This is a genomic window from Streptomyces sp. NPDC101194 (assembly GCF_044767885.1).
GTDB lineage: Bacteria > Actinomycetota > Actinomycetes > Streptomycetales > Streptomycetaceae > Streptomyces.
In genome coordinates this window covers 111,609-167,204 of record NZ_JBIWOS010000002.1, presented here as the reverse complement: position 1 = coordinate 167,204, position 55,596 = coordinate 111,609, and the positions used below count along the sequence as shown (strand labels likewise).

Annotated in this window: 53 protein-coding genes, 1 tRNA gene and 1 pseudogene (1 of these 55 cut by a window edge); 29 read left to right on the top strand and 26 right to left on the bottom strand. The window is 70.6% G+C overall.

The annotated features are described in order from the left end of the window. On the top strand, nucleotides 1-951 hold the 3' portion of the coding sequence (locus tag ACIRP2_RS07390; protein ID WP_404247495.1) for an ArsR family transcriptional regulator. It extends 81 nt beyond the left edge of the window; only the last 951 of its 1,032 coding nucleotides appear in the window; its start codon lies beyond the left edge, outside the window; the stop codon is at nucleotides 949-951. A 15-nt stretch (nucleotides 952-966) separates the two neighbouring features. Here the strand turns inward: ACIRP2_RS07390 and otsB are convergent, their stop codons facing one another. The 3 genes from otsB to ACIRP2_RS07375 all read right to left on the bottom strand — a co-directional run bounded on the left by otsB (nucleotide 967) and on the right by ACIRP2_RS07375 (nucleotide 3,626). Beyond that, nucleotides 967-1,845 (bottom strand): trehalose-phosphatase, encoded by an 879-nt coding sequence (gene otsB, locus ACIRP2_RS07385; RefSeq protein ID WP_404247493.1) that lies wholly within the window; start codon nucleotides 1,843-1,845, stop codon nucleotides 967-969. Nucleotides 1,846-2,020: 175 nt separating this feature from the next. Then, nucleotides 2,021-2,287 (bottom strand): DUF3263 domain-containing protein, encoded by a 267-nt coding sequence (locus tag ACIRP2_RS07380; RefSeq protein WP_404247491.1) that lies wholly within the window; start codon nucleotides 2,285-2,287, stop codon nucleotides 2,021-2,023. A gap of 43 nt (nucleotides 2,288-2,330) precedes the next feature. Then, nucleotides 2,331-3,626, bottom strand: a complete 1,296-nt coding sequence (locus ACIRP2_RS07375) for an extracellular solute-binding protein (protein WP_404247489.1) — start codon at nucleotides 3,624-3,626, stop codon at nucleotides 2,331-2,333. A gap of 264 nt (nucleotides 3,627-3,890) precedes the next feature. Between ACIRP2_RS07375 and ACIRP2_RS07370 the strand changes: the two genes are divergently transcribed. The 5 genes from ACIRP2_RS07370 (at nucleotide 3,891) to ACIRP2_RS07350 (ending at nucleotide 9,050) form a co-directional block, all read left to right on the top strand. Next, the gene (locus ACIRP2_RS07370; RefSeq protein WP_404247487.1) at nucleotides 3,891-4,799 is read left to right on the top strand and encodes an SIS domain-containing protein; all 909 of its coding nucleotides are present in this window, start codon (nucleotides 3,891-3,893) and stop codon (nucleotides 4,797-4,799) included. 102 nt (nucleotides 4,800-4,901) lie between these two features. Further along, entirely contained in the window at nucleotides 4,902-5,834 is a 933-nt protein-coding gene (locus ACIRP2_RS07365; RefSeq protein ID WP_404247485.1) for an ROK family protein, read from the top strand. After that, nucleotides 5,834-6,988, top strand: a complete 1,155-nt coding sequence (gene nagA / locus ACIRP2_RS07360; protein WP_404247483.1) for an N-acetylglucosamine-6-phosphate deacetylase — start codon at nucleotides 5,834-5,836, stop codon at nucleotides 6,986-6,988. Before ACIRP2_RS07365 ends, nagA begins: the two co-directional genes overlap by 1 nt. A 170-nt stretch (nucleotides 6,989-7,158) precedes the next feature. Then, a complete protein-coding gene (locus ACIRP2_RS07355; RefSeq protein WP_404247481.1) occupies nucleotides 7,159-8,139 on the top strand; it encodes a 1-phosphofructokinase family hexose kinase in 981 nt (326 codons plus the stop codon). Nucleotides 8,140-8,198: 59 nt separating this feature from the next. After that, entirely contained in the window at nucleotides 8,199-9,050 is an 852-nt protein-coding gene (locus ACIRP2_RS07350) for a ketose-bisphosphate aldolase (RefSeq protein ID WP_404247479.1), read from the top strand. Between the two features lie 70 nt (nucleotides 9,051-9,120). On the opposite strand, the gene ACIRP2_RS07345 is transcribed toward ACIRP2_RS07350, so the two are convergent. Together ACIRP2_RS07345 and cdgB are read right to left on the bottom strand one after the other, a co-directional pair. Continuing rightward, entirely contained in the window at nucleotides 9,121-10,068 is a 948-nt protein-coding gene (locus ACIRP2_RS07345; RefSeq protein ID WP_404247477.1) for a carbohydrate-binding protein, read from the bottom strand. 152 nt (nucleotides 10,069-10,220) lie between these two features. Beyond that, nucleotides 10,221-11,864, bottom strand: coding sequence for a diguanylate cyclase CdgB (gene cdgB / locus ACIRP2_RS07340; RefSeq protein WP_404247475.1), 1,644 nt, complete (start codon nucleotides 11,862-11,864; stop codon nucleotides 10,221-10,223). 367 nt (nucleotides 11,865-12,231) lie between these two features. On the opposite strand from cdgB, the gene ACIRP2_RS07335 reads away from it, so the two are divergent. Further along, entirely contained in the window at nucleotides 12,232-12,738 is a 507-nt protein-coding gene (locus tag ACIRP2_RS07335) for a flavin reductase family protein (protein WP_404247473.1), read from the top strand. 68 nt (nucleotides 12,739-12,806) lie between these two features. Here the strand turns inward: ACIRP2_RS07335 and arfB are convergent, their stop codons facing one another. After that, the gene (gene arfB / locus ACIRP2_RS07330) at nucleotides 12,807-13,241 is read right to left on the bottom strand and encodes an alternative ribosome rescue aminoacyl-tRNA hydrolase ArfB (protein WP_351075259.1); all 435 of its coding nucleotides are present in this window, start codon (nucleotides 13,239-13,241) and stop codon (nucleotides 12,807-12,809) included. A gap of 228 nt (nucleotides 13,242-13,469) precedes the next feature. On the opposite strand from arfB, the gene ACIRP2_RS07325 reads away from it, so the two are divergent. Together ACIRP2_RS07325 and ACIRP2_RS07320 are read left to right on the top strand one after the other, a co-directional pair. After that, a complete protein-coding gene (locus ACIRP2_RS07325) occupies nucleotides 13,470-14,045 on the top strand; it encodes a TerD family protein (RefSeq protein WP_376219050.1) in 576 nt (191 codons plus the stop codon). Between the two features lie 252 nt (nucleotides 14,046-14,297). Then, a complete protein-coding gene (locus ACIRP2_RS07320; protein WP_404247470.1) occupies nucleotides 14,298-15,878 on the top strand; it encodes a M4 family metallopeptidase in 1,581 nt (526 codons plus the stop codon). A 26-nt stretch (nucleotides 15,879-15,904) separates the two neighbouring features. Here ACIRP2_RS07320 and ACIRP2_RS07315 read toward each other — a convergent pair whose 3' ends face one another. Continuing rightward, nucleotides 15,905-17,314: a M1 family metallopeptidase gene (locus tag ACIRP2_RS07315; RefSeq protein ID WP_404247468.1), complete on the bottom strand. Its 1,410-nt coding sequence runs from the start codon at nucleotides 17,312-17,314 to the stop codon at nucleotides 15,905-15,907. Nucleotides 17,315-17,690: 376 nt separating this feature from the next. After that, a complete protein-coding gene (locus ACIRP2_RS07310) occupies nucleotides 17,691-18,248 on the bottom strand; it encodes a heme-binding protein (protein ID WP_404247466.1) in 558 nt (185 codons plus the stop codon). Nucleotides 18,249-18,419: 171 nt separating this feature from the next. Here ACIRP2_RS07310 and ACIRP2_RS07305 point away from each other — a divergent pair, with 171 nt between their 5' ends. From ACIRP2_RS07305 to ACIRP2_RS07295, 3 genes are all read left to right on the top strand, one after another. Beyond that, nucleotides 18,420-19,799 (top strand): sensor histidine kinase, encoded by a 1,380-nt coding sequence (locus tag ACIRP2_RS07305; protein ID WP_404247464.1) that lies wholly within the window; start codon nucleotides 18,420-18,422, stop codon nucleotides 19,797-19,799. Then, nucleotides 19,796-20,425 (top strand): response regulator, encoded by a 630-nt coding sequence (locus ACIRP2_RS07300; protein ID WP_404247462.1) that lies wholly within the window; start codon nucleotides 19,796-19,798, stop codon nucleotides 20,423-20,425. The genes ACIRP2_RS07305 and ACIRP2_RS07300 overlap by 4 nt, the downstream gene beginning before the upstream one ends. A 208-nt stretch (nucleotides 20,426-20,633) precedes the next feature. Then, a complete protein-coding gene (locus tag ACIRP2_RS07295) occupies nucleotides 20,634-21,131 on the top strand; it encodes a hypothetical protein (protein ID WP_404247460.1) in 498 nt (165 codons plus the stop codon). A gap of 73 nt (nucleotides 21,132-21,204) precedes the next feature. On the opposite strand, the gene ACIRP2_RS07290 is transcribed toward ACIRP2_RS07295, so the two are convergent. Then, nucleotides 21,205-21,882: a pentapeptide repeat-containing protein gene (locus tag ACIRP2_RS07290; RefSeq protein ID WP_404247458.1), complete on the bottom strand. Its 678-nt coding sequence runs from the start codon at nucleotides 21,880-21,882 to the stop codon at nucleotides 21,205-21,207. A gap of 172 nt (nucleotides 21,883-22,054) precedes the next feature. On the opposite strand from ACIRP2_RS07290, the gene ACIRP2_RS07285 reads away from it, so the two are divergent. Further along, nucleotides 22,055-23,056: a zinc-binding dehydrogenase gene (locus tag ACIRP2_RS07285; RefSeq protein WP_404247456.1), complete on the top strand. Its 1,002-nt coding sequence runs from the start codon at nucleotides 22,055-22,057 to the stop codon at nucleotides 23,054-23,056. 142 nt (nucleotides 23,057-23,198) lie between these two features. Here ACIRP2_RS07285 and ACIRP2_RS07280 read toward each other — a convergent pair whose 3' ends face one another. Then, on the bottom strand, nucleotides 23,199-23,675 hold the full coding sequence (locus tag ACIRP2_RS07280) for a GNAT family N-acetyltransferase (RefSeq protein ID WP_404247454.1): 477 nt from the start codon (nucleotides 23,673-23,675) through the stop codon (nucleotides 23,199-23,201). Next, nucleotides 23,672-24,676 (bottom strand): aminoglycoside phosphotransferase family protein, encoded by a 1,005-nt coding sequence (locus ACIRP2_RS07275; protein ID WP_404249369.1) that lies wholly within the window; start codon nucleotides 24,674-24,676, stop codon nucleotides 23,672-23,674. The genes ACIRP2_RS07280 and ACIRP2_RS07275 overlap by 4 nt, the downstream gene beginning before the upstream one ends. 24 nt (nucleotides 24,677-24,700) lie before the next feature. Here ACIRP2_RS07275 and ACIRP2_RS07270 point away from each other — a divergent pair, with 24 nt between their 5' ends. Then, entirely contained in the window at nucleotides 24,701-25,375 is a 675-nt protein-coding gene (locus ACIRP2_RS07270; protein ID WP_404249367.1) for a rhomboid-like protein, read from the top strand. 132 nt (nucleotides 25,376-25,507) lie between these two features. Further along, on the top strand, nucleotides 25,508-26,908 hold the full coding sequence (locus ACIRP2_RS07265; RefSeq protein ID WP_404247452.1) for an NAD(P)/FAD-dependent oxidoreductase: 1,401 nt from the start codon (nucleotides 25,508-25,510) through the stop codon (nucleotides 26,906-26,908). 82 nt (nucleotides 26,909-26,990) lie between these two features. Here ACIRP2_RS07265 and ACIRP2_RS07260 read toward each other — a convergent pair whose 3' ends face one another. The 3 genes from ACIRP2_RS07260 to ACIRP2_RS07250 are packed head-to-tail and all read right to left on the bottom strand — an operon-like array spanning nucleotide 26,991 to nucleotide 29,014. Then, nucleotides 26,991-28,058 (bottom strand): aminoglycoside phosphotransferase family protein, encoded by a 1,068-nt coding sequence (locus ACIRP2_RS07260; RefSeq protein WP_404247450.1) that lies wholly within the window; start codon nucleotides 28,056-28,058, stop codon nucleotides 26,991-26,993. A gap of 30 nt (nucleotides 28,059-28,088) precedes the next feature. After that, a complete protein-coding gene (locus ACIRP2_RS07255; protein ID WP_404247448.1) occupies nucleotides 28,089-28,541 on the bottom strand; it encodes an NUDIX hydrolase in 453 nt (150 codons plus the stop codon). Then, nucleotides 28,538-29,014, bottom strand: coding sequence for a winged helix-turn-helix transcriptional regulator (locus tag ACIRP2_RS07250; RefSeq protein WP_404247446.1), 477 nt, complete (start codon nucleotides 29,012-29,014; stop codon nucleotides 28,538-28,540). Before ACIRP2_RS07250 ends, ACIRP2_RS07255 begins: the two co-directional genes overlap by 4 nt. Nucleotides 29,015-29,515: 501 nt before the next feature. On the opposite strand from ACIRP2_RS07250, the gene ACIRP2_RS07245 reads away from it, so the two are divergent. Genes ACIRP2_RS07245 through ACIRP2_RS07235 form a run of 3 tightly spaced genes read left to right on the top strand, consistent with a single transcriptional unit; the run spans nucleotide 29,516 to nucleotide 32,476 of the window. Continuing rightward, on the top strand, nucleotides 29,516-30,352 hold the full coding sequence (locus ACIRP2_RS07245) for an acyl-CoA thioesterase (protein WP_404247444.1): 837 nt from the start codon (nucleotides 29,516-29,518) through the stop codon (nucleotides 30,350-30,352). Next, complete coding sequence (locus tag ACIRP2_RS07240; RefSeq protein WP_404247442.1) at nucleotides 30,349-31,041, top strand: SDR family oxidoreductase; 693 nt, start codon at nucleotides 30,349-30,351, stop codon at nucleotides 31,039-31,041. The genes ACIRP2_RS07245 and ACIRP2_RS07240 overlap by 4 nt, the downstream gene beginning before the upstream one ends. Next, nucleotides 31,031-32,476 carry an MFS transporter gene (locus ACIRP2_RS07235; RefSeq protein WP_404247440.1) on the top strand — a complete coding sequence of 482 codons (1,446 nt, stop codon included), beginning with the start codon at nucleotides 31,031-31,033 and terminating at the stop codon, nucleotides 32,474-32,476. The genes ACIRP2_RS07240 and ACIRP2_RS07235 overlap by 11 nt, the downstream gene beginning before the upstream one ends. Before the next feature lie 126 nt (nucleotides 32,477-32,602). Here ACIRP2_RS07235 and ACIRP2_RS07230 read toward each other — a convergent pair whose 3' ends face one another. Beyond that, on the bottom strand, nucleotides 32,603-34,054 hold the full coding sequence (locus tag ACIRP2_RS07230) for a hypothetical protein (protein WP_404247438.1): 1,452 nt from the start codon (nucleotides 34,052-34,054) through the stop codon (nucleotides 32,603-32,605). Nucleotides 34,055-34,552: 498 nt separating this feature from the next. Here ACIRP2_RS07230 and ACIRP2_RS07225 point away from each other — a divergent pair, with 498 nt between their 5' ends. The 5 genes and pseudogenes from ACIRP2_RS07225 to ACIRP2_RS07205 form a co-directional block, all read left to right on the top strand. Further along, nucleotides 34,553-34,846 (top strand): lactococcin 972 family bacteriocin, encoded by a 294-nt coding sequence (locus ACIRP2_RS07225; RefSeq protein ID WP_404247436.1) that lies wholly within the window; start codon nucleotides 34,553-34,555, stop codon nucleotides 34,844-34,846. 367 nt (nucleotides 34,847-35,213) lie between these two features. Beyond that, the gene (locus ACIRP2_RS07220; protein WP_404247434.1) at nucleotides 35,214-37,277 is read left to right on the top strand and encodes a hypothetical protein; all 2,064 of its coding nucleotides are present in this window, start codon (nucleotides 35,214-35,216) and stop codon (nucleotides 37,275-37,277) included. Between the two features lie 42 nt (nucleotides 37,278-37,319). After that, on the top strand, nucleotides 37,320-37,997 hold the full coding sequence (locus ACIRP2_RS07215; RefSeq protein WP_404247432.1) for an ABC transporter ATP-binding protein: 678 nt from the start codon (nucleotides 37,320-37,322) through the stop codon (nucleotides 37,995-37,997). Between the two features lie 713 nt (nucleotides 37,998-38,710). After that, nucleotides 38,711-39,502: a hypothetical protein gene (locus ACIRP2_RS07210; protein WP_404247430.1), complete on the top strand. Its 792-nt coding sequence runs from the start codon at nucleotides 38,711-38,713 to the stop codon at nucleotides 39,500-39,502. A 20-nt stretch (nucleotides 39,503-39,522) separates the two neighbouring features. Next, a pseudogene (locus tag ACIRP2_RS07205) lies at nucleotides 39,523-40,164 on the top strand (DUF6228 family protein); the annotation flags it as partial. 239 nt (nucleotides 40,165-40,403) lie between these two features. On the opposite strand, the gene ACIRP2_RS07200 reads toward ACIRP2_RS07205, so the two are convergent. The 3 genes from ACIRP2_RS07200 to ACIRP2_RS07190 all read right to left on the bottom strand — a co-directional run bounded on the left by ACIRP2_RS07200 (nucleotide 40,404) and on the right by ACIRP2_RS07190 (nucleotide 41,386). Then, entirely contained in the window at nucleotides 40,404-40,886 is a 483-nt protein-coding gene (locus ACIRP2_RS07200; protein WP_404247428.1) for a hypothetical protein, read from the bottom strand. Between the two features lie 117 nt (nucleotides 40,887-41,003). Beyond that, complete coding sequence (locus ACIRP2_RS07195; RefSeq protein WP_404249512.1) at nucleotides 41,004-41,153, bottom strand: hypothetical protein; 150 nt, start codon at nucleotides 41,151-41,153, stop codon at nucleotides 41,004-41,006. 159 nt (nucleotides 41,154-41,312) lie between these two features. Beyond that, a tRNA-Thr gene (locus ACIRP2_RS07190) sits at nucleotides 41,313-41,386 on the bottom strand. A gap of 179 nt (nucleotides 41,387-41,565) precedes the next feature. On the opposite strand from ACIRP2_RS07190, the gene ACIRP2_RS07185 reads away from it, so the two are divergent. The 3 genes from ACIRP2_RS07185 to ACIRP2_RS07175 all read left to right on the top strand — a co-directional run bounded on the left by ACIRP2_RS07185 (nucleotide 41,566) and on the right by ACIRP2_RS07175 (nucleotide 44,095). Next, nucleotides 41,566-42,702, top strand: a complete 1,137-nt coding sequence (locus tag ACIRP2_RS07185) for an ABC transporter ATP-binding protein (RefSeq protein ID WP_376219090.1) — start codon at nucleotides 41,566-41,568, stop codon at nucleotides 42,700-42,702. A 234-nt stretch (nucleotides 42,703-42,936) separates the two neighbouring features. After that, a complete protein-coding gene (locus ACIRP2_RS07180; RefSeq protein WP_404247426.1) occupies nucleotides 42,937-43,350 on the top strand; it encodes a hypothetical protein in 414 nt (137 codons plus the stop codon). A 34-nt stretch (nucleotides 43,351-43,384) separates the two neighbouring features. Beyond that, nucleotides 43,385-44,095 carry an NDP-sugar synthase gene (locus tag ACIRP2_RS07175; protein ID WP_404247424.1) on the top strand — a complete coding sequence of 237 codons (711 nt, stop codon included), beginning with the start codon at nucleotides 43,385-43,387 and terminating at the stop codon, nucleotides 44,093-44,095. A gap of 81 nt (nucleotides 44,096-44,176) precedes the next feature. On the opposite strand, the gene ACIRP2_RS07170 is transcribed toward ACIRP2_RS07175, so the two are convergent. The 6 genes from ACIRP2_RS07170 to ACIRP2_RS07145 form a co-directional block, all read right to left on the bottom strand. Beyond that, on the bottom strand, nucleotides 44,177-45,811 hold the full coding sequence (locus ACIRP2_RS07170) for a DoxX family membrane protein (protein ID WP_404247422.1): 1,635 nt from the start codon (nucleotides 45,809-45,811) through the stop codon (nucleotides 44,177-44,179). Between the two features lie 105 nt (nucleotides 45,812-45,916). Continuing rightward, entirely contained in the window at nucleotides 45,917-46,873 is a 957-nt protein-coding gene (gene rlmB / locus ACIRP2_RS07165) for a 23S rRNA (guanosine(2251)-2'-O)-methyltransferase RlmB (RefSeq protein WP_404247420.1), read from the bottom strand. Nucleotides 46,874-46,956: 83 nt separating this feature from the next. Continuing rightward, nucleotides 46,957-48,360, bottom strand: a complete 1,404-nt coding sequence (gene cysS, locus ACIRP2_RS07160; RefSeq protein ID WP_404247418.1) for a cysteine--tRNA ligase — start codon at nucleotides 48,358-48,360, stop codon at nucleotides 46,957-46,959. A 427-nt stretch (nucleotides 48,361-48,787) separates the two neighbouring features. After that, nucleotides 48,788-49,309: a 2-C-methyl-D-erythritol 2,4-cyclodiphosphate synthase gene (gene ispF, locus ACIRP2_RS07155; RefSeq protein WP_404247416.1), complete on the bottom strand. Its 522-nt coding sequence runs from the start codon at nucleotides 49,307-49,309 to the stop codon at nucleotides 48,788-48,790. Continuing rightward, on the bottom strand, nucleotides 49,299-50,045 hold the full coding sequence (ispD, locus tag ACIRP2_RS07150) for a 2-C-methyl-D-erythritol 4-phosphate cytidylyltransferase (RefSeq protein WP_404247414.1): 747 nt from the start codon (nucleotides 50,043-50,045) through the stop codon (nucleotides 49,299-49,301). The genes ispF and ispD overlap by 11 nt, the downstream gene beginning before the upstream one ends. 334 nt (nucleotides 50,046-50,379) lie before the next feature. Continuing rightward, nucleotides 50,380-50,862: a CarD family transcriptional regulator gene (locus tag ACIRP2_RS07145; RefSeq protein WP_006380568.1), complete on the bottom strand. Its 483-nt coding sequence runs from the start codon at nucleotides 50,860-50,862 to the stop codon at nucleotides 50,380-50,382. Nucleotides 50,863-51,482: 620 nt separating this feature from the next. Between ACIRP2_RS07145 and ACIRP2_RS07140 the strand changes: the two genes are divergently transcribed. Beyond that, on the top strand, nucleotides 51,483-52,136 hold the full coding sequence (locus ACIRP2_RS07140; protein ID WP_404247412.1) for a DUF461 domain-containing protein: 654 nt from the start codon (nucleotides 51,483-51,485) through the stop codon (nucleotides 52,134-52,136). An 85-nt stretch (nucleotides 52,137-52,221) separates the two neighbouring features. Here ACIRP2_RS07140 and ACIRP2_RS07135 read toward each other — a convergent pair whose 3' ends face one another. Together ACIRP2_RS07135 and ACIRP2_RS07130 are read right to left on the bottom strand one after the other, a co-directional pair. Then, a complete protein-coding gene (locus tag ACIRP2_RS07135) occupies nucleotides 52,222-52,902 on the bottom strand; it encodes a response regulator transcription factor (RefSeq protein ID WP_072487966.1) in 681 nt (226 codons plus the stop codon). Then, entirely contained in the window at nucleotides 52,899-54,173 is a 1,275-nt protein-coding gene (locus ACIRP2_RS07130; RefSeq protein ID WP_404247410.1) for a sensor histidine kinase, read from the bottom strand. Before ACIRP2_RS07130 ends, ACIRP2_RS07135 begins: the two co-directional genes overlap by 4 nt. Before the next feature lie 199 nt (nucleotides 54,174-54,372). Between ACIRP2_RS07130 and phoU the strand changes: the two genes are divergently transcribed. After that, nucleotides 54,373-55,050 (top strand): phosphate signaling complex protein PhoU, encoded by a 678-nt coding sequence (gene phoU / locus ACIRP2_RS07125; protein WP_361446439.1) that lies wholly within the window; start codon nucleotides 54,373-54,375, stop codon nucleotides 55,048-55,050. Between the two features lie 216 nt (nucleotides 55,051-55,266). Next, the gene (locus ACIRP2_RS07120; RefSeq protein ID WP_351075307.1) at nucleotides 55,267-55,416 is read left to right on the top strand and encodes a hypothetical protein; all 150 of its coding nucleotides are present in this window, start codon (nucleotides 55,267-55,269) and stop codon (nucleotides 55,414-55,416) included. The last annotated feature ends 180 nt before the right edge of the window (nucleotides 55,417-55,596 follow it).

Below are 55,596 nucleotides of genomic sequence, written 5' to 3'. Positions count from 1 at the left end.
CTGAGCCTGACCACCCTGCGGCAGAGCAACACCGAGGCGCTGTTCGGGGGATGGCGCCGGCGTGTGTCCCGCGTATCGGAAGCGTCCGCTCACCCTGCCTCGACACTCTTCTGCGGCGGGGCCCTGGACCTGTTCACCCTCACCGGGCCCGCCCCCTCGCTGGAGGAAGGCCTGGAAGCCCTCAGGGCCGCCCGCCCGGACCATGTGCGGGACGAACTCGCGGGGGCTTTCGCCGCCTTCTCCCGCTACGCCGGGCGCACCACGCCTTGGGCCGGAACGCCGTGGGCGGACCTCCCCCACGACCGTGCCGTCCGTCAGGAACTGGTGCGTTTTCTCCACGACTACCACCGCGTCGCCGTGGCCCCCCACTGGTCACGCATACAGTCACGGCTTCAGTCGGAACAGACGGCCCACGCCCGCATCCTCGCGAGTTCCGGTGTCGAGGCGATGCTCGCGGGACTGCCGCCGGGCTTCCGCTGGCGCTCCCCGGTACTGGAGATCGGACGCGGCGCGCTGACCGGGGAGGTCACCCTGGGCGGCCGGGGCCTCGCGCTGGTGCCTTCCGCCTTCTCCCGCACCCGGCCCATCACTTACAGCAGCGTGATGGACGACCAGGCCCCGCTCGTGCTGTTCGTCCCCGTCATCCGTAGCGTTTCCGACTCCGCCGACATGCTCACCGGGCCCGGGAACGGAACCCACCGCGCCTTGGCCGCTCTCCTCGGACGGACCCGCGCCCAAGCGCTCGACGCCATCAGCCACGCCCCCTGTACCACCGGGCAACTCGCCGAACTCCTGTCGGTCTCCCCGGCCACCTCCAGCGAGCACGCCACCGTGTTACGACAGTCCGGACTCATCTCCACCACCCGCCACGGCAGCACCGTCGTGCACGCGGTGACCCCCCTCGGTTCCGCCATGCTGAACGGCCGTCCGAACCCGACGGTTCCGGCCTGACCCGAACGGAAGGCCCTAGAGGTGCTGCGCCAGGGCCGAGAGGAAGCCCACCACGGCCCCCGGGCCGTCCAGCAGCAGGTCCGCGCGCTCGGCCAGATCGGGGACCTCCGCACTGCCGCTGCAGACCAGCAGGCCCGGGATGCCGTCGGGGCCCTCGGTGCGGAGCTTCTCCACGGCCGCGTACGCGGCGAGGTCCCCCAGGTCGTCGCCCGCGTACAGGACGGACTCGGCGTCCATCTCCCGTACGTACTGGGTGAGTGCCACGCCCTTGTCCATGCCCGGCGGGCGCAGCTCCAGGACCAGGCGTCCCGGTTCGACGATCAGCCCGTGCCGCGCGGCGAGCTCGCCGAGGGGTTCGCGCAGGGCCTCGAACGCGGCCGACGGGTCGGCGGCGCGGCGGGTGTGGACGGCGAGCGCCTGGCCCTTCTCCTCGATCCAGGTGCCGCGCCAGGAGCCGAACCGGTCGAGCACGCCGGGGAGTTCGGCGCGGACCGCGGCCACACCGGGGTGCGGGGCGGGGGCGTGGACGGTGCCGGAGACGGCGTCCCAGCGTTCGGCGCCGTAGTGGCCGAGGACGACGAGGTGGTCCAGTCCTCGCACTCCGGCGAAGCCGCCGTGCCGGACCGCGACGCCGGCCGGGCGGCCGGTGATCACGGCGATGGAGGCCACTTTCGGGGCGAGCGCGACGAGCGCGTCGACGGCGCCGGGGTGGGCGCGGGCCTGTTCCGGGTCGGGGACGATGTCGGCGAGGGTCCCGTCGAAATCGAGCGCGACGACGGCACGGTCCGGACGCGCGAGGATCGCGGCCAGGGCTTCTCGGCCGGGTGGGGTGGTGGGGGCGGGGAGCTCGGACGGGATTTCGCTCGGCGCGGGTGCGTGCGGGTTGCTGCCCATGGGGCCGAGCCTATAGGCGTACCACCGGGCACAGCCATGGGCGACGTGGCACACGGACGCCGTCCCGCGGCGTGACGGACCGCGCAGCGACCGGCCGCCGCGGTCGCGTGCGACATCGAGAAACCGTCCCGGACCGCCGCGGGGCACCCGTGGCCGGCCGGGAGGGGCGCCGGCTTCAGCGGCGCTCTCGCCGTGCCTGCCGGACCCGGCGCAGGCGGTTCACCGTCACCGGGTCCTCCTCCAGCGCGCGGCGGTCGTCGAGCAGGGCGTTCAGCAACTGGTAGTAGCGCGTGGGCGAGATGCCGAGCCGCTCGCGGATGGCGCGGTCCTTCGCCCCGGGTCCGGCCCACGACTGCCGCTCGACGGCGAGCACGGCACGGTCCCGGTCGGAGAGTCCGGAGGGGCCGTTCGTGTCGTCGGGGCCGTTCGTGGGGGCGGTCATATCAGCCAACCTATCGCCCGGCCGGAGGGCCGCCACCCGGTCGTCACCCCGCGTGCTCCGCCGCCGCCGACTCCCGGGCGATCCGCCCCAGCACGCTCTCGGGGCTCCCGTTCGGCTCGACCGCCCTGCCGGCGTTCTCCTTGATCGACTCCCTGGCCCGGGCCCAGGACGTCTTGCCGAACGGGTAGAACTCCGCGTTCGGCAGCGCGACCAGGAACTTCCGCAGCGGCTTGTACCGGGGATCGGACTCCATCGCCGCGGAGGCGCTGTCGGTGACCGGCAGCAGGTCGTACTCGTCGGCGAATTCGATGACGTTCTTGTCGGTGAACAGATAGTCGAAGAACTTGCCCAGCTGCACCCGGTGGCCACGCTGCCTGAAGCCCATGATCCAGTCGGCGACGCCCATCGAGCCCTTGGTGGGGCCGCCGACACCGGGCAGCGGCACCATGCCGACGGAGACGCCCTTCTTCTCGGCCTCCTGCATCAGGGTCGGATGACCGTTCAGCATGCCGACCTCGCCGCGCGTGAACGCGGCGAACGCCTTGGCCCGGTCGAGCTTGCCGGGGGCCACGGGGCCGACGAGGCCCTTGTCGACCAGGTTCGTCTTCAGCCAGTCGAAGGTCCTGACGTTCTCGGCCGAGTCGATCTCGTACGAGCCCGCGTCGTCGATGTAGCCGCCGCCCCCGCTCAGCAGCCACATCATGGTCTCGGCCTGGGCCTCCTCCGGACCGAGCGGCAGCGCGAACGGGTACTTCACGCCGCGCTGCTCGAGCACCGTCGCGTCGTCGCGTATGTCGTTCCACGTCCGCGGGGCGGCCAGGCCCGCCTGGGCGAAGAACTTCTTGTTGTAGAAGAGCAGCCGGGTGCTGGCGACGAACGGCAGGCCGTACTGGGTGCGGTTCACGCTGCCCGCGTCGGCCAGGCGCGGCAGGAAGTTGGCCTGGGCGGTGATGTTCAGCATCTCGTCGGCCCGGTAGAGCTTGCCCGCCTCGGCGTAGTCGGCGTACGAGCCGATCTGGGCGATGTCGGGGGCCTCCCCCCGCTTCACCATCTCGGCGACCTCGCGGTCGACGTCCTTCCACGAACGAACGCTGACCTCGACCTTGATGCCGGGGTGGGACGACTCGAAACCCTTCACGAGCGCGGCCCAGTACTTCTTGGAACTGTTGGCCGCGCTGTTGCCGTAGTCGGCCGCGACGAGCCTGAGGGTGACGTCCCCCGAGTCGCCGTTGCCGCCGCATCCCGTCAGCGTCGCCGTCAATGCCAGCGCGGCCCCAGCCGCGGTCAGTCCCAAGTAGCGCCGCTGCACAGCCCAGTCCGTCCTCGTCCTCGGTGTCATCCGCGCCGGCCACGTCCTCGTGGGGGCCTCCGGATGAGCTGTGATCCTCCCCCGAGCGATCGTCGAAGGTCTACACCAGAGCGGTATCGCTTTCGCAACGCACCTGGATCCGCGCCCTGTTGCCGCGTGCGGGCATTGCCCTTGACCTGCGCCGACTGCTAAGCAGGTTGCGGCGCAAGGCTCTTCGGGGGCCGGTCCTCCGCTCCACCGACGTACCGCAGCGCCCGCACCGTCACCGTCCCACGCCGCAAGGAGCCGTCGAGCATGTCGCGTACCGCATCAGAGATTGCCACCCAGCCCGACTGCTGGCGGCGCGCCGCGGAGGCCGGGGCGGTGTTCGACGGACTGCCGCGCCCGGGCGAGCGGGTCGCCGTCACCGGGTGCGGCACCTCCTGGTTCATGGCCATCGCGTACGCGGCGCTGCGCGAGGCGGCCGGGCAGGGCGAGACGGACGCGTACCCCTCGTCGGAGTTCCCGGCCGGGCGGCCGTACGACCGGGTCGTGGCGATCACCCGCTCCGGCACGACGACCGAGGTGCTGGAACTCCTCGCCGGGCTGCGCGGCAAGGTCACCACCGTCGCGCTGACCGCCGACCCGGGCACACCGGTGATGGACGCCGCCGACACGGTGGCCGTACTGGACTGGGCGGACGAGGAGTCGGTCGTCCAGACCCGGTTCGCCACCACCGCGCTGGCCTTTCTGCGGGCCGGTCTGGAGGCATCGGGTCCGCTTCCGGCCGGGGTGAAGACGGTGGCCGCCGCGGCGGTCGACGCGGAACTCGCGGTGACGGAGCCGCTGGACGAGGCGGTGGTCTCGGCCGAGCAGTGGACGTTCCTGGGGCGCGGCTGGACGTACGGCCTGGCGCAGGAGGCCGGGCTGAAGATGCGCGAGGCGGCGGGCGCCTGGACGGAGTCGTACCCGGCCATGGAGTACCGCCACGGCCCGATCTCGATCACCGGCCCCCACCGGGTGGCGTGGGTGTTCGGTCCGCTGCCGGAGGGGCTCGCCGGCGAGGTGGCACAGGTGGGCGGCACGCTGGTCGCGCACGCCACCGCGGACCCGATGGCCGATCTGATCCGGGCGCAGCGACTGGCGGTGGCGCTCGCGGAGTCGAAGGGATACGACCCGGACCGCCCGCGCAACCTCTCGCGCAGCGTGATCCTTTCGCCCTGAGTCCGCCGCTCGGGCCGCCGCGGCGGTGATTTTGTATGTATGCGCAACAAACCTCACTAGTGGACTAGACCTATCGGGGTTCCTCGGGCGAAACTGTTTCCCGTGAAACACGTCATCGCCCTCGATGTGGGCGGCACCGGAATGAAGGCCGCACTGGTCGGGGCCGACGGCACCCTGCTGTACGAGGCGCGGCGGGCGACCGGCAGAGAGCGCGGCCCCGACGCCGTCGTGGAGTCGATCCTCGCCTTCGCCGCGGACCTGCGGGCGTACGGCGAGGAACACCTCGGCGAGAGCGCCGTCGCGGCCGGTGTCGCCGTGCCCGGCATCGTCGACGCGGAGAACGGGATCGCGGTCTACGCCTCGAACCTGGGCTGGCGCGACGTACCCATGCGGGAACTGCTCGGCCGGCGGCTCGGCGGTGTCCCCGTCGCGCTCGGCCACGATGTGCGCACCGGCGGGCTCGCCGAGGGCCGGATCGGCGCGGGCAAGGGAGCCGACCGCTTCCTCTTCGTCCCGCTGGGCACCGGGATCGCCGGGGCCATCGGCATCGCGGGCACCATCGAGGCCGGCGCGCACGGGTACGCGGGCGAGATCGGCCACATCGTGGTCCGGCCGGACGGCCCGGACTGCGGCTGCGGCCAGCGCGGCTGTCTGGAGACCCTGGCGTCCGCCTCCGCGGTGACCCGCGCCTGGGCCGCCGCGTCCGGGGACCCGGCGGCGGACGCGGCCGACTGCGCGAAGGCCGTCGAATCGGGCGATCCGGCGGCCGTGGAGGTCTGGCGGAACGCGGTGGACGCGCTCGCGGCCGGGCTGGTCACCGCGCTGACGCTGCTCGACCCGCGCGCCCTCATCATCGGTGGCGGGCTCGCCGAGGCCGGGGAAACCTTGTTCACACCACTCCGTGCGGCCGTCGAGGAACGTGTCACGTTCCAGAAGCTGCCCCACATCGTCCCGGCGGCCCTCGGGGACACCGCCGGATGCCTGGGCGCAGGGCTGCTCGCCTGGGATCTTCTCTCCACGGAGGTATCCGCCTGATGGCCGGACGCGCAGACAGCACAGTTCTCGCAGGTGCCCGGGTGGTGCTTCCCACCGGGACCGTCGAGGACGGCCGGGTGATCGTCGAGGGCACCCGGATCGCCGGCTCGGTACCGGAGGGCGCCCCGACCGTCGACCTGAGCGGCCACTGGGTGGTCCCGGGCTTCGTCGACATGCACAACCACGGCGGCGGCGGCGCGTCCTTCACCTCGGGCACCGTGGACGAGGTCCTCACCGGCATCCGCACCCACCGCGAGCACGGCACCACCACCCTGGTCGCCTCCACCGTCACCGGCGAGATGGACTTCCTCGCCCAGCGGGCCGGCGTCCTCTCCGAACTCGTCGAGCAGGGCGACCTGGCCGGTATCCACTTCGAGGGACCGTTCATCTCGCCGTGCCGCAAGGGCGCGCACAGCGAGGATCTGCTGCGCCACCCGGACCCGGCCGAGGTCCGCAAGCTGATGGACGCGGCGCGCGGCACCGCGAAGATGTTCACGCTCGCCACCGAACTGCCCGGCGGCATCGAGTCGGTGCGGCTGCTCGCCGAGCACGGCGTGATCGCCGCGATCGGGCACACCGACGCGACGTACGAGCAGACCGTCGAGGCGATCGACGCGGGCGCCACCGTCGCCACCCACCTGTTCAACGCGATGCCGCCGCTCGCCCACCGCGAGCCCGGTCCGATCGCCGCCCTCCTGGAGGACGAGCGGATCACCGTCGAGCTGATCAACGACGGTACGCATCTGCACCCCGCCGCCCTGGAGCTGGCCTATCACCACGCAGGCGCCCACCGCGTCGCGCTGATCACCGACGCCATGGACGCGGCCGGTTTCGGCGACGGCCGGTACCAGCTCGGCCCGCTCGCGGTCGAGGTCAAGGACGGCGTCGCGCGGCTGGTGGAGGGCAACTCGATCGCGGGCTCCACGCTCACCCTGGACACCGCGTTCCACCGTGCCGTGACCATCGACCGGATCCCGGTCGACGACGTCGTGCAGTCCATCTCCGCCAACCCGGCACGGCTGCTCGGCCTGTACGACCGCGTCGGCTCGCTGGAGCCGGGCAAGGACGCGGACCTGGTGGTCCTGGACGCGGACTTCACGCTCAAGGGCGTCATGCGCAAGGGCGAATGGATCATCGATCCGCAGATCGGCTGATTCGACCCGTTGTTGACGGCGAATCGAATGCGTAACGAAGAGACGGCGGTTGGTCCCGAGGTCTGGGCCGACCGCCACCTCTTTGGCATGATCGCCTGGGAAACAGGCAGAGAAAGCGCATTCCGTCCAAGGATTCGCGCTCCAGAGCAGGGATCGAGGGAGCGGCCGCGGTGATCCTCACGGTCACACTGAATACGGCACTCGACCTGACGTACGGCGTCCCGGAACTCGTCCCGCACGCCAGCCACCGCGTCAGCGACATGTCCGAGCGCCCCGGCGGCAAGGGCCTCAACGTGGCACGGGTGCTCTCCGCCCTCGGCCACGACACGGTGGTCACCGGATTCGCCGGAGGCACCACCGGAGCCGTACTGCGCGAGCTGCTGGCCGCACCGTCGCCACGGGACACGGATCCGACGTCCGCCGACGGCACCGCGCCGGCCGCCGCACCGATCACCGACGCCCTCGTCGCCGTCGCCGGGAACACCCGCCGCACGATCGCCGTCGTCGACCGGGCCACCGGCGACACCACCCAGCTCAACGAACCCGGCCCGCTCGTCAGCGCCGACGAATGGGCCGCACTCCTCGACCGGTACGAGGAGCTCCTCACCGGCGCCGACGCCGTCGCCCTCTGCGGCAGCCTGCCGCCCGGCATACACGTCGGTGCCTACGCCGAACTGGTCCGCCTGGCCCGTGCGGCGAACGTCCCCGTCCTCCTGGACACCAGTGGGGAACCGCTGCGCCGCGGTATCGCCGCCCGCCCCGACCTGATCAAGCCCAACGCCGACGAGCTCGCCCAGCTCACCGGCTCCCGCGAACCGCTGCGCGCCACCCGCGACGCCCGCCGCCGCGGTGCGCACGGCGTCGTCGCGTCCCTGGGCCCGGACGGCATGCTGGCGGTCACCCCCGACGGCGTCTGGCAGGCGTCCCCGCCCGCCAAGGTCCGGGGCAACCCGACCGGTGCGGGCGACTCCGCGGTGGCCGGGCTGCTGTCCGGCCTCGTCGAGGGGCTGAGCTGGCCGGACCGGCTGCGGCGGGCGGTGGCACTGTCGACGGCGACCGTGCTCTCCCCGACGGCCGGGGACTTCGACCGCGCGGCGTACGAGGAGCTGCTGCCGCGCGTCGGCGTCGAGGAACACGCAACGGCGGCCTGAGGCCGCGCCCGTACCGGACCCGCCCGAGCGCGGGTCCGAAGAAGTAGCAAGAGGTCAGCATGCCGCTCGTCAGCACCGGTGAACTCGTCTCCGCCGCACAGGCCGAGGGACGCGGAATCGCCGCCTTCAATGTCATCACGCTGGAGCACGCGGAGGCCATCGCGGCCGGCGCCGAGCGCGCCGGAGCCCCCGCCATCCTGCAGATCTCCGAGAACGCCGTGAAGTTCCACGGCGGCCGGCTCTCCGCCGTCGCCGCCGCGGCCGCCGCCGTCGCCCGCGCCTCCGCCGTCCCCCTCGCGCTCCACCTCGACCACGTCGAGTCCGTGGAGCTGCTGCACCAGGCGCACACCGAGGGGTTCGGCTCGGTCATGTTCGACGCCTCCAAGCTGCCGTACGAGGAGAACGTGCGCGCCACGGCCGAGGCGGTGGCCTGGGGGCACGAGCGCGGCATCTGGATCGAGGCCGAGCTCGGCAAGGTCGGTGGCAAGGAGGGCGAGGCCCCACTCGACGCCCACGCCCCCGGCGTCCGCACCGACCCGGCCGAGGCCGCCGCGTACGTCCGCGACACCGGAGTGGACGCGCTGGCCGTCGCGGTCGGCTCCTCGCACGCCATGACCGAGCGCACCGCCGCCCTGGACCACGCCCTGATCGGCCGGCTCCGCGACGCCGTCCCGGTCCCGCTGGTGCTGCACGGCTCCAGCGGCGTCCCGGACGACGAGATCCGCCAGGCCGTGGCCTCCTCCGGCATGGTCAAGATCAACGTGGGCACGGCACTGAACACGGCGTTCACCGGCGCGGTGCGCGCCTACCTGGCCGAGAACACCACGGGCGTCGACCCGCGCAAGTACATCGCGCCGGGGCGCGAGGCGATGGCCGCGACGGTGGCGGGGTTCCTGGCCCTGATGGGCTGAGCCGGCGCGTCGGGAAACGAACCGGCCCCCTCGCCCGAAGGCGAGGGGGCCGCAGTGCGTCCGGGGACGGTCAGCGCTTCACGTGGCCGGCCTTCAGCGACAGCTGGTCCAGGTTGGCGTCGCACTGGTCACCCTCGTTGCAGGAGATCATGACCGTGTTCGATCCCTTGCTGAGCTGCATCCAGGCGAACGTCGTCGTCCAGCCCTTCGACAGATCGCCCTCCGGCGCCTCCGCGAAGTTGTTCATCCTGATTTCGCGGGGGGCCTCGGAATTGACCGTGAGGGACGTCTTGGCGTCCTTGCCCGGCACGCCGTACGTCACGAACAGCGTGTACGGACCGGCCTCCGGCACCTCGAACGACCAGGTCGCCGACCGGCCGACCTCATTGAGGTTGATGTACTGGCCGTTGGCGCTCTTGGCTCCCGGGGTCGTGTTGTCCAGCTGGGCCGAGCCGCCGAGCTTCAGCGTCGCCGCGTCCTGCTTGGGCAGCTCGGCCGGGGCCTCGGAGCTCGCGGACGTCTGGGGCTTCGGGGACTCCTGCACCTGACTGCCGGGACCTGCGGAGGAGGTGGCCTCCTCCTTCTTCTTGTCCTTGTCGTTGCCCGTGATCAGCGCGGCACCGATACCGATGAGGACGACCAGGACCACCGCGACCGCGCCGATCAGCAGGCCCTTGGTGTTCGGGCCGCCCATGCCGGGGCCGCCGGTGCGGCCGCGGCCGCCCTGCTGCTGGACCTGCGTGGTGGGGGCGCCGGGGTACGTCTCCGGGGCCGCGTACTGCGCGTTCGGCTGGCCGTACGCCTGCTGGTGCGGCACCTGCTGCCCGTACTGGCGCTCGCCGACGGTCCGCACCTGGTTGTACGAGGTCCGGGGCACACCGGGCTGCGGAGCCGCCGGAGGGTAGCCGTAGCCGCCCTGCCTCGGCGGCTGGGCGCCCGCTGCCTGTCCGTCCTCGTACAGGTAGCCGAACGGATCGTCGTCCTCGGGCTTGTTTGCGCCGTTGTTCCCGGCCGTCATCCCTGGGTCACTCCTCACCATGTCGCCAGCCGTCGCCGAAAATTGCCAGCCGTGGCCGACCGGCCGAGCCTACCCCGAACGGCCCGCACCAAGAATTGCCGTCTTGCGCCACGCAATCCCCGCGGTGTGCGGGAAAGGCACGGCCCTGAACATCAGCCGGCCCTGCGGTGAACCTTCGCCCTGGACCGCTTCTCCACGTACATCCGCTGGTCCGCGGAGCGCAGCACCTCTTCGGCCGTCATGCCGCAGGCGGCCCAGCCGATGCCGAAGCTCGCCCCGACGCGCACCGCCCGCCCGTCGACCCGGATGGGCGGAATGATGGCGTTGCGGAGGCGTACGGCCAGGTCCGCGGCGTCCGCGGCGCCGAGCCCGTCGGCGAGCACGACGAATTCGTCACCTCCGAGCCGGGCGACGGTGTCGCCGTCGCGGACACAGGTGGTCAGGCGTCGGGCGACCTCGATCAGCACGGCGTCACCCGTGTGGTGGCCGAAGCGGTCGTTGATCGACTTGAAGCCGTCGAGGTCGCAGAAGAGGACCGCGAGGCCCTTCGCCCCGTCGTCGTTCTCGGTGTCGGGTGCGACGGAATGCACATGGTGGTCGTACGGCCCGCCGGGCGCCGCGTCCACGTCGTAGCCGTGCGTCCGCGCGTCCGGATCGTCGGCGTCGGCATATGCGGCGTCCAGCGCCTCGACCGCGGTGGTGGCCACCGAGTGCGGGCGCTCGCAGAGCCGGGAACCGAGCCGCGAGCGCAGTTCGGCGCTGTTGGGCAGACCGGTGAGCGCGTCGTGCGAGGCACGGTGCGCGAGATGCAGCTCGTGGCGCTTGCGCTCCTCTATGTCCTCGACGTGGGTGAGCAGGAAGCGCGGGCCGTCCGTCGTGTCGGCCACGACCGAGTTGCGCAGCGACACCCAGAGGTAGGTGCCGTCCCGCCGGCCGAGCCGCAGCTCGGCTCGCCCGCCCTCGGCGGAGGTGCGCAGCAGGGTGCCGATGTCCTCGGGGTGGACGAGGTCGGCGAAGGAGTAGCGGCGCAGCACGGACGCCGGGCGGCCGAGCAGCCGGCACAGGGCGTCGTTGGCGCGCAGCAGCCGGCCGTGCTGGTCGCCGCCCATCTCCGCGATGGCCATGCCGCTGGGTGCGTACTCGAAGGCCTGGCGGAAGGACTCCTCGCTGGCGCGCAGGGCCTGCTGCTCCCGCTCCAGACGGACCAGGGCGCGCTGCATGTTTGCTCTCAGCCGGGCGTTGCTGATCGCAATGGCCGCCTGCGACGCGTACATCTGGAGGGCCTCACGGCCCCAGGCTCCGGGGCGGCGGCCGTTGCGGGGGCGGTCGACGGAGATGACACCCAGCAGATCGGCGCCGCCGCCGGACGCGTACATCGGGGCGTAGAGGCGGTCCTGGGGGTGCCACTCGTCCTCGAAACGGGGATCGGGCCCGTCGGTGTGCCACTGCGGTACGTCGTCGTCGAGGAGGACCCAGCCGTCGGTGTGGGGTATGAAGCGGAGCTCGTCCCACTCCTCACCCATCGAAAGCCTGCGCTCCCAGGAGCTGCGCGAGCCGACGCGGCCGGTGATGAGGGCTTCCGCCGCGCTGTTGCCCGCGAAGGCGGCGACGACGAGATCGCCGTCGGCGCGGACCAGGTTCACGCAGGCCAGCTCGTAGCCGAGACCGGCGACGATTCCGTCGGCCACGGTCTGCAGTGTGTCGGCCAGGCTCCGCGCCGTATTGAGATCGGCGACGGCCTGGTGCAGCTGCCGCAGCGTCGCAAGACGGACGTATGGCTCCGACTCGGCCTCCATTGCTCGCACTCCCCGAGACCTCGACAGCACTCCAGGTTTCATATCGACGTACTTACTGCAGTGTCACGGCCACTGAATCACAGTGAGCTGTGCAGCCGGTACACAGGGTCAGCAAATATTGCACTCTGTGACTCAAGTCACAACAGATGGTGAAGGGGCCTGCGTGCCGGGCGACTGCGGTCCGTCCTTTTCTTGAACGCAAATCCGGGCGTTGCAGTACCGGCCGCCGCGGCCGTGACCGGGGTCCTAGGACCGGCCTGGTCCCCTGGTCCGATGCGACGGGACGGCGGGCGCGGCTAGCGTGCCGGGTGTGTTGCAGACGAAATCCCCCGCCCCGCGTTCCGAGCCCATCCCCCATGCTGAGGGGGTGAGCAACGATGAGTTCCGTGGCGCCCTCGCCCGGCTGGCCGCCGGAGTGGTGCTGATCACCGCCGAGGAGCCGCCCCTGGACGAGAACGGACGCGGCGAGGACGTCGGGATGACGGCGACCGCCTTCATGTCGGTGTCGCTGGACCCGCCGCTGGTCATGGTCAGTCTGCGCAACGGCTCACGGATGGACGATCTGCTGGCGGAGCAGCCGCTGTGGGCGGTCTCCGTGCTCGCCGAGAGCCAGCGGCACATCGCCGGACGGTTCGCCATGAAGGGCCGGATCAGTGACCGGCTGCTGTTCGAGGACATCCCCTTCACGAGGGGGGAGGCCTCCCGCGCGCCCCTGGTCGGCGGTGCGCTGGCCACGCTGGAGTGCCGGACCGAGCAACGGGTCCTGGCGGGCGACCACACGCTGGTGATCGGCCGGGTGCTGAGCGCGGACCTGCCCAGCGGCGACGGGGCGCCGTTGACGTACTTCCGGGGGCGGTACCGGCAGTTGGGGTGACGATCCACTTTCTGTGGTGCACCAGGTCGTGAGTCTCCCGCGACCGCCGCGCGGCCGGTCGCGGGGCGTCACCAGTCGCGACCGGAGCGCCCGCGCTTCGTCTCGCCGCGCTGCTTCTTCTCGCGCAGCCGGCGTTCGTTGATACCGCGCGGAATCCTGGTCTTGCGGCGCGGCCTGGGGGGCGGCGCCGTGGCCTCGGCCAGCAGGGAGGCGAGCCGCACGAGCGCCGTCTCGCGGTTGCGCCATTGGGAGCGGTGTTCGGACGCCCGTACCGCGATCACTCCGTCCACCAGCCTGTTCTCCAGACGCTGGAGCGCCCGCTCCTTCCACACCTCGGGAAGCGATTCGGTCGCCGCGAGGTCGAAGCGGAGCTCCACCTGGGAGTCGCTGGTGTTGACGTGCTGCCCGCCGGGCCCGGAGGACCGCGAGAAACGCCACATGAGCTCGGCCTCCGGCAGGGAGACCGAACCGCGGATGACATAGGGCCCGGACATGACACCCATGTTCCCCGGCCCACGGGGCGTTCGTCACCTTCTTTTGCCGTACGGCCCGTACCGCACGGGCAAGGGCGTCGGGCCGTACGGACCGGGCGGGGCGTCGGGCCGACCGGGGGACTTCGGTAAAGAAAGCAAAGAGAGAAGGAACCTCCCGGTCCCTTGTCCGCGTTATGACCTGTGACGGTAGCTTCTCGATGGCATGAAGCCCGCACTCGACGATGAAAGGGACTTCCCATGGCTGTAAGCCTGTCCAAGGGCGGCAACGTCTCGCTCACCAAGGAGGCCCCGGGCCTGACCGCCGTCACGGTCGGCCTCGGCTGGGACGTCCGCACCACCACCGGCACCGACTTCGACCTCGACGCCTCGGCGATCGCCGTGGACGCCGGCGGCAAGGTCGTCTCCGACGGCCACTTCGTCTTCTTCAACAACAAGTCGACGCCGGACCAGACCATCGTCCACACCGGTGACAACGTCACGGGCCAGGGCGAGGGCGACGACGAGCAGATCAACGTCAACCTGGCGGGCCTGCCGGCCGAGGTCGACAAGATCGTCTTCCCGGTCTCGATCTACGACGCCGAGACGCGCAGCCAGAACTTCGGCCAGGTGCGCAACGCCTTCATCCGCATCGTCAACCAGGCCGGCGGCACGGAGATCGCCCGTTACGACCTGAGCGAGGACGCCGCCACCGAGACCGCCATGGTCTTCGGCGAGCTCTACCGCAACGGCGCGGAGTGGAAGTTCCGCGCGGTCGGCCAGGGTTACGCCTCGGGCCTGCGCGGCATCGCCCAGGACTTCGGCGTCAACCTCTGACGTCCCGCAGTCGGTAGATCCGTACACACCGGGGCCCCCGGCCGCGTCCCATGCGGCCGGGGGCTCCCGTGCGTCTGCGCGATGTTGCACAACTACCCCTGGATTCCGCCGAATAGCGAACACAAGCGCACCCCATTCGGACAAGAAGTGGTCAAAAAAATGTGAGGCATTTGTTAGTGCACCGTCAATCCGGGTGATTCGGTGGCACGCTCTCCGCTCGTAACCCCCCACGGAACGAGCAACGGAGAACACATGACCCCCCACATGAACACCCGTCGCGCCGCAGCCCTGGCCGCCGTGGCCGCGATGGTCGTCGTCGGCGTCCAGACCGGATCGGCGAACGCCGCCCCGGACAACGGCACCGACGGTCCCTCCGCCACTCGCAGCGCCGTCCCCTTCGGCGCGAACAGCGCCTCGCAGCGCACCGCCGCCATCAAGTCCGCCCAGACCGACGCCTCTTCGACCGCCGACTCCCTCGGTCTCGGCAGCAAGGAGAAGCTGATCGTCCGTGACGTGATCAAGGACGCCGACGGTACGGTCCACACCCGCTACGAGCGCACCTATGCCGGACTCCCGGTCATCGGCGGCGACCTCGTCACCCACACCGCCCGCGGCGGCAAGCTCAAGGGCGTCACCAAGGCGACCAAGGCCCGGATATCCGTGCCGTCGACGACGGCGAAGATCAAGACCGCGGCCGCCGCCCGCAAGGTGATCTGGGCGGGCGACGGCAAGCCCGTCCTCGCCCTCGAGACGGTGAGGACCGGGGTGCAGAAGGACGGCACGCCCAGCAGGCTGCACACCATCACCGACGCGACCACCGGCAAGAAGCTCCAGAGCTTCGAGGCGATCGAGACCGGCATCGGCAACAGCCAGTACAGCGGCCAGGTCGATCTGACGACCACCAAGACCGGCTCCGGCTTCGAGCTGACCGACAGCGACCGGGGCGGCCACAAGACGTACGACCTCAACCAGGGCGAGAGCGGCACCGGCTCCCTCGTCACGGACGACGACGACACCTGGGGCGACGGCACCGGCAACGACCGCCAGACCGCCGCCGTCGACGCCGCCTACGGCGCGGCGAAGACCTGGGACTTCTACAAGTCGGCGTTCGGCCGCGACGGCATCGCCGGTGACGGCAAGGCCGCGTACTCGCGGGTCCACTACGGCGACGCGTACGTCAACGCCTTCTGGGACGACAGCTGCTTCTGCATGACGTACGGCGACGGCGCCGACAACAAGAGCGCCCTCACCGCTCTCGACGTCGCGGGCCACGAGATGAGCCACGGCCTGACCGCGTCCACCGCCAACCTCGACTACGTCGGCGAGTCCGGCGGACTCAACGAGGCGACCAGCGACATCCTCGGCACCGCGGTGGAGTTCTCCGCCGACAACAGCACGGACGTCGGCGACTACCTCATCGGCGAGAAGATCGACATCAACGGCGACGGCACCCCGCTGCGCTACATGGACAAGCCGAGCAAGGACGGCGGCTCCGCGGACTACTGGGACAGCAGCGTCGGCGACCTCGACGTGCACTACTCCTCCGGCGTCGCCAACCACTTCTTCTACCTGCTGTCCGAGGGCAGCGGCGCGAAGACGATCAACGGCGTCGACTACGACTCCCCGACCGTCGACGGCTCCACGGTCACCGGCATCGGCCGGGACAAGGCCGTCCAGATCTGGTACAAGGCCCTCTCCGAGTACATGACGTCGACCACCGACTACGCGGCCGCCCGCACGGCGACCGAGAAGGCGGCGACCGACCTGTACGGGGCGGGCAGCACCGAACTCGCGGCCGTCGACGCCGCCTGGAGCGGCGTCAACGTGAAGTAGCACCACAGGTCGTGCACGGGAGCCGGTCAGCCCTCCGAGGCGGGCCGGCTCCTGCCGTACAGCCAGGTGTTCCACAGCTTCGTCAGATCCTTGCCGGTCGTCCTCTCCACGTAGGCGGTGAAGTCGGCGGTGGACGCGTTGCCGTGCCGGTGGGCCCTCGTCCAGCCCTTGACGAGCGCGAAGAACCTCTTGTCGTCGTGCACGGCCTGCCGGATCTTGTGGATGACCATCGCCCCGCGCCCGTACACCGGCGCCTGCGAGATGTCCGCGGCCGTCGGCGGATCGGCGGGCGGAAAGGCCCAGTTGTCGTCGTCCTCGAAGGCGGCGTCGAACCGGCCCTGGACCGGGTTGTTCTCCTTGTCGGCCTCCCACATCCACTCCGCGTACGTCGCGAAGCCCTCGTTGAGCCACATGTCCCGCCAGCTCTCGGGCGTGACGGAGTTCCCGAACCACTGGTGGGCCATCTCGTGGACGAGCAGCCCGGTGCCCGGCGGGCCCGGGAAGTACGGCCGGTTCTGGGTCTCCAGCGCGTATCCGGCGTCCCCGGAACGCCCGACGATCGCGCCCGTGGCGGAGAAGGGGTACGGGCCGAAACGTTCCGCCTCCCATTTCACGACCTCGGGCACACGGGCGAGCACCCGCGCGCTGTCCGCCGCCACCTTGGTGTCCGCGGCGGTGAACACCTTGATGCCGTCCGGGGTGGTCGACGACTTCATGTCGAACCGGCCGATGGCGACCGTCGCGAGATAGCTCGCCATCGGTTCGGCGACGTGCCAGTGGTACGTGGTGGTGCCGCCGGAGGTCGCGCGGGACGCCAGCTCGCCGTTGGAGACGGCCGTCAGCCCCTTGGCGACGGTGACGGTGATGTCGTACGACGCCTTGTCGCTCGGGTGGTTGTTGCCGGGGAACCAGGCCATGGACCCGGTCGGTTCACCGAGCGCGACCGCCCCGTCCGCCGTCCTCAGCCACCCCTCCTTCGACTTGTCCGGGTCGGTGATGGTCTGCGGGGTGCCGGAGTAGCGGACGACGGTACGGAACGTCCTGCCCTTGCGGAGGTGGCTCTCGACGTCGGCGTCCGGGCGCAGCGTCAGCTCGTGGCCGGCCCGGTTGACCGCCGCCGGGCGGCCCTCGACGGTCGCGGACTGCACAGTGAGTCCGACGAGGTCCAGGTTGAAGGCGCTGAGGTCCTGGGTGGCGCGCGCGGTGATGGTCGCGGTGCCGCGCAGCCGACGGGCGGGCGCGTCGACGTCGAGGGCGAGGTCGTAGTGCGTGACGTCGTAACCGCCGTTGCCGAGCTTCGGGAAGTACGGGTCGTGCAGACCGGCCGCGCCGGGGGTGCCTTCGACACCTCCGGCGCAACCGGTCGAGGTCGTCAGAACCAGCAAGGCGAGAACGGCGTTGCGTGCCGCACGACGAACCGGTGTTCGGTGATCCACACACGTGATCCTAAGGGCCGTCCCGTCATCCCTGGTGGATCAGCGCGCGGCGTCGGATGCGGTGCATCGCAAGGCGGAGGGGCGTCCGCATACCGGATGTATGCGGACGTTCCGACAACGCGGCGAGGTGCCGTAGCCGACGTCGCGCGCCCGCCGAGGATGACGGGACAGCCCTTGGGCACGGGACGTCCGAACGCGGGGCGCCGACGCGGCGGACCGGCCGGGGGCGGGGCGGGGGTGAGCCGGGTGGGGGAAGCGGTCCGGGCGGGGCGGGGGCCGGAGTGACGCGGGCCGGGCGGGGGCCGCAGGACCCCGTTCGCCCGGCCCGTCCGTCCCACGGGCCTGCCCGGCCCGCTCGCGCGTCGGGCCGCTCGGCCTACTTGGCGAGGGCTGCGACGCCGACCGTCGCGAACTTCTCGTCGAGGTCACCGCTGGGGGCTCCGGCCACGCCGATGGCCGCCACCGGGGCACCCTTGACCTGCACCGGGGCACCGCCCGCGAGGAACAGGGTGCCGGGGATGTCCTTGAGGGTCGGGGCCTGCTGCAGGCGCTTGGCCAGCTCCGAGGTGGGCGCGTTCCAGGAGACGGCGGTGTACGCCTTCTTCACGGCCGACTCGTACGACTGCGGGCCGGCGCCGTCGCCGCGCAGCGTCACGATGGTGTTGCCGTTGCGGTCGACGACGGCGACGGAGACGCGCTGGTTCTCCTTCTGCGCGGCGTCGAGGGTGGCCTGCGCGGCCTTGGTGGCGGCGGCCACGGTCAGGTGGGTGGTCTGCTGGAGGTTACGGTTCGCGGTGTCGGCCTGGACGGCGGCGGCGGGCGCGGCGGCCGGGGTGGAGGCGTTGGCGGACATGGCACCGAAGGTCCCGGCGCCGAGGACGACGGCGGCGACGGCACCGGTCAGGACGCGGGTACGCGGCGACAGCTTCTTCATGGTGGGTTCCTTCGGCAGCAGTTCGGTGGATGAGCTTCTTCCGCTCTGTCATCGATCCTCCGGCCGCACAGGACGCCGTACGGTCGACGAACCGGCTCGATGCCTCGCGCGGGACGGCCGACGGCCCCATCGGCCGATCGGTTGATGCGGGGGTGGCGGTCCGGGGTGACCATGGATGTGTCTGTGCAGGTCAGCAGGGCCGATGACGACGGTGAGGAGCGGGGGCGCAAGGTGAGGCACCGAAACCGATCGTCGCCCGGCTCGGTCACGGGACAGACCGACGGCACCGGCACGGAACGGGCCGACGGCACCGGAACAGGCGGGAGCGGCGACCCCGAAGCACGCCGGCTCGCGCTCCTGATGCACGCCGCGTTCTTCCTGCTGCTCGGCGCCTCGCTCGCCCGCTTCCTGCTGCGGCACCCCGGCGAGGGCCGCACCCCGTGGATCATCACGCTCTGCGTCGCGCTGGCCGTGCTGTACGTGCTCGGACCTGTGCTCGGTTCGCGTCCCACGCCGCGCAGCCTGGTGTGGCTGGGGGTGCTGGTCGCCGTGTGGATGGTGCTGGTCGTCCTCGCGCCGAGCTTCGCGTGGTGCGCGGTCCCGCTGTTCTACACCGGGCTGCGGATCCTTCCGCCGCGCGCCGCACTCGTGCTCGTCGCCCTGCTCACCCTGTTCGTCGTCGCCGCGCAGCTGCGACTGGCCGAGGGTTTCGACCCGAACCTGGTGCTCGCACCGCCCGCGGTGGCGGCCGTCGCCACAGCGGTCTTCGTCCATATGCAGCGTCAGGCCGTGCGGCAGCGCGAACTGATCGACGACCTGCTGCGCACCCGCCGCGAACTGGCCGCCACCGAGCGCCGCGAGGGAACCCTCGCCGAACGCCAGCGGCTCTCGATGGAGATTCACGACACCCTCGCGCAGGGCCTGTCCAGCCAGCAGATGCTGCTCCAGGCCGCCGACCGCACCTGGGAAGCAGATCCGGCGACGGCCCGCCGCCATGTCCGTACGGCTACGGGCATCGCGGAACGCAATCTCGCCGAGGCCCGCCGCTTCGTCCACGACCTGGCCCCGGCCGATCTCGCGGAGGGCGGCGGCCTGGAGGCGGCGTTGCACGCACTGGCCGCGCGCGAGACGGCACAGGCACAGGGGCGGCTCACCGTCCGGTGCCATGTGGAGGGAGAGCAGCACACCGCACCGCCCGACCGGGTGCAGTCCGCTCTGCTGCGCATCGCGCAGGGCGCCCTGGCCAATGTGAAGGAGCACGCGCACGCGACGGAGGCCGCGCTGACGCTGACCCGTCTCGACGACCGGATCGTCCTGGACATCGCCGACAACGGGCAGGGCTTCACACCCGCCGGGCGCTCCGGGCCCGGCGACGGAGTGCGCGGCCACGGGCTGCCCGCGATGCGCGCCAGGCTGCACCAGCTCGGCGGCACACTGACGATCGAGTCGGCACCGGGCGAGGGCACGGTCCTGTCCGCCGCCGTCCCCCTCACGCCCGCCGCCCCGGAGGACCCCGTCACGCCCGCCCCCGCCCCGAAGGACCCCGCATGAACGCGAAGCCGCCCGTACGCATCCTGCTCTGCGACGACCACGCCGTCGTACGCGCCGGGCTGCTCGCGCTGCTCGGCAGCGAACCGGACATCGAGGTCGTCGGTGAGGCCGGCAGCGGCGAGGAGGCCGTCGCCCTGGCCGCCAAGCTCACCCCGGACGTCGTCCTGATGGACCTCCAGCTCGGCGAGGGCATCGACGGCGTCGAGGCCACCCGCCGCATCGCCGCCACCGATGCCCACGTCCTGGTCCTCACCACGTACGACACGGACGCCGACATCACGCGCGCCATCGAGGCGGGCGCCACCGGCTATCTGCTGAAGGCCGAGCGCCCGGAGGAACTGTTCGCCGCGATCCGCTCGGCCGCGCAGGGTCGCACCACGCTCTCCCCGCCCGTGGCCAGCCGGGTCATGGCCCGTATGCGCAAGCCCCGGCCCGGCCTCACCGACCGCGAACTCGACATCCTGGCCCAGCTCTCCCAGGGCCTGGGCAACCGGGACATCGCCCGCACCCTGTTCATCAGCGAGGCCACGGTGAAGACCCACCTGGGCCGCATCTACGACAAACTCGGCGTCGACACCCGCGCGGGCGCCGTCGCCGTGGCGAAGGAACAGCGGCTGCTCCCGTAGACCGGTCCCGGACGGGAGGGCCGTGACGGCCACCCGTCGTCGGCCGCCGCGGCCCCGGCGCCGTGCCTTCCTCGGGACCGCGCGACCGGGGTCGGGCCCGGACCGGCCCCGGTGGATCCGGCGAGGACCGCCGCAGCATCGGCATCAGCCGATCGACCGGCCACCCGCCCCGACGTCGACCCGTGCTCGGGCATGACACCATCGAACCGTGCTCGACATCGGCTACTCCCTCTCCCGGCGCTTCCCCGATCCCCCGCAGACCGACTACCGCCGCGCGGACGTCCACGCCCTGCGGCACGACCTGTTCTCCGGGGACGTCTACCTCGCGGACACCAAGGCGGACCGCGAGGTGTCCACAGCCTGGGGATGGGTGCCGGTGCTCGACTTCGCGTGGGCGCTGTGCGACATCGTCGAGCAGATCGACCAGGACCCGCGCGGCAACCGCTCGCACCGGCGGCAGTTCGCGGAGCTGGACTTCACGGAGTCGTCCGATCGGATGCTCTTCGAACGCCGCTTCGGCTGGGTCGACGTCGAGGCGGACTGGATGCCCGGCGACGAGCCCCCGCTCACCTTCAACCACTCGATGCTGCGCCGCGAGGCCCGCGACTTCCTGCACGATCTGATCGCCGACCTCGCCGACATGCACGAAGGTCTCGCCGACAATCCGGTGATCTGGGACCTCCAGGCCCGCTTCCCCCGCGTCTGATCCGGGCGCCCGGCCCGGCGCCGAGGGCTGTCCCGTGATCCCCTGCGGGCCGCCGGGAATCACGGGACGGTCCTTACGCCTCCACCCGCACCCCGATCTGCGCCGCGAACGCCGGAGCCAGCTCCATCAGCTGTGCCGGGCTGATCACCGCACCCGCCAGCCGCTCCACCCCGCGCGCGATGTCCAGCTCCGCGACCGTCCGCAGGTCCACCGCCTCCATCCGTACGGAACTGAAGTCCGCCCGCTTCAGCACGCAGTCGCGGAACTCCACCCGCACCAGCTCCGCACCCCCGAAATCCGGCTCGGACAGCACACAGCCCTCGAACACCACGTCCTTGAGCCGCGCCTTCCGCAGATTCAGGTAGTCGATCTTCCCGCCGCGCACCAGCACCCGCTCCAGCACCGCGCCGTGCAGCTGCACCCCGCCCAGCCGGGCGTCCACCACCTCCACATCCCGCAGCGACGCCCCCGCGAGATCGGCGCCCACACCCCGCACGCCCGTCAGCACCGAGTCGATGAAGCGGGCCCTGACCAGCTCCGTGCGGTCCAGTGCGCAGCCGTTCAGCGCACAGTCCATGAACCGGGCGCCCGGCCCCGACTCGTCCGCCAGATCCGCCCCCTCGAAGCACACCCCGTCGTAGTCCCCGTCGGGCTCCAGACCCTGCCCGTCGTACGGAACGAGCGGCGGCAGCCGCACCTCCGGCCGCCGTGCCGTCGCGATGGTGTCCGTCTTCCTGCTGCTGCGTGCCATGCCCCCATCGTCACCCACCCCACTGACAACGCCTCCCGGCCGCGGAAGAAGCGGAACGACCGCGGCGCCGCGACAGGGCTTGACCTCAAGCGGACTTGAGGTCAGAGGGTGGCTCCACAGGTCCCGCAGGACCTGCCCGCCCCACAGCGACCGATACCACGGGGAGTCCACCGTGCATGCCATCCGCCTCCACACCTTCGGCCCGGCCGAGAACCTCTCCTACGAGCGGACCGACGACCCCGTGCCAGGCCCCAGCCAGGTCCGAGTCGCCGTGGCCGCGGCAGGCGTACACCTTCTCGACACGGCTCTGCGCGAAGGCATGAGCGGCCCGTTCCCGGCCCCCGCCGAGCTGCCGACCATCCCCGGCCGCGAGGTCGCCGGCCGGGTCGAGTCGCTCGGCGAGGGCACCGATCCCGGCTGGCTCGGCCGACGCGTCGTCGCGCATATCGGCATGGTCCCGGGTGGCTACGCCGAACTCACCGTCGTCGACGCCGAAAAGCTGCACCCGATCCCGGACGGCCTCGACGAAGCCGCGGCCGTCGCCATGATCGGCACCGGTCGCACCGCCCTGGGCATCCTGCAGTTCACCGGACTCGGCCCCGCCTCCACCGTCGTGGTCCCGGCAGCGGCGGGCGGCATCGGCACCCTGATCGTGCAGTACGCCAAGAACGCCGGAGCCACCGTCGTCGGCCTCGCCGGAGGCCCCGCCAAGGTCGCCGCGGTCCGGGCGAACGGCGCGGACCTCGCCGTCGACTACACGCTCCCCGACTGGGACCGGCAGGTCCGCGCCCACCTCGACGGGCTCGGCCGCCGCGCCGACGTCGTCTACGACTCCGTCGGGGGGACGACCGGCCGGGCCGCCGTCGACCTCCTCGGTGCGGGCGGGCAGCACATCGTGTTCGGCTGGGCCGGCGCCGGACTCCACGAGGGAGCCCCGCTCACCTTCACCGAGGAAGAACTCGCCGAACGCGGCATCACCTCCGAGAACGTGCTCGGCCCCGTCATGCTGTCGAAGGCGGGCGGTCTGCGCGCCCTCGAAACCCGCTCGCTCGCCGAAGCCGCCGCCGGTCGGCTCCGCCCCGCCGTCCAGCGCTTCCCGCTCGCCGAAGCGGCCGCCGCCCACCGCGCCCTGGAGACCCGGGGCACGATGGGCAAGGTGGTCCTGATCCCGTAGCCCGGCATCCCGCTGCCGGGCGGCACCCTTTGGCGCGGCCTCCCGCGGCCGGGCGCGCCGCCCGGCCCGGCCGTCGCCCGCGGACCTGCGGGTCCGTCACGCGCCGTCCCGTCCCGGGTGTCCGACGCGTCCCCGTGAGGGCCTACCGTCCGCCGAGCTTCGTCAACGCCCCGTCCGTCAGCCGGTACACCGTCCACTCGTCCTGCGGCCGTGCGCCCAACGACTCGTAGAACGCGATGGACGGGGCGTTCCAGTTCAGCACCGACCACTCCAGGCGCTCGTAGCCCCGCTCCACACAGATCCGCGCCAGCTCCGTCAGCAGAGCCTTCCCGTGTCCGCCGCCACGCCGCTGCGGACGTACGTACAGGTCCTCCAGATAGATGCCGTGCACCCCGCGCCACGTGGAGAAGTTCAGGAACCACAGTGCGAAGCCGACCGGCTCGCCGTCGTCGTCCGACTCCGCGATGTGCGCGTACGCGGCGGGACGCTCGCCGAACAGCGCCTCGTGCAGCTGTTCCTCGGTGGCCCTCACCTCGTGCAGGGCCTTCTCGTAGTCGGCCAGCTCACGAACCATGGCGTGGATGACGGGAACATCGGCAGGGGTCGCGGTACGAATCATGAGGGCAGCGTAAGCACCGGCCCGTGACCGGCCGACCCCGCCCCCAGCAGTTGCCGCGCGATCTCGGCCTGGTCCGGATCCAGCCGCCGCCCGTCCGACACGTCCCACAGACCGTTCTGCAGCAACCGCCCCAGCGTCCAGGCCCGCGCCCGCTCCCGGTCCAGCCCCAACGCCTGCGTCAGCACATCGAACCGCCACCGCACCGCCGCCGCGTCGAACCTGTTGACCAGCGCCGGAAGCAGCTCGAACCCCGGATCGCCGACCAGTGGTTTCGGGTCGATGGGCACCCAGCGCCCCTCTCCCCCCGCCAGTACGTTCCCGTAATGCAGGTCCCAGTGCAGCAACCGGTCCCCCGGCTCCCCGGCGACCTCCCGCACCGCCGCCGCACAGTCCGCCAGCAGCCGCCGCTCCTCCTCGTCCACCAGCGCCGCCACCGCCCCGGGCGCCTCCCGGAGCATCCGCTCCGCCATCTCCCCCAGCCCGCGCAGGGGAGGCAGCCCCCGCAGGTCCGGTGATCCTGGCGGGGCCGGTGGTCCCGGCAGCCCGTGATCCGCCGGAGCCGGAGCCGGTACGGACGACAGCCGGGCCAGCAGCTCCGCCAGGATCAGCACCGCCTCCCGCTCGTCCGCCATCCCCGTCAACGAGCGGCGGCCGTCCAGCCGCTCCAGCAACAGCGTCCCCGTCGCCGCGTCGTGATCCAGCAGCTCCACGGCCCCCGCGCCCGCCTCGCCCCAGACCCGCAGCGCGACCGGCTCCCCCACGGTCTCCTCGTCCACCGACTGAAGCTTCAGCGCCGCCGGACGACCGTCCGCCACCCGCACCACCGGAAGCACCAGTGCGCACATCCCGTGGAACGCCTCACCGTCCCGGCGCAGCCCCCACCGCTCCAGGAACTCGGCGGCCAGCCCGGGCAACGCCGCCAGAAAGGCCCGCCCGGCCGCTCCGTCGTACTTGGACCGGGTGTCGATCAGTCCGTCCGGAATGTCAATCACGCAGACGATCGTAGAGCCGTGCGTCAATCGGATATGACTCCGAGCAGCCCCGCCCCGCCCACCCGGCCGCGCACCTCTGCCGGCTCGTGGATACGCAGCGCCGGCTCATGGGTGCGCAGCGCACCGGGCACCTACCTCTGGCTGACCGCGCTCTTCGTCACGACCGTCATCGTGCACCAGATGTCCCCGGACTTCGAGGAGGACTTCCTGCGTCAGCGCTCGACCAACATCCACGAACTCTCCCACGACCCCGTACGCGTGCTGATCGTCAGCGCCCTCTGGATCGACAGCGGCCGGTGGCTCCCCTACGCCGTCCTCTACACCGTCTTCCACGCCCCCGCCGAACGCTGGCTGGGCACCCTGCGCTGGCTCGTCGTCGCCATCGTGGCCCATGTCCTCGCCAGCCTCGTCAGCGAAGGCATCCTGGCCTGGGCCATCCGGCACGGACACGTACCGGAGTCCGCCGCCAACACGCTCGACATCGGCGTCAGTTACGCACTCGCGGGTGTCGTCGCGGTCCTCACGTACCACGTCCCGCGGCCGTGGCAGTACGTGTACCTCTTCGCCGTCGTCGTCTTCTACGGCATCCCGCTCATCACCGGCCCCGACTTCACCGACGTCGGCCACTTCACCGCCGTGCTCATCGGGCTCGCCTGCTACCCACTGACCCGCTCCCGGCACGGGACGAAAACCCCTCCGGCGCAGTAACGTCCCGCCCCAGAGAACACGCGCTGCACAACGCGCGCCACCACGGGCGTCGAGATCAGGCTTCGCGACAGGCCTCACCAGGCCTCACCAAGGCTCACCACAGGGCTTCACACCGGACAAAGCAGGGGCAACATGAGCACCGTCAGCACCGTCAACGGCGGCATATCGTTCTGGTACGCGGACCAAGGCACCCCCGCCGCCCGGGAGCCCCTGCCCGGCGACACCACCGCCGACGTCTGCATCGTCGGCGGCGGATACACCGGGCTGTGGACCGCCTACTACCTCAAGAAGGCCGTCCCCTTCCTCAACATCGTCGTCCTCGAAGGCAGGTTCTGCGGCTACGGCGCCTCCGGGCGCAACGGCGGCTGGCTCTACAACGGCATCGCGGGCCGCGACCGGTACGCGAAACTCCACGGCCACGAGGCCGCCGTCCGTCTCCAGCAGGCGATGAACGACACCGTCGACGAAGTCGTCCGCATCGCCGCCGAGGAGAACATCGATGCCGACATCCATCAGGGCGGTGTGCTCGAAGTCGCCTACACACCGGCCCAGCTGGCCCGGCTCAAGGACTTCCACTCCGTGGAGATCGCCTTCGGCGAGAAGGACCGCGTCCTGCGCGGCGCCCGCGAAACCGCCGAACGCGTCAACGTCACCGGAGCCGTCGGCTCCACCTGGACCCCGCACGGTGCCCGCCTGCACCCGGTCAAACTCGTCAAGGGTCTCGCGGCCACCGTCGAGGCGCTCGGCGTCACCATCCACGAGTCGACACCGGTCACCGAGATCGAGCCCAAGCACGCCCGCACCCCGTACGGCACCGTCCGCGCCCCGTACATCCTGCGCTGCACCGAGGGCTTCACCGCGAACCTCAAGGGGCAGAAGCGCACCTGGCTCCCCATGAACTCGTCGATGATCGCCACCGAACCGCTCCCGGCGTCGGTGTGGGACACCATCGGCTGGGACGGCCGCGAAACCCTCGGCGACATGGCCCACGCCTACATGTACGCCCAGCGCACCGCCGACGACCGCATCGCGCTCGGCGGTCGCGGAGTGCCGTACCGGTACGGCTCGGCCACCGACAACGACGGCCGCACCCAGCCCGCCACCATCGAGGCCCTCCGCGACATCCTCGTCCGTCTCTTCCCCACCACCGCGGCCGCGCGCATCGACCACGCCTGGTCCGGTGTCCTCGGCGTCCCCCGTGACTGGTGCGCCACCGTCACCCTCGACCGCTCCACCGGTCTCGGCTGGGCCGGCGGCTACGTCGGCTCCGGCGTCGCCACCACCAACCTCGCCGCCCGTACCCTGCGCGACCTGATCCAGCAGGACTCCGGGCAGTCCGGCCCCACGGAGCTGACGTCCCTGCCCTGGGTCGACCACAAGGTCCGCCGGTGGGAACCGGAACCCTTCCGCTGGCTCGGCGTCCACGGCATGTACGCCGCCTACCGCGCCGCCGACCGCCGCGAACTCACCTCGCCCCGCGCGGGCACGGACCCCATCGCCAAGGCCGCGGACCGGCTGTCCGGACGGCACTGAGCGAACGGCCGGACCTCCGCCACCGGGTGGCGGCGGAGGTCCTCGGGCCCCGCGGTCAGCGGCGCGGAGGCCGAGCCGGTGCTCAGGCGCCGGAGCCGTGGTCGGCCAGGACCTCCCCGATCACGTGCCGTGAACGGGCGGCGAGCGGGGGATTGCGGTGCCGGTAGTAGGGCAGTTGGATCAACGCGACGGAGAGCGCCCAGCCGCGGCCCCGCTGCCAGGTCGCGGTGTCGACCGCCAGAGCGTCACGGAAGGCTCCCCGGTGTTCGGCGGAGAAGATCTCCCACGCGGGGAGCAGGTCGCAGGCGGGGTCCCCGACGCCCAGCCCTCCGAAGTCGATGACCCCACTCAGCCGGTCCTGCCGGAACAGCAGGTTCCCCGAGGACAGGTCGCCATGGATCCAGACGGCCGGCCGGCTCCAGGCCGGTGCCCGGAGCGCGGTGTCCCACACGGCGGTCACCGCTTCGGTGTCGATCCTCCCCGGTCCCGTCTCCGCTTCCAGCGCCGCGATGGCCGCGCGGGTGGCGACGTCGCGGTCGGCCAGCGGCACACCGCGGAAGAAGTTGTGATCCCCCGGGAGCGGGCCGCCGTCGGCGTCGACCGACCGCAGGGCGGTGATGAATGCGGCCAGGTCGGCGGCGGTGCGGCGCGGATCGGCGACGCGTTCCGCGTTCTCGCCCCCGAGCCAGCGGTACACCGACCAGTGCCAGGGATAGGCCGCGCCGGGAACTCCCTTCCCGAGCGGCTCGGGAACAGGCAGCGGCAGAAGCGGCGCGAGCCTCGGCAGCCACTGCTGCTCCTTGCTCACCTGCAGGGCCGCTCCGGGGATACGGGGCAGCCGTACCGCCATGTCCGGGCCCAGCCGGTACATGGCGTTGTCCGTGCCCGAAGAGGCCACCGGTTCCAGCGGAAGATCCGTCCACTGCGGGAACTGCGTGCCGATCAGCCCTCTCACGAGAGGGACGTCGAGCTCCACCTCGTCGGCATGCATCTTCCCGGCAACCATGAAAACCCTTCGTCGGATCGGCAGAGCCTCGACCACGTCGACCGTGGTGGCCGTGTCGACGCCGACCGCGTGCGCGCCTTGTCCGTTCGTCCGCGTCGTCCGCACGTCCGCGTCGACCCCACCGTCCCGGAACGTCCGGCACATCACCAACGAATTACGAGGTCGTCGGCCGGCTCACCGGCCGGTCGCGTCCGGCGCCCCGCGCGCACCGATCAGCCCGAGGGCGTCGACCGCGGCCGGGGACAGCATCGAGTCGTCCAGACCGGACAAGGACATCCAGGCGACAGCGCTCGTGGAGTCGTCGGCCTTGGTGACCACGAGCGGGCCCGGCTTGAGATCGACGAGGTAGAAGAGCCCCACCAGGTTCCAGCTGATCCCGAGCCGGTGGGCCTGGTACGTCCGCGCGTCCACCAGTCGGGCATCGAGGAGTTCGAGGCCCGTCTCCTCGTACAGCTCGCGCGCCAGAGTCTCCCGCGGCTGCTCGCCCGGATCGATCCCTCCGCCCGGCAGGTGCCACAGCCCGGGCTCGAAAACCGGTGACGTCTCCGAGAGCCGGGTCAGCAGCAGCCGGTCCCGCACGGTGGCCATGGCGTACGCCGATACGCGGGAACGCACGTCGCTCTTCAACGCGGCTCTCCTGACTCCGAGTCGGGGGACTGTTGCGGGACGCCGCCGAGGCGGATCGCGTGGGTGCTCTCCGGAGGGACGGGCCGGCCGCAGGCGTCGCAGACGGTGCGGGGATGAAGCACCGCTCCGCAGTCGTGCCTGAGCACCGTGGGGGGTTCTCCCTCGGTCGCGTAGCGGTCGCCCCATTCCATGAGTGCGAGCAGGACCGGCTGCAGCGCGAGTCCGGCCTCGGTCGGTGTGTACTCGTAGCGCGGCGGGTGGGCCTGGTAGAGCTCCTTGGTCAGGACCCCGTGCTCCACGAGCTTCTTCAGCCGGGCCGTGAGGATGTCCCGGCTGGCGCCGGTGTTCGCCGCGATCTGGTCGAAGCGGCGCGCCCCGAGGAACACCTCCCGCAGCGCGAGCAGGCTCCAGCGCTCGCCGATGACGGCGAGCGAGTTCGCGATGGAGCAGGGACGTGGGTGGGCGACGGGCATCTGCGTGGACCTCCTGGGCGCTGCGACGTGCTGACGGGTCATGGGGCGTCCGGGCACCGCTTCGGCGGTTGCGCCCGCCGGCCACAGGTGCCTCCCTCGGGCGGCTGATGCGGGAAGCGGCGGCGGGCGTGGATCCGCGCATGCGAGTCCGGCAGGCACGCAGGGCGCCCGGCAGGCGGCTCACCGGTCTCGCGGCGGGCCGGTACGGCCCCGCCCGAGGGGTGCCCGGCGGGTTCCACCGGAGGCCCGGACTCGCACGGCGTCCCGAAGTACGTCATCCGTCACCCGCCCTTCAGGCCAGTTGCCGTTTCCAACTCACTATGGCACAGCGCGTCGGAGATCGAGACCTGCAGGCCCGTCCGAGGACCGACGCCCGCCCGGAATGGCACCCAGTACCGAACAGAAGAGCGTTTGCTTTTCAAACTGACCTACCTATAGTAAGTCCTGTTTTCCAACTGTCTAGCGGGCTCATTGGGCTCGTGACCGAACGAGGAGACCGGAATGAGGGCTTCACCACCCGGCAGCGCGCGTGCCGCCGATGAGGAGGCATGGGCCCGGATCGACCCCTTGTGGCGATCCTGGGCGGGTGCGCACGGGGGCCATGTCGCGGCGGCGGCGCTCACCGCCATGCGGGAACGAGCCGTCGGCGAAGGCCGCCCGGTCCGCGCCCTGACCGCTCACTTCCTCGCCCCTGTCGACACCCGTCCGCTCCATCTGTCCCTGGCCCGGCCGTCGGTGGGGCGCCGGGCCGCGACCTGTGCCTTCACGGGCCATCAGGACGGAGCCACGGCGCTCGTGGGCTCGGCGGTGTTCGGCCATGGCCGCCGGGGACCCCGATATGACGGACGGAGCTCGCCCCGGGTACCGGGCCCGGCCGACTGCCGGCCCCTCGACCTGTCGGCCGGGCTCACGGCCTTCGCCCGGCAGGTGGAGATCCGCCCCGCCACCGAGGCCCTGCCGCTCGCCGGGGGCGAGCGGGCCGAGTTGGTCGCCTGGGTGCGGTTCGCCGACGGGCGGGCGCTGGACGAGGCCGCGGTCGTCACCCTCACCGACGTCCTCCCACCGGCCCTGTTCGCGCGCTGGCGCACCCCGCGCCCGGTGCCGACCGCCGAACTGACCATCCACTTCACCGACGCACTGGATGCCGGGGCACTCGCGGACTGGGCCCTGGTCCGGATCCGCACCGAACAGGCCGGCAGCGGCTGGGCGGTGGACGACAGTGCGGTGTGGGCGGCCGACGGCCGGCTGCTGGCCCTCGCCCGCCAGGCCCGGGTCGTCCAGGACACCCCCGCGGAGCACGCATCCGCGGCCACGACACCCCGGCAGGAGACCCTGTGAACATCGGCGGAGCCACCGCACTCGTCACCGGAGCCAACCGCGGACTGGGCCGCGCCTTCGCCCGGGGCCTGCTGGCGCGCGGCGCGCACACCGTGTACGCGGCAGCACGCGACCCGAAGACCGTGACCGACCCCGGGCTGACACCCGTCGCACTCGACATCACCGACCCGGCCTCCGTGGCCGCTGCCGCCGAGCGCTGCTCCGACACCACTGTGCTGATCAACAACGCGGGCATCCTGCGCGGCGACTCGCTGCTCACCGCGGACACCCTCGACGGGGCGCGCGCCGAGCTGGAGACCAACCTGTTCGGCACGCTCGCCATGTGCCGCGGCTTCGCCCCCGTTCTCGGCAGGAACGGTGGCGGGGCCCTGGTCAACATGCTCTCCGCACTCTCCTGGCACACACTCCCGCAGATCGGCTCGTACGGCGTCTCCAAGGCGGCGGCCCGGTCGATGACCGACGCGGTGCGCGAAGAGCTGCGCCCGCAGGGCACCCTCACGGTCGCCGTGCACGCCGCGTTCATCGACACCGACATGGCGGCCGGCACCGACCAGCCCAAGATCAGCCCCGCCGAGGTGGTCGAGCAGGTCCTCGACGCCGTCGAGGCGGGCCGCGAGGAAGTCCTCGCCGACGCCGTCACCCGCCGGATCAAGGCCATGCTCTCGGGAGGGGAGAACCATGGCCACTGAGCTGCGCGACGCAACGGCCGAGGAGCGCGACAACGCCCGTGGCAGCGGCCCCGGGCCGGTCCTCGTCGCCGCCTGCCTGGGTCTGTTCACGGTGTTCCTCCAGACCACCGAGACCATCGGCACGCTCGGCGCCGTCCAGGCCGATCTGCGGCTCGCCCCGGCCGACATGGTGTGGGTGCCGAGCATGTACACCCTGGTCGTGGCGTCCTGCGTACTCGGCGCCGGCGCACTGGCCGACCGGTGGGGGCGCAAGCGCGTCTTTCTCGCCGGGACCGCGGCCATGGCCGCGGGCGCACTGGTGCTGGTCCTCGCCGACGACCTGGCCACCGTCCTCACCGGCCAGGCGATCGCCGGCCTGGGCGGTGCCCTGATCACCCCCAGCTCGCTCGCGCTGATCACGCACGCCGTCCGCGACCCGCGCCGCCGCGCCGGGGCGATCGCCGCGTGGGCGGCCACGTCCGGGCTGGGCGTGGCCGTCGGCCCCCTCGTCGCGGGCCTCGCGCTGCGCTGGTGGACCTGGCACGCGGCGTTCTGGCTCAACCTCGTCGTGGCGGGTCTCGCGGCCGTGGTCGCGCTCGGCCGGGTCGCCGAGTCCCGCAACCCGGCCCAGCGCCTCGACTGGGCGGGGCAGTTCACCGCGATCGCCGGACTCGCCCTGCTGGTCTTCTGGCTGATCGACGGCGGTCACCACGGCTACGGCTCCGCACGGGCCCTGGTCGCCGTCGTGGCAGCGGTCCTTCTGCTGGCGGCCTTCGCCCTGGTCGAACTGCGCCGTACCGACCCCATGGTCGACCTGCGGCTGATGCGCGATCCCTCCTACAGCGCCTCCCTCCTGCTGGCCGCGACCGTCCTGTTCGGCTTCGTCGGCCTCTCCCTCCTCCAAGTGCTGTGGCTGCAGCGGGTACGAGGGCTGACCGCCCTGCAGGTGGGCGTCCAACTCCTCGCGGAATCAAGTGCGTTCATCGCCGCCTCGGTCCTGGCCGGAATACTGGTGCGCCGACTCGGCCCGCGTGTCCTGATCACGGCGGGCCTGCTCCTCGCGGCCGTCGGCGCCGCCCTCTTCGCGCAGGTCGAACCGGACACCGGGTTCGCCGGGTACGCCACCGCCTTCGTCCTGTTCGGCCTCGGCTGCGGTCTCGCCAACGCCCCGTCCACCGCCCTCGCCGTCGGCCACGTCCCACACGGCCGCGAGGGCGAGGCGGGCGGCGCCGTCAACGCCGCCCGTCAGATCGGGGCCGTCCTCGGCACCAGCATCCTCGGCACGCTGATCACCACACGCTTCGAGGACCGTCTCCCCCGCGTCCAGGACCCGCGCACCGCGTTCACCGACGCGGTCTCGCATGCCACCTGGGTCGCGGTAGCGGTCCTCCTCGTCGGCACGGCACTGGCACTCGGACTGTCGGCATGGTCCCGCCGCGGGGTCACCGCCCCTTAAGGACGGCGAGCGTGGAAGGAGCCCAGGTCGGACGCAGTCCGACCTGGGCTTCTCGCTGAGCCCCCGTCGGATTCGAATGACGATGCCCGAGGCGGCTACAACGGATCGAGGCGTCCGCCGGCCGTCTCACCCGGCCGAGCGGATCTCATACACCGTCACCCTTCGTCCGCGGACCTGCTCGTCAGCCACGGCCCTGAAGTGCTCCTTCAGCACGGCGGCCTTCATCTTGTCCCGCTCGGCCGTCACCGGTCTCGCCACCTGAGGCGTATCCGTCACCAGCAGGATCCGACGCTGGGCCAGCATCGCCGCACGGATCCGGCCCGGGGTCGCCTCCAGGCCCTTGAGGGTTCCGGACTCCTCCGGGCTCTGCGCCAGAGCAATGTCTCGCAGACCGGAAAAGACGCTCGGGGAGACGGATTTGGTGTCTCGGCGCGCCGACGGGATGAAGAGCACCGCATCGCCGGGCTCCTGCAACCGCCGCACGTCCGAGGCCACTGCCAGGACATCGTCCACCCGGCTCGACGGGGATCGCTTGGCCAGCGACTGCGGCAACAACGCCACCATTGCCACGACGAGCACTGCGGGGAGAACCGCCGGCGACGCTCTCGGATGCCGGGCCTCCACCGCCTCTACCGCCGAGCCGATCGACGTGCCGATCAGAAGAGCCAGTCCCAGCAGACTGAAGAGGATGTACCGGTCCAGGAACAGCGGCTGGATCAGGGAAAGCCCGATGAGGCCGATCTGCGGGACCGCCAGCAGCGGTAATCCGACGGTTGCCACCGACAGCCGGCCGGCCCGAGGCCGGTCCACCAGTGCGCCGACTCCACCGATCGCCAGCAGGACCGCCGGGCCGATGAGCATGTGCCAGGTCAGCGGTGGGATCCAGGAGACTTGCGCGGACTGGCCTCGGCTGAACACGACCAGGGGCAGCACACAGGCCGTTGCGGCCGCGGCGGCAGTGGTCCACCGCTTCCACACCGCACGGCCGGCCCGGCTCCAGACCAGGGTCGCCAAGTGTGCTGGAAGGATCATGAGCGAGAGCCAGTTCAAAAGCCCGCACATCATGACAGTGCCGCCATAGGCAGCCCAGTGCACCGTGCGGCCGCGCCCCTGGAGCAGGGTCACGAGCAGCAGGGTGGACATTCCGGCTCCGGCTGCGACCAGGGCGTACGGCCGCCCTTCCTGGAGATAGAACTGCACGGCCGGAAGCAGTCCGAAAGCCATCCCTCCGGCCAGGCCCACCCACATGCCGGCCAGCCGGTGGCCGATTCCCCCCACGCACGCCGCCGCCACTCCCGTGGCGATGACCGAGGGCAGCCGCAGGACGGTGGTGCTGGGGCCGAAGCATTCGAACAGCGCGTGCATCAGCAGGTAGTAGCAGCCGTGCACGACGTCGACGTTCCCCAGCATGTGCCAGATCTCAGCCGTGGAGCGCTCGGCCACCTGCCAGGTCGCGGCCTCGTCCCGCCATACGCTGCCCTGCCGTGACAGGCCCCACAGGCCGAGGGAGAACGTCCACAGCATCGGTATCGACACGACGAGAGCGCGGCGCCGCCCGGGGCCGACCGGAGACGCCATGGACTGCGTTCCGGTCCCCGGGGAACGGGGCGACGAACGCAAAGTTCGAGCAGTGATCATCAAGGAGGGCTTCCAGAGCGGCTGTCGAGCAGGACAAGGTGCCACACGCAGGAAGGCATCTCACTGGCCAGGAAATTTATGCACCGCAATACCCCCGTGTGCGGCCCTCTTGAAGGCAGGCGTGATCAAGGTTGCCATCGCGGGACCTGCTTGTCCCGCTCTTTTCGGCCAATCGGCCACAACAATGCTCCGCACCCGCGAACACCGTCGGATCGAGCCCTGCGGACGGGCAAGTACGCGGTTCCACCGGGCGTTCTCGTGGCCCGAGGCGAATTCTCTCCCCGCGCGATTATCACGGCATCATCACCGGCGCCCGGCGAGTCGCATACGCCATCGGGTTATCTAGATCACGTGTTCGTACGGTTGCGACATGACCACGCTCTGCATCAGCATCTTGTTTCGTCCAGACCCATGGTCATGATGAAAAGGGGATCAATCATGAACAAGAGAACTGGTATCAAGGCGGCCGTCGTGACGGCGGGCCTCCTTTTCGCCGCGGCAACGCCGGCGCTTGCCGTGACCGTCGACGTCGGCGGCGGCAGGTGGAGTTACGACCAGGGCGCCAACACGGCGTGGTCGAACTACAAGCACCCGACCAACAGCCACGCGTCTTCGGTGAAGATCGGCAGCGTGACCTTCGCCAGTGGCTGCACGTCCAAGGGGAACTGGTCCCTGGCCTCGGGCTCGAAGAACGGTGGCGCGATCAGCTACTACTACAAGAGCTCCTGCTAGTCCGGTTGATCGCATCTCGTGCCAGGTATGCGCGGGTGGCGCCGCTCGCACATACCTGAGGGCCGTCCCGTAACCCTGGCGGGCCCGCGATGACGTCCACGGCACCTCGCCGCGCTGTCGGGACGTCCGCGTACATCCAGTATGCGGACGCCCCTTCGCCCTGCGACGCACCGCATCCGACGCCGCGCACCGGTCCACCGGGAATCACGGGACAGCCCTTTGGCTCGCGCCGGCTGTGGAGGTGAGTTCCGCTTTCCTCCACAGCCGCCTTCGGCGCCTGAACTCTCCCGGACGCGCGCTCACCGAGCGCCCTCGACCGAGGTATTCGATGCTGCACCGAGGAATACGATTCGTTCACGCCGCCATCTTGGCCTTCTCCGCAGTACTCGCCTTTCTGTTCGTGCGGGGGCTGGATGAGAGCGCGCCGCTCGGAACCTCGGCACTGGTCGATGTATTCGACTCCGACGAGTCGACGAGCGCTCCTCAAGTCATCCGAGCCGTCGAGTCGTTCGCGACCGAGCACGGAGTCGGAGTGGCTCGCGATGTGACCGATCTGCAGAACCCCGACGGCGTACGGAATCTCTACGTGACTCCGGGCAGCCCGAACTCCCTGACAGCAAAATGGCTGGACAGCGGATACCCGGCGTTCAGCAGCAGCCGTGAAACGCGGGTGCGTCCGCTCTCCGAGATCGCACAGCAGGATCCACGCGGTCCCTACTACGTCTTCGGCTCACCGGCGGACGCAGAAGCCCTGAGCGCCACGTTCGCCCGCCTCGGCATGAAGGCAAGCATTTCCCATCCCCTGTCGTACGCCGAACTCTCCGACAGGTACACGGACGACCCCCTGTTCCGGGCCCTCTGCGTGGTCGCCCTCGCGGCGCTGACGATGACCGGCGCGAGCGTGCTCCTCAACGCGAAGGTGTACGGGGTTCTGCGACTGCAGGGCATGTCCCTCACCGGCATCCTCGTCCGCGATCTGCGCCAGCTGGCGGTCTTCTGGCCGGCGACGGCCGGCATCGTGGTGGCTGCGACGCTCGCCTGCCTGGGCTTCTACAACAGCCTTGCCTGGCTCGGGCTGTTCGCCTCGGTGGCCGCGGTGGTCACCGTCCTCCTGGTGCTCGTGGCGCTGGCCACCCACGCGGCCGCGCTCGCCCTGACCTTCAAGGTCGACGTACTGCGTGCCCTCAAAGGTGAACTGCCCTCACGGGGTGCATCCATCAGTGTCTACCTCGTGCGCATCCCCGCCCTGCTGCTCACTCTCAGCATTGCCACGAATGCCACCCTCGCGGGCCGGGACGTACTGACGCGCCAGGAGAACCAAGACGTCTACCGCACCGTAGGAAATGCGGTCTCGATCCGCATCAACGGCGCCTTCGCAGTGAACATGGACCAGGTGGACAAGCACGTGGGCCCATGGCTGCGCCAAGCCGACCGGCAGGGCAAAGTCATTGTTGCCGGACGCAGAGACCTCCAGGTCTCCGCACCGGACGCGCATCTGCCGACCGGTGAGATCCTCATCGTCAACGATGCCTATCTCAGCGAGCAGCCGGTCATCGACCCGGCGGGACGCCGATACACCTCTGCCGCGCAGAGCGACGAGAAGCCCGACACGCGACCGGTGAGGGTCATCGTTCCCGAGTCCCTGAAGGCTCACGCGCCGGTGATCACCAAGGCGGCTTCCGAGATCATCGATCCGAATCTCGATCGACACATTCCGATCGAGACACTGACGAGCAAGGCGGGGCAACGTCTCTTCGGCTACAACACCGGCGCCTACGTCTACAACGCCGCACACGGTCCGGACGAAGACAGGTCCCTGGTGCGCGACCCCGTCCTCATCGCCGTCCCCAACGGATCACATTTCCTCACCGACAGCGCCTACACCGCATACGCCACTCAGGCCGGCATCGTCTTCCCCGACCCCCATGACGTACTGAACGGCATGAAGACGGAAAGACTACAGAAGTACATAAACGCCGTGAGCCCTGTCGGGCAGAAAACCGCTCTGGACCTCAGGAACTCGGTCAACGAACTCCGGCTGCAAATCTTCAACCTCATCGTCTCCGTGATCGTGATTCTTATCGCCGGCGTGGGCGTCTGTCTGATCTACGCGCGCAAGAATGCGCAGAGCATTTTCGCGAAACGCATCAGCGGCTGGCGATACATCACCACCCATCGCTTCATCCTCGCCGTCGAAGTGGCAATTGCGGCCATCTTTGCAACCCGAGTTCCTTTCGTCGCGTGGCAGCAGAATCAAGAACTGAAAAAATACGCCGCCGACGGCGCGCCGGCTCCATTCGAAGCCATCCACATCACCGCACTGGATGTCGGCGTCATCACCGGCCTTGTCGCTTTCGAATTCGGGGCTGTGCTGCTTGCCCTCGCACTCTTCCACAGCCGCATCATGAGGGAAGGCGCAACCGAGTCCTAAGCCCCTCGCCCATGAAGCCCCTCCATCCAGCCGGAGCATGCTGTGATCGATATAGAGAATCTGTCGAAGGTCTTCGGCACCCGGACCTTGTGGCATGACGTCAACCTCACCATCAAAAGCGGTGAAATGCTCGCGCTTGTCGGTCCCAGCGGATCAGGCAAGTCAACCCTCCTCAATTGCCTCGGACTGCTCGACAAACCGAGCAGCGGGAAAATTCAATACGAGGGGAGCGATATCACCCGATTCAGCCGGCGCGACATCCTCCGGTTCCGCCGCGACACTCTCGGTTACCTGTTTCAGCAATACGCCCTGATCGAGAATGCGACCGTCGACGAGAACCTGGAAGTAGTCACAAGACTGCAGAGGTCACTGCGAGGCAGAGCAACTGCGGTCATCGCCGAGGCCCTTGATCGTGTCGGTCTGGCGGGACGCGGGAAGGAGAAGATCCACCATCTCAGCGGCGGAGAGCAGCAGCGCGTGGCTCTGGCCCGTCTCGTGGTCCAGCAGCCGGCCCTGGTACTGGCGGACGAGCCGACCGGCGCTCTCGACGATGCCAATGCCTCCATGGTCGTCGACGTCCTTCACGAGATGAGCCAGGGCGGATGCGCTGTCGTCATCGCCACCCATGACGCCGGCGTCCGCGACCGGTGCGACGCCGTATTCGCAGTGCAGGAAGCCGCACTCGTCACCCGCTCGCGGCCCTTGGCAACACGTACGTGAACGAGCACGGCAAACACGGGTGGTCCGCCGTCGAGGTCGAGTGGCCACCTTCCGGCTCGCCGCGCCCGAAGCGGCAACTGGGACCACGGACACCAGCGCGGCCCGCTCCCGGCGTCGCCGTCGCGTCCGCTGAACGGAAGAAGCCCAGGTCAGACGCAGTCCGACCTGGGCTTCTCGCTGAGCCCCCTGTCGGATTCGAACCGACGGCCTACGCATGACAAGTTGTCGGATCTTGTTCCACGGACGTCCATCGTCGTCCTTGAGGATCGCAAATCCCCTGGTCGGGCCGTCTCCCAGACCTAAGCGGACACGGATGAACGACTGCGGATGCGGCAGCAACTGAGACCGAGACCGCTTCACCCGAAGCGACCTGAGGGAGTGCTCAGCCGGGGCCTGACGCTCGCTGACCCGGGTTGATCGTCCCTCTCGGTATCCATGACTGCCGGTGGGTAGGACAATCGCCCTCCTGATCCGTAGCTCCAGGTGGATCGGTCGGTGCCGGTCACATAGGTGGCTCAGTAGCTTCTCGGGGGGGTGTCGGACGGACCCGGTTGCTGGGGTTGAAGCGCTCCGGGATCGGTGGAGGCTCTGTGCATGGGCTCCAGCCACCGGTTGGGGCTGGTGTTGAGCGTAGTAGTTGGTCTCGTGTTCGTGGGGTGGGACGGTCACGATCGACTATGGTCGCGATTGCCCGTGCAGCAAGGGGAGTTGACATGATTAGCCCGGACGAATACGAGGCGACGGCCGCAAAGGCCGGCCTGGGAGAAGTGGTCGCGGTGCACCCGCGGTACCGACCGGTGACGCTGGCGATGCAGGCGTGGATCGGCGGTGCGGCCCTGGCCATCGGCATGGGCGCCGCTGTGGCCGTCGGCACGTGGTGGCCCCTGGTGGCGGCCGTCGTCGTGGTGATCGCGGCCGGGATCGCGTACGGGCGCCTGGCACCGGTCCAGGGCCTGCAGGCCGTGCTGGTGTATCGGGGCGGTCTGCTCCTCGCCGCCCAGGCCGGGCCCGATCGCACCATCCGCTGGGACGACATCCGGGCCACCGAGTACACCCCGGAGAGCTACCGAGACGAGCGACTGGGTGCCGGCCAAACCCGGACCACTCGCACCTACGAGCGGGGCACGATCTGGATCGCGGCGGCCGCCGGGCCGATCACACTACTGCACGTGCGGCGCATGGCCCGGCTGTTCGAAGAGATCGACAACCGGTTCATTCCGGCCATCCAGGTCGACCTTGACGAGACGCTGCGTGCCGAGGGAAACGTCCAGTTCGATCGAGGTCGGCTCACCGTCACGTCCGCCGGGCTGGTCCACACGCCGCCGTACGGGCAGGGCGGGGAGTTCGCGTGGTCGCAGGTGCGGTCCGTGAAGGCGTCGAGCCACGGCGCACTGGAGATCAAGGTGACGGGCCAACCTCCGATCAGAATCAGACTGTTGAACGCCCGGGCGGCCGTGGAATTCATCGAGGAGCTGCGCTCGGCGGCCGACAGCGGCCAGCCCTGAGAACAGGCCAGAGCCAGACGCGACTCGACCCTGAGCTCGGATCGCGCCTCACAGCCCTGCGATGTCATCTCGTGTGGGCTGCGACCTGGATGGAGGAGGCGAACGAGGTCGTCTCCCCGCGCATCGGACTGCCGGGGCTGCCCGTGGTGGAGTGGCCGGCCGACTGTGCCGACGGAGGCCCGCGCGGCGTGCACCGGAAGACCCACCATCTCATCGAGTGGGCCGATGGCCGACCGTTCATCTGGGTCGACGACGAGATCAGCGCCATGGACGCCGGTCCCGTCCGCCTGCTGCTGTCGGAGCCGAAACGCCCGTTCGAGGATGAACCAACGCTCGACTTCCTCATGAGGGCCTGCGGGTCCTGGGGAAGTGTTGAGACCTCGGTGGAGACCTGGGACGGCGACGGCCTCGACTCCTTCCTCGCCTCGCTCGCCGAAGACTTCCGGGGCCGGGAAGGCGCACGTACCTGGCACTCCCTCTGCTACGACCTGACCCTCTCAGCGGAGCACCGTGGTAGCCACGTCCAACTGACCTGGGGCATCCATGATCGGGCGCCCTACGAGGAATGGCATTTCGAGACCACCACGGCGCACGCGGCAGGCGAGGACATGCGCAACCTCGCCGCCGACATCCACACGTTCATTGCGAGCATCGCCAAGTAGCCAAAAGAGTCCCAAGTCGGTGCAGACCGTCCTTGAAGTGTGGCCAGCACCCGCAATGGCTACGGGCTTGAAGCTGTGTCCTCATCCTTATCAGGTCGATCGAGGCGCCCTCTCGACCATGATGAGCACCCGGTGAACCCTGGTCCGGCTGCCGCTGAGGTTCGGCGTTGATTGGCGCCGTAGGCCCTTGTTGGTGTCATCCGCTGGTGTCGGACGACCCAGGCGCCCTTGAGTTTCGGTCAGCCCCGGGACACCAGCTCGATGGTCAGCGGGGCCGCTGAGTCAAGGTCGATCGTGTCTCCGTCGTCCTCGGACAGAGCCTCGTCGGGGTAGTCGGCAGGCACTACGACCAGCATCGTGTGTGGGCGGGGAAGCCAGCCCACATCCTGTGGAGGGTCGTAGCGGCCGATATCAATGATCCGCACCAGCGTCTCAGGTATGCCCACGAGGCAGCTGTCACCAACGTGCAGGTTCCACGGCTCAGGGTTGGTCTTGAACAGGCTCATGGTCCGTTCCGAGGAGTCGGCCGACACCGCGAAGGCTCTCCGGCCATTCCACCTGAACTGAGACTCTGGATCGATCTCGGCCCATGGCCACTCGACCGAGGCATAGAAACGAGACACGTCGGCCACTCGGCCCTGCACCTGCACCTGCACCTGCAGGCAGCTCACACGCAGGACGTCGCCGACCCGGAACTCTTGATGCGGTGCGTTCTCGCCCATGCTGTCCCTGTCGTCGTCCGCTCCGAGAGCTGCACGGTACCGACAGCCTCACCCACCACTCTCCCCAGCTCCCATCCCGTCCGCCGTCGACCCACACGTCTGTGGAGCGGGCGTGGTTCATGGCGTCCAGGTGGAGCGCCCCACTGGACGAACGGCCTGGACGCCATGGCCCGCGAACAGCTCCGCGTCGAGGTCGACGTACGGCCACCGCAGGCCGAGTGTCTCGCCCTGCCGGAACCCCATGCCGACGCCGACGATCCACCGCATGGAGGTTCTTCGTACCCCCTCCCCCGGCACCCGATCCCGGTCCCACTGAGACCAAAGCTGAGACGCTCGGCAGCCGCGCGGCCCGCTCCCGCCTCCGTCGACGCATCCGCTGAACGTGAAAACCCCAGGTCAGAGAGGATCCGACCTGGGGTTTCGCGGAGCCCCCTGTCGGATTCGAACCGACGACCTACGCATTACAAGTGCGTTGCTCTGGCCAGCTGAGCTAAGGAGGCGTGCCGGAGCAGTGTAACCAACACCGCACCCCTCGCGGTCCCGAAATTTCGCGGCCCTCGAACTACTGACAGATTTCAAATGTCCAGGTAGCGTCGCTGAGGATTCACCCAAGTGGACCAGACCACTCCCTTACTCGGATCGTCCGGCACGTTCCTGCCGGTGAAGGAGAAGATTCAGCATGGCCAGTGTCACGTTCGACAAGGCGTCCCGCGTCTACCCCGGCTCCACGAAGCCGGCCGTGGACCAGCTGGAGATCGACATCGCGGACGGTGAGTTCCTCGTCCTCGTCGGCCCTTCCGGTTGTGGCAAGTCGACCTCCCTGCGCATGCTCGCGGGTCTTGAGGACGTCAACGGCGGCGCCATCCGCATCGGCGACCGCGACGTCACGCACCTGCCGCCGAAGGACCGGGACATCGCCATGGTGTTCCAGAACTACGCGCTCTACCCGCACATGACCGTCGCGGACAACATGGGCTTCGCGCTCAAGATCGCCGGTGTCAACAAGACCGACATCCGGGCGAAGGTCGAAGAGGCCGCCAAGATGCTGGACCTCACCGAGTACCTGGACCGCAAGCCGAAGGCGCTCTCCGGTGGTCAGCGCCAGCGTGTCGCGATGGGCCGGGCCATCGTGCGTGAGCCGCAGGTCTTCCTCATGGACGAGCCGCTGTCGAACCTCGACGCCAAGCTCCGCGTCTCCACCCGTACGCAGATCGCCTCGCTCCAGCGCCGTCTGGGCATCACGACCGTGTACGTCACGCACGACCAGGTCGAGGCCCTGACCATGGGCGACCGTGTCGCGGTCCTCAAGGACGGTCTGCTCCAGCAGGTCGACTCGCCGCGCAACATGTACGACAAGCCGGCGAACCTCTTCGTGGCCGGCTTCATCGGCTCCCCGGCCATGAACCTGGTCGAGGTCCCGATCACCGACGGCGGCGTGAAGTTCGGCAACAGCGTCGTCCCGGTCTCCCGCGAAGCGCTCACCGCGGCCTCGGAGAAGGGCGACACGACCGTCACGGTCGGCATCCGCCCCGAGCACTTCGACATCGTCGAGCACGGCGGCGCCGCCGCGAAGTCCCTCTCGAAGGACAGCGCGGACGCCCCGGCCGGCCTGGCCGTCTCGGTCAACGTCGTCGAGGAGCTCGGCGCCGACGGCTTCGTCTACGGCTCCGCGCAGGTCGGCGGCGAGGACAAGGACCTGGTCGTCCGCGTCGGCGGCCGCGCCGTTCCGGAGAAGGGCACCAAGCTGCACGTCGTGCCGCGCCCGGACGAGCTGCACGTCTTCTCGACCTCGACGGGCGCGCGTCTCACCGACTGACGCCCCGCCCCGCACGAATCACCCGCACCACAGCGGCCCCGCACCTTCTTCGTGCGGGGCCGTTCGCGCGTCACGGGGCGCGCCCGGGTTTGAGTCCGTACGGTGCCGAATTCCCCGGCACACCGGGCATTTCACAGTGGCCCGTCAACACGCGATTCGAAAAACGCCCTCGAACCATCCCCCTCAAGGGTGACGTAATGTCGCCACGTCATCACCGCCCGCTACTCTCGCTGCGTGACCCACACCGCTCGCCGTATCGGCCGATCCCTCGCTCTCGTACTGCCCGTCGTGATGGTCCTCTCCGGGACCCTCGCCGTCACCAGCGTGCCGTGGGCAGCGCACAACTCCGAGCCCCAGGTCCTGGCCGCCTCCGCCCAGGACGTCTCGAAGCCTGCTCGGACACGCACCCCGCAGGACCTCCTCCGTGACCGGCTGCTCCTGGAGCTCCGGGAGAAGGACCCGGGTGTCGCCCTGACGGACCTGCAGCGTTCCGTCGAGGCCCGGCCCTCTCTCGCCCGGCACTGCATGTCGATCGCCAGGGCGCTGGGCCGCGCGGCCGTCGAGCAGTACGGTCCGACGCGGGCCCACAGGTTCTCGCGTCCCGTCTGCGACACGTCGTTCGCCTCGGGCGTCGCACAGTTCAGCTGACCGGCCGGTCCGGGCACCGCATATCGTGCCTGGCATGCATACGTATCCGACGCAGGCCGTGGTCCTGGCAGGTGGCCAGGGTTCGCGGCTGCGCCCGTACACCGATGACCGCCCCAAGCCGATGGTCGAGATCCCGGGCACCGGGACTCCGATCATCGGCCATCAGCTTTCCTGGCTGGCCGCCGAGGGCGTGACCGACGCCGTGGTGTCGTGCGGTCATCTGGCCGAGGTGCTCCAGGAGTGGCTGGACTCGGCGGTGCTGCCGCTGCGTGTGACGACGGTCGTGGAGTCCGAGCCGCTGGGACGCGGCGGCGGGCTGAAGTACGCCGCCGCCCGGCTCCCCGATCCGGAGCAGCCCTGGTACGCCACCAACGGCGACATCTGGACGCGTTTCTCCCTGCGCGAGATGGCCGCGTTCCACGCCGAGCGCGACGCGACCGCCACCCTGGCCCTGGCCCGTCCCCGCATCCCGTGGGGCGCCGTGGAGACGGACGCGTTCGGGCACATCACCGACTTCATCGAGTCGCCGCCCTCCCCGTATCTGATCAACGCCGGCGTGTACGTCTTCTCCCCCGCGTTCACCGACCTGCTGCCGGACCTGGGCGACCACGAGCGGACGACGTTCCCGCGGCTGGCCCGGGAACGCAGGCTGGCCGGGTATCCGCTGCCGCACGGCGCGTACTGGCGGGCCATCGACACCGCGAAGGACCTGACCGAGGCCGCCAAGGAACTCGACGGGCGGTAGCGGCACGCGACGAGGCACGACGCAGGGGCGGTCACCGGTTCGTTCCGGTGCCGCCCCTGCGTCGTGCGCCGACCCGGCGGCTCAGCCGAGCAGACCTCCGATGGGGTTCTGCCCACCACCGGACGTACCGCCGGTGGAGCCACCGCCGCCGTCCGACCCGCCGGTCGCCGAGCTGCCGCCGGCGCCGGTGGAACCGGAGGAAGTCGGGCCGGAACTACCGGACGGAGGCGGCTGCGGGGCCGTCTGCTGCGGGGGCTGCTGCGCGGTGCCCTGGGTCTGGCTGGGCTGCCCGGCACCGGCCGCCTGGCCCGACTCGCGCACGGAGTCCGCGGCGGGCGTGGACGCCCTGGCCGAAGGAGTGGTGGAGGCGCTGCTGCGGGACGGCGAGGGACGCTTGCCGTCGGGTGTGTGGGAGGCCCTGCGGCTCTGGGACTCCTGCGGAAGCGGGGAGCCGGGGAGCTGGTTGGTCGGGTTGCCGTCCGGGCCGGGCACGGTGACGACCCCGGAGGAACGGACCGCGCCACCGAGCATGGAACCCACCAGCAGGGTGAGGCCGACGACCACGGTGGCGACGACGGCACCCCGGCGCAGCACCCGGCGGCGGAGGTCCCAGATCGCCGAGCGCGGGCCGAGCCTGCGCCAGGCCTCGCCGGCGAGCCGTCCGTCGACGGAGTAGACGGGGGCGCCCGCGATGATCAGCGGGCTCCAGGCGGCGAGGAAGATGATGTCGGGCGCGTCGTAGACCGCGACGGTCCGCCAGCTGACGGTGACCAGCAGGGCGGCGGAGAGGAGTGCGCCGACGGAGGCGGCGACGCGCTGCCAGAGGCCGAGGACGGTGAGGACACCGACGACGACCTGGAGGAACGCGACGGTGAGTCCGGCACCGACGGGGTGCGAGAGCGCGAAGTCGCGCAGCGGCTCGGCGAGCGCCCAGGGGTGCAGCGAGGTGAGCCACTTGACCATGGAGCCGCGCTCGCCGCCGTCGAAGTAGACGGGGTCGCACAGCTTGCCCATGCCGGCGTAGACGGAGATGAAGCCCAGGAAGACGCGCATGGGCAGCAGCACGACGCCGAGGTTCATACGGCGCCCGGGGTAGTACGCGTGCCGCACGGAGTCGTTGCCGTGCCGCCGGCCCCGGGCCTCGGTGATGTCGTCGTACTCGTCGTCGTACTCGTCGTCGTACGCCGCGCGGCCGCCGGTGTCGACGGGGTCGTAGGCGCCGACCGCCCGGCGCATCGGCGGCAGCAGCGGACCGTTGCCGGGGCGGTCGGGCCGACGGGGTGCGGTGATGACGGGGTTGGGCCGAGTCTCTTCCAGGCGCTCGATGACCTGGGTGCCGCCCATCCCGCCGTCGAAGTCGTGGCCGGTGCGGGGGGCGTAGGGATCGTAGGAGTCGTACGCGGAGGTCGGCCGGCCCGCGGTGGAGTTCCGTACGGCCTGGAGGAGCCCGGTGGCGCCGGGGTCGCCCGGGGCGGACCTGCCGCTCCACACGACGGGCGAGCGCCGGCCGCGCACCGCTCGGGCGCCGCCGCTCATGGCGGGGATCCTGGGTGTGCCCGCGGGGGCCAGACCGCGCAGCCGCGGGCGCTGGCCGGGGGCGAGCTGCACCCGGAAGCTGGCGTGGTTGACGATGACCTGCGCGGGGTCGCAGTCCACCTTGGTCATGCTCAGGGCGGGTAGTTCGTCGAACCGAGGCGTTCTGGTGTCCACACTCATCTAACCGAGTGATGTGTGTTTAGGACACTGCCTTGACGGGCCCGATGTGTCCGAGACCCGTCAATGGGGGGCGCCCCGGTCGGCCGCCCCCCGTCCGGGTGCCTCTCAGGCCCGGCGCCGCGCGACCTCGTACAGGACGATCCCGGCCGCGACACCGGCGTTCAGCGACTCCGCGCCGCCCGGCATCGAGATCCGGACCCGGTAGTCGCAGGTCTCGCCGACGAGGCGGCCCAGGCCCTTGCCCTCGCTGCCGATGACGATGACGACGGGGCCGTCGAGTGCCTCCAGGTCCTCCACGGTGTGCTCGCCGTCCGCGGCGAGGCCGACGACCGTGAGACCGGCCTTCTGGTAGCCCTCCAGGGCCCGGGTCAGGTTCGTCACCCGGGAGACCGGCGTACGGGCCGCCGTGCCCGCCGAGGACTTCCACGCGCCCGCCGTCATCCCGGCCGCGCGCCGCTCGGGCACGACCACGCCGTGCCCGCCGAACGCGGAGACGGAGCGGACGATCGCACCCAGGTTGCGCGGGTCGGTGACGCCGTCGAGGGCGACGATCAGCGGGTCCTCGCCGTTGTCGTACGCGGCGGCGGTGAGGTCCTCCGGGTGCGCGTACTCGTACGGCGGGACCTGGAGGACGAGGCCCTGGTGGTTCAGGCCGTTCGTCATCCGGTCCAGCTCGACGCGCGGGGCCTCCATCAGGTTGATGTTGCCGCGCGCACCGGCGAGCTGGAGCGCGTCGCGGACCCGCTCGTCGTTGTCGATGTACTGCTGGACGTACAGGGTGGTCGCCGGGACGCCGTCGCGCAGGGCCTCGTAGACCGGGTTGCGGCCGACGACCATCTCGGACGTGCCCTTGGCGCCGCCGCGCCGGGGCGCGGGACGGCGGGCCGCGGCCTGCTTGGCCTGGGCGTTGGCGATGCGGTTCTTCTTGTGTCCCTTGCGGGCGGAGGCGGGAGGCGTCGGGCCCTTGCCTTCGAGGCCACGGCGTCGCTGCCCACCGCTGCCGACCTGCGCGCCCTTCTTGTTGGACGTGCGGCGGTTCCTGCGCTGGCTGTTCCCGGCCATGACCTACCTGTTTCGTTTCTTCTCAGACATGCGTACGTAAGTGAAGTGTGCCGCCCGGGAGGCCGGGCGGCACATGGGGAGGACTACTGGCGCGGGCCGAGTGTCCACCGTGGTCCGGCCGGGCTGTCCTCGATGACGAGACCGGACTGGTTGAGCTGGTCGCGGATGGCGTCGGCGGCGGGCCAGTCCTTGCGCTCGCGGGCCGACTGGCGCTGGTCCAGGACCAGGCGCACGAGAGTGTCGACGACGCCGTGCAGATCGTCGCCTCGGTCGCTCTCGCCGGCCCAGTGCTCGTCGAGCGGGTCGAGGCCGAGGACACCGAGCATCGCACGGACCTCCGCGAGCCGGGCGACGGCGGCCTCCTTGTCGTCGGCGGCGAGCGCCGAGTTGCCCTGGCGGACCGTGGTGTGGACGATCGCGAGCGCCTGCGGGACGCCCAGGTCGTCGTCCATCGCCTCGGCGAAGGCGGGCGGCACCTCGGTGGCGGGCTCGACCGTCTCGCCCGCCTTCTCGGTGACGCGCTGAACGAAGCCCTCGATCCGTGCGAAGGCGGACTCCGCCTCGCGCAGGGCCTCCTCGCTGTACTCGATCATCGACCGGTAGTGCGGGGTACCGAGGTAGTAACGCAGCACGATCGGGCGCCACGCCTTGACCATCTCGCTGACCAGCACCGAGTTGCCCAGCGACTTGGACATCTTCTCGCCGGACATGGTGACCCAGCCGTTGTGCACCCAGTACTTCGCGAACCCGTCGCCGTACGCCTTGGCCTGGGCGATCTCGTTCTCGTGGTGCGGGAAGATCAGATCGATGCCGCCGCCGTGGATGTCGAAGGCGGTGCCGAGGTACTTGTGCGCCATGGCCGAGCACTCCAGGTGCCAGCCGGGACGGCCGCGGCCCCACGGGGTCTCCCAGCTGGGCTCGCCCGGCCTGGCCGTCTTCCACATCGCGAAGTCGCGCTGGTCGCGTTTGCCGGTCTCGCCCTCGCCGGACGGCTGGCGCAGGTCGTCCAGGTCCTGGTTGGAGAGCTCCAGGTAGCCGGGGAAGGAGCGCACGTCGAAGTAGACGTTGCCGTCGGCGGCGTAGGCGTGACCGCGTTCGATCAGGCCGCGCATCATCTCGACCATCTCGGTGATGTGGCCGGTGGCACGCGGCTCGTACGTCGGCGGGAGGCAGCCCAGCGCGTCGTAGCCGTCGTTGAAGGCGCGCTCGTTCTCGTAGCCGATGGACCACCACGGGCGGTTCTGCTCGGCCGACTTCTTGATGATCTTGTCGTCGATGTCGGTGACGTTCCGGATGAACGTGACGTCGTAGCCGCGGTACGCGAACCAGCGCCGCATGATGTCGAAGTTCAGCCCGGACCGGATGTGCCCGATGTGCGGGGCGGCCTGGACGGTCGCGCCACAGAGGTAGATCGAGACACAGCCCGCGGTGAGCGGTACGAAGTCACGGATCTGCCGGGCGCTGGTGTCGTACAGGCGAATAGTCACGTCTCAAGGGTAGTGGGCGCGCACCAGTGCCCCGCGACCCCTCGGGAACAGCGGGAAAAGTTTCTTGCGGCGCGGCGTCTCCCCGGCGTGCCGGTCGCGGGCGCCGCCGACCGCTCGTGATCGACACACCGGAAGGCCTCGGGTCCGGCCGGCGCTCCTTCACGGGGTGATCCGGACGACCACGCGCCCGGCGTCGTCGGCGACCGCGGGGTCGAATTCCGCGCGGTCACCGCCGGTGCGCTTCGCGGACAGTTCGTCGACGGGTTCACCGACCGCCGGTCACGAACGCGTGGCCGACGGCTGGGCCGGCCATGCCTGCGTGGGCCGTCGGGTCACCGGCCGCCATCGCTCACCGCACCGGCGCACGTGCGAGCGGTGGGCGGCAAGCGGGCCCGGGAACACCGGCAGGTCAGGGCCGTGCGGTGGATCAGCCCGTGCGGTGGACCAGTGCCGTCGCGATCCCGGCGAGTCCCTCGGCCCGCCCGGTGAAGCCGAGCCCGTCGGACGTGGCGGCGGAGAGCGAGACGGGCGCCCCCACAGCCTTCGACAGGACTTGTTGCGCCTCGTCGCGCCGCTTGCCGATCTTCGGCCGTACGCCGACGACCTGGACGGCGACATTGCCGATCTCGAAGCCCGCGGCGCGCACGATCCGCGCCGCCTCGGCCAGCAGGGTGACCCCGGCGGCGCCGGACCACTCGGGCCGCCCGGTGCCGAAGTGCTGCCCGAGGTCACCGAGCCCGGCGGCCGAGAAGAGCGCGTTGCACGCGGCGTGCGCGACGACATCGGCGTCGGAGTGCCCGGCGAGGCCCGGCCCCTCGCCCTCCCACAGCAGCCCCGCGCACCACAGTTCGCGGCCCTCCTCGAAGGCGTGGATGTCGGTACCGATCCCGACCTGCGGGATCACCGGCCCGGTCCGTTCCCCGGAAGCCGTCGTCTCCTCAGAAGCCATCGTTCGCCCTCCTGCGCGCCAGTACCGCCTCGGCCAGCACCAGGTCGAGCGGCCGGGTCACCTTGAACGCCTCCTCGTGCCCGGGGACGACCACGACGGGCGCCCCGAGCCGCTCCACCATGCCCGCGTCGTCCGTGGCGCCCTCGCCGCCGACGGCGACGGTCTTGTGCGCGCGGACGAGCGTGTCGTGGTCGAAGCCCTGCGGAGTCTGCACGGCGCGCAGCCGGGCCCGCTCGGGCGTGCCGAGCACCGGCTCCGGCTCCCCCGGCGCTCCGGGCTCGACCTCCTTGACGGTGTCGGCGAGCGGCAGCGCGGGGACGACGGCGGGCGCGCCGTCCCGCACGGCCTCGATCACCGCGTCCACCATGTCGACCGGCACCAGCGGGCGGGCCGCGTCATGGACGAGGACGACGGAGATGTTCTCGGGCAGGGCGTCGAGACCCAGGCGCACCGACTCCTGGCGGGTGTCGCCGCCCGGCACGACGAGGTAGTCCGTGCGCTCGGGCAGGGCGTGCTCGTCGAGCAGGTTCTTGACCTCGGGGGCGCCGTCCGGCGGCGCGACGACGACGACCAGGGAGACGGAACGGGAGGCCGCCATGGCCCGTACCGCGTGGATGAGCATGGGCGTCCCGCCCAGCGCGCGGAGCGCCTTGGGGGCTCCCGGGCCGAGCCGTACGCCGCGGCCGGCCGCGGGAATCACGGCGGCGGTGCGGTACGGACGCGATGGATCAGACATCGGTTGCACTCCGAAGCTTCGGCATGTTTGTTTCCACGGCCGACATGGGTATGGCCACAAGCGAGCCGGGCGCCACGCCATGACTCGACCGGGCCCTTTCCGTGACATCCGGTCGATTCGGACAAGCCGCACCGGCCGCTCGGGATCGGCTGTACAAGATCACGAGCAACGTATCGGGGGGATTGGCGATGGAGCCAACGCATCGGTGAGTCGGGGGCGTAATCCAGACACGCCGTGGCTGAATCCAGACATGCCGCAGCGCCCGACGACATACCGTGAATACGGCTGTCAGCGGGCACCGCGGCACATTTTTTCGAGACCGGCGTGAGCCGGTTCAGGACGCGAGTACCTCGTCGAGCAGAGCCTCGGCCTTGTCTTCGTTCGTGTTCTCCGCGAGAGCGAGCTCGCTCACCAGAATCTGGCGAGCCTTGGCGAGCATGCGCTTCTCACCTGCGGAGAGTCCACGCTCGCGCTCACGACGCCACAGGTCGCGAACCACTTCGGCGACCTTGATGACATCGCCGGAGGCAAGCTTCTCCAGATTTGCCTTGTAACGCCGGGACCAGTTCGTCGGCTCTTCGGCATACGGTGCACGCAGCACCTCGAAGACCCGATCCAGCCCCTCCTGCCCGACCACGTCGCGTACGCCCACGAACTCCGCATTGTCCGCCGGCACCCGAACCGTCAAGTCGCCCTGGGCGACCTTGAGCACCAAGTAGGTCTTGTCCACGCCTTTGATCTGGCGAGTTTCGATAGCCTCGATCAGCGCGGCCCCGTGATGGGGATAGACCACGGTGTCGCCAACCTTGAACGTCATGTGACAGGTACCCCTTCCGTGGCTATCAAGGGTAACACGAGAACAGCTTCTCCTGAATGGCGTTTTCGCAGGTCAGGGCATATCTCGGGGCTTGACAACAGCAACACGTACGTGCTGCGGAAGGTTCACGGGAGACGGTATTCGCAGGTCGGAGCGGCTGTACGGGCGAGGCGAAACACGCACGTCACACACCCCGGAACCCCCCTCCGAAGTGGCCTAACGTCCCGGTTTGCCGGATTCCGGATGATGAACTTTACGTAGTCCGTTCGAGCGTCGATCACCCGCACGGACGTAAGTGCGGTTGATCAATGGATATTGATCAGCGCCACCACGCGATCGGTTATGCGCACGGAATACGCCACGCTCCATGAATTGATCACCGGCGATATGTGAACGACGCATGTCGACGGGTTTCGGCGGGCGCCCCGGCCGAGTGCGGAACCGACCGGGGGCACCCGTCCCGGTAACCGCCGGAGCACGAAGGGGCGCGTAGGGGCGGGTCGGGTGCGGGGCGGAAGGGGCGGCTCGGTAGCCTAAGGCCGCTGACACATCCTTAGGGCGGCCTTACGCCGCTCGACCCACCCGTCCGCAGTCCGAACGTTCAAGGAGTTGCCGCCGCCGTGAGCCGCAGCCTTCGACACGGCGCCCTCGCCGCCACCGCCATCGTGTTCTCGATCGCCTCGCTCGCCGCGTGCGGTGCGGGCAATGACGCAGCGACGCTCAAGGTCAGGCCGGACAGTGCTGCCACCACCTCCGGTGACATCAGCATCCAGAACGCGAACGTCATCACCCAGCCCGAGCGCAGCGCCGAGGGCCCGGCCGTCGTCTCCGCGACGCTGTTCAACAACGGCGTGAAGGACCAGACCCTGGACGCCGTCACCCTGCCGGGCACGAGCGTCGCGGTGCAGCTGCACGCCGCCAAGGGTTCCGGACCCGTCGTGGTCCCGGCCGGCGGCAGGGTGGTGCTCGGCGGCAAGGGCAACGCGTCCGCCGTGATCGAGAACAGCCGCGAGGCCGCGCAGGCCGGCAACGTGCAGCCCGTCGCCTTCAGGTTCAGCTCAACCGGGGAGATCTCGCTCGGCGCGTTCGTCGTCCCGGCGACCAGCTACTTCACGGACTTCGGTCCCAGCTCGCTGCCGGCGCTGCCGTCGAAGTCGCCCGCGACGCCGACCGGCTCCACGTCCGCGCACCCGGGTGCGCCCGGCACATCCGAGTCCGGCTCCGCGGACGACACGGTCACCCCGACCGACGCCGCGTCCGCCTCGGCGGGCTGACCGCGCCCCCGGCACGCACACGCCTGAACGGCGGAGGGCGCCCTCCCTTTCGGGGGGCGCCCTCCGCCGTCGCGCACCGGCCGGTCTACGGCTCGAACTTGTAGCCCAGACCGCGCACCGTCACCAGGAAGCGCGGCGCTCCGGGGTCGGGCTCGATCTTGGCGCGCAGGCGCTTGACATGGACGTCGAGAGTCTTGGTGTCGCCCACGTAGTCCGCGCCCCAGACCCGGTCGATGAGCTGCATGCGGGTCAGGACCCGGCCCGCGTTGCGCAGCAGCATCTCCAGCAGGTCGAACTCCTTGAGCGGGAGGTCGACCTTGCCGCCGGCGACCGTGACGACGTGGCGGTCCACGTCCATCCGGACCGGTCCCGCCTCCAGGGCGGCCGGTGTGACCTCCTCGGGCTCACCGCGGCGGCGCAGCACCGCGCGGATGCGGGCGACGAGCTCCCGCGAGGAGAACGGCTTGGTGACGTAGTCGTCGGCTCCTATTTCCAGGCCGACCACCTTGTCGATCTCGCTGTCCTTGGCCGTGACCATGATCACGGGGACATTGGAGCGGCTGCGCAGCTGACGGCAGACCTCCGTGCCGGGCAGACCCGGCAGCATCAGGTCGAGCAGCACGAGATCGGCGCCGTTGCGCTCGAACTCGTCAAGACCGTCCGGGCCCGTGGCCGCGATGGCGACCTCGAAGCCCTCCTTGCGGAGCATGTAGGACAGGGCGTCGCTGAAGGATTCCTCATCCTCGACGACAAGCACTCGGGTCACGGAAGGACCTCCGGGGCAGGGAATGGTTCAAGGGTGTCGGGGTGAGCGGGTCCGTAGGGACCCTCGTCGCCATTGACGATGAGCGGTCCGCCCGAGCGGCGGTCCCGTTCCCGTACGGAGCCCGCTTCGGGCAGCCGCAGGGTGAAGGTGGAGCCCTGACCCTCCGAGCTCCAGACCGTGACCTCCCCGCCGTGCGAGGCGGCCACGTGCTTGACGATGGCGAGGCCGAGGCCGGTGCCACCGGTGGCCCGTGAGCGGGCCGGATCGACGCGGTAGAAGCGTTCGAAGACCCGCTCGCGGTCCTTCTCCGAGATGCCGATGCCCTGATCGGTCACGGCGATCTCGATCTGGTCCCCGCCGGGTACGGTCAGCCGCCTGGCGGCGATGCCCACTCGGGTCCGGGCGGGGCTGTAGTTGACGGCGTTCTCGACGAGGTTGCCGAGCGCCGCGGCGAGCTGGCCGCGGTTGCCCCAGATGCGGAGCTCCGCCGTGCCGCCCGCCGCCATGGTGATCTGCTTCGAGCCGGCCTGCTGGCGGCAGCGGTCGATGGCCTCGGCCACCAGCTCGTCGACCCGGACCGGCTCGGCGTCCTCCAGCGGGTCGTCGTTCTGCACCCGGGAGAGGTCGATGATCTCCTGTACGAGGTTGGTCAGCCGGGTCGCCTCTATCTGCATCCGCCCCGCGAACCGCTCCACCGCCTCCGGGTCGTCGGAGGCGTCCATCACGGCCTCGGAGAGCAGTGAGAGCGCGCCGACCGGGGTCTTGAGCTCATGGCTGACGTTGGCGACGAAGTCGCGCCGTACCGCTTCTATGCGGCGGGCCTCGGTGAGGTCCTCGACCAGCAGGAGCACCAGCCGCGAGCCCAGCGGGGCGACCCGGGCGGAGACCGCGAGGGCCTCGCCCCGGCCCGTACCGCGCCGGGGCAGGTCCAGTTCGACCTGCCGTATCTCGCCGTCCCGGCGGGTGTCCCTGGCCATGTTCAGCATCGCCTCGACGGCGAGCCGCCCGCCCCTGACCAGTCCCAGCGCATAGGCGGCGGAGCTGGCCTTGACCACGCTGTCGCTCTCGTCGAGGACGACCGCGGAGGAACTGAGAACGGACAGAACGGTGTCCACCCCGGGGGGCAGGGGCGCGTTGCTGTCGGGCCGCAGGGAGGTCCGCGTCGGCTTCTTCTGGTCGCGCTCGCTCCAGCGGAACGCCAGCATGGCGATCACGCCGGTACAAGCACCGCCGATCGCCGCAGCTGCGGCGACTGCCGCGTTCACGTCCATAACGTCAAGGTTATGCGGGTCCCGGTGGACTCTCCCAGCCATCCGAGTGCGTATCCGAACACTCGTCGCCCAGAGTTCACCGAGGGGCAAGTGTTGGTTCACTTGGTCGGCCGGAAGGCGACGCGTACACCGCCCAGGGTGGCAGCGTGGGGCTCACAGCCTGCCCCGGCATTGCACACAGGACTGGAGAGGTACTTCCATGCGTGACGCCTACCACGAGGAACTCGACTCGATCGGCGAGGGACTGGTCGAGATGGCCCGGCTCGTCGGGTCGGCGATCGGCCGGGCGACGACGTCCATGCTCGATGCCGATCTCAAGCTCGCGGAGAGCGTGATCGCCGCGGACCAGAAGGTCGACGACCTCCAGCACGACCTGGAGGCGCGGGCCATCGCCCTGCTCGCGCGCCAGCAGCCCGTGGCGACGGATCTGCGGATCGTGGTCACCTCGCTGCGGATGAGCGCCGACCTGGAGCGCTCGGGCGACCTCGCCCAGCACGTCGCCAAGCTGGCCCGGCTGCGGTTCCCGGAATCGGCGGTACCGCACGACCTGCACGCCACCATCCTGGAGATGGGCCAGCTGGCACAGCGCCTGATGGCCAAGGCCGCCGAGGTGATCATCACCAAGGACGTCGACCTGGCGCTCCAGCTGGAACAGGACGACGACGAGATGGACCTGCTGCACCGCACGCTGTTCCAGCACCTGATGGACGACCGCTGGAAGCACGGCATCGAGACGGCCGTCGACGTGACGCTGCTCGGCCGCTACTACGAGCGCTTCGCCGACCACGCGGTGTCGGTCGCCAAGCGTGTGGTCTACCTGGTGACCGGCGAGCACGCCGACGAGATCCAGCAGCCGACGCCGGTGGAGGGCGCGTAGCCGAGGCCGGACGTCACGGGCCCGGGGGCCCCGGGCCCGTGAGGGCGTGCGCGGTCGCACGGGGGGTCGTACAGGTGTCCCTGCGCATGTGCGCTGTTGATGCGCCCGCCCGAGTGGGCATGCAATGGGGTGGGGCGGCACGACTTGTCCGTACGCCCCGGTCGTGCGCGCGTCGCAGTGGCGTACGGCCCTGTTCGTACGTCCTGAGGAGGAACCATGGCCGATTCCCCCACGACCGATCCCCAGCAGGAGGCGCCCGCCGACGTGGTGCACCTGACCGTCCTCGGCGCCTGCGGCTGCGGCTCCGGCTGCGGGTGCGGGTGCCAGTCCGGGGCCCCGTGCCAGTGCGGCGGCTGCTGCGGCTGACCGGTCGGTCGGCGCGGAGCCGGAAGGGCGCCCCGCGCGGGACGGACTGTTCTCCGTTCCGCGTGGGGCGCCCTCGTGCGCCGACTGGTCGGCCCGGTGGTGACGGCACCGGTGTACTGCTTCCTGGCGCGGAGCCCGGGAGAGGGCGACGAGCCGTCCGCCGTACCGCGTCGGCGCGAG

Excerpts from the sequence above, each read along its gene's own strand:
- otsB (WP_404247493.1), bottom strand. The coding sequence starts at position 1,845 with ATGGGCAGCAACCCGCACGCACCCGCGCCGAGCGAAATCCCGTCCGAG.
- ACIRP2_RS07380 (WP_404247491.1), bottom strand. The coding sequence starts at position 2,287 with ATGACCGCCCCCACGAACGGCCCCGACGACACGAACGGCCCCTCCGGA.
- ACIRP2_RS07375 (WP_404247489.1), bottom strand. The coding sequence starts at position 3,626 with ATGACACCGAGGACGAGGACGGACTGGGCTGTGCAGCGGCGCTACTTG.
- ACIRP2_RS07370 (WP_404247487.1), top strand. The coding sequence starts at position 3,891 with ATGTCGCGTACCGCATCAGAGATTGCCACCCAGCCCGACTGCTGGCGG.
- nagA (WP_404247483.1), top strand. The coding sequence starts at position 5,834 with ATGGCCGGACGCGCAGACAGCACAGTTCTCGCAGGTGCCCGGGTGGTG.
- ACIRP2_RS07350 (WP_404247479.1), top strand. The coding sequence starts at position 8,199 with ATGCCGCTCGTCAGCACCGGTGAACTCGTCTCCGCCGCACAGGCCGAG.
- ACIRP2_RS07345 (WP_404247477.1), bottom strand. The coding sequence starts at position 10,068 with ATGACGGCCGGGAACAACGGCGCAAACAAGCCCGAGGACGACGATCCG.
- cdgB (WP_404247475.1), bottom strand. The coding sequence starts at position 11,864 with ATGGAGGCCGAGTCGGAGCCATACGTCCGTCTTGCGACGCTGCGGCAG.
- arfB (WP_351075259.1), bottom strand. The coding sequence starts at position 13,241 with ATGGGTGTCATGTCCGGGCCCTATGTCATCCGCGGTTCGGTCTCCCTG.
- ACIRP2_RS07325 (WP_376219050.1), top strand. The coding sequence starts at position 13,470 with ATGGCTGTAAGCCTGTCCAAGGGCGGCAACGTCTCGCTCACCAAGGAG.
- ACIRP2_RS07320 (WP_404247470.1), top strand. The coding sequence starts at position 14,298 with ATGACCCCCCACATGAACACCCGTCGCGCCGCAGCCCTGGCCGCCGTG.
- ACIRP2_RS07310 (WP_404247466.1), bottom strand. The coding sequence starts at position 18,248 with ATGAAGAAGCTGTCGCCGCGTACCCGCGTCCTGACCGGTGCCGTCGCC.
- ACIRP2_RS07305 (WP_404247464.1), top strand. The coding sequence starts at position 18,420 with ATGGATGTGTCTGTGCAGGTCAGCAGGGCCGATGACGACGGTGAGGAG.
- ACIRP2_RS07300 (WP_404247462.1), top strand. The coding sequence starts at position 19,796 with ATGAACGCGAAGCCGCCCGTACGCATCCTGCTCTGCGACGACCACGCC.
- ACIRP2_RS07290 (WP_404247458.1), bottom strand. The coding sequence starts at position 21,882 with ATGGCACGCAGCAGCAGGAAGACGGACACCATCGCGACGGCACGGCGG.
- ACIRP2_RS07280 (WP_404247454.1), bottom strand. The coding sequence starts at position 23,675 with ATGATTCGTACCGCGACCCCTGCCGATGTTCCCGTCATCCACGCCATG.
- ACIRP2_RS07270 (WP_404249367.1), top strand. The coding sequence starts at position 24,701 with ATGACTCCGAGCAGCCCCGCCCCGCCCACCCGGCCGCGCACCTCTGCC.
- ACIRP2_RS07265 (WP_404247452.1), top strand. The coding sequence starts at position 25,508 with ATGAGCACCGTCAGCACCGTCAACGGCGGCATATCGTTCTGGTACGCG.
- ACIRP2_RS07260 (WP_404247450.1), bottom strand. The coding sequence starts at position 28,058 with ATGTGCCGGACGTTCCGGGACGGTGGGGTCGACGCGGACGTGCGGACG.
- ACIRP2_RS07250 (WP_404247446.1), bottom strand. The coding sequence starts at position 29,014 with ATGCCCGTCGCCCACCCACGTCCCTGCTCCATCGCGAACTCGCTCGCC.
- ACIRP2_RS07245 (WP_404247444.1), top strand. The coding sequence starts at position 29,516 with ATGAGGGCTTCACCACCCGGCAGCGCGCGTGCCGCCGATGAGGAGGCA.
- ACIRP2_RS07235 (WP_404247440.1), top strand. The coding sequence starts at position 31,031 with ATGGCCACTGAGCTGCGCGACGCAACGGCCGAGGAGCGCGACAACGCC.
- ACIRP2_RS07230 (WP_404247438.1), bottom strand. The coding sequence starts at position 34,054 with ATGGCGTCTCCGGTCGGCCCCGGGCGGCGCCGCGCTCTCGTCGTGTCG.
- ACIRP2_RS07225 (WP_404247436.1), top strand. The coding sequence starts at position 34,553 with ATGAACAAGAGAACTGGTATCAAGGCGGCCGTCGTGACGGCGGGCCTC.
- ACIRP2_RS07210 (WP_404247430.1), top strand. The coding sequence starts at position 38,711 with ATGATTAGCCCGGACGAATACGAGGCGACGGCCGCAAAGGCCGGCCTG.
- ACIRP2_RS07200 (WP_404247428.1), bottom strand. The coding sequence starts at position 40,886 with ATGGGCGAGAACGCACCGCATCAAGAGTTCCGGGTCGGCGACGTCCTG.
- ACIRP2_RS07195 (WP_404249512.1), bottom strand. The coding sequence starts at position 41,153 with ATGCGGTGGATCGTCGGCGTCGGCATGGGGTTCCGGCAGGGCGAGACA.
- ACIRP2_RS07185 (WP_376219090.1), top strand. The coding sequence starts at position 41,566 with ATGGCCAGTGTCACGTTCGACAAGGCGTCCCGCGTCTACCCCGGCTCC.
- ACIRP2_RS07175 (WP_404247424.1), top strand. The coding sequence starts at position 43,385 with ATGCATACGTATCCGACGCAGGCCGTGGTCCTGGCAGGTGGCCAGGGT.
- ACIRP2_RS07170 (WP_404247422.1), bottom strand. The coding sequence starts at position 45,811 with ATGAGTGTGGACACCAGAACGCCTCGGTTCGACGAACTACCCGCCCTG.
- rlmB (WP_404247420.1), bottom strand. The coding sequence starts at position 46,873 with ATGGCCGGGAACAGCCAGCGCAGGAACCGCCGCACGTCCAACAAGAAG.
- ispF (WP_404247416.1), bottom strand. The coding sequence starts at position 49,309 with ATGGCTTCTGAGGAGACGACGGCTTCCGGGGAACGGACCGGGCCGGTG.
- ispD (WP_404247414.1), bottom strand. The coding sequence starts at position 50,045 with ATGTCTGATCCATCGCGTCCGTACCGCACCGCCGCCGTGATTCCCGCG.
- ACIRP2_RS07145 (WP_006380568.1), bottom strand. The coding sequence starts at position 50,862 with ATGACGTTCAAGGTTGGCGACACCGTGGTCTATCCCCATCACGGGGCC.
- ACIRP2_RS07130 (WP_404247410.1), bottom strand. The coding sequence starts at position 54,173 with ATGGACGTGAACGCGGCAGTCGCCGCAGCTGCGGCGATCGGCGGTGCT.
- phoU (WP_361446439.1), top strand. The coding sequence starts at position 54,373 with ATGCGTGACGCCTACCACGAGGAACTCGACTCGATCGGCGAGGGACTG.
- ACIRP2_RS07120 (WP_351075307.1), top strand. The coding sequence starts at position 55,267 with ATGGCCGATTCCCCCACGACCGATCCCCAGCAGGAGGCGCCCGCCGAC.